Raw genomic sequence first — 55133 nt, 5'->3', positions numbered from 1 at the left:
GTTGCCGATGATCACGCTCGGATGCGGCGAGGCGTTCGAGCGCGTCCCGTCCGGCCAGATGATGGCATCGCCCGAAAGCACCCCGCGCCGCCCGTCGTCGCAACTCACGTCGACGCCCTGCCGGGTGCAGACCTGCGCGGCGGCCGACGCGGCAAAGGCGGAGCCAAGGGCCGAAATCAGGCCCAGCGCGACGATGGTCTTTTGGATGGTCATGGCGTCCCCGGTCGTGTTTGGCGGTCTTGAGTGAATCGTCGCGCCAAACCCGCTTCCGGTTCAGCCTTTGAGCGGTTCCGAAGCGCCAGCTGGCGCCAGATATTGTCTTTCAAATACAATATCTTACGGAAAATTCACCCGATTTCCCCGCGATCTCTTGCAAAATCATCGGCTCCCCTTCAAGAGAGGGCGCTCCGGAGAGATGGCCGAGTGGCTTAAGGCGCACGCTTGGAAAGCGTGTGTGCGGGAAACCGTACCGTGGGTTCGAATCCCACTCTCTCCGCCAGCTCCTATCGAAATGTAAGGTAGATCTCTGTTTTCGACGGTCGCCCCCCCGGATTGCTTCTGGGCGCGACAGGGGTTGGAAAGCGAGATCCTTTCTGAATTCGGTCGAGAGCCGAGCTTAACTGCGCTTGCCTCTGTTTCTGCAGCCTTCACACCCGTGCGCTGTCGTTACCGGTGGCGCCTGCTCCGACGGCGCCCGGCGCGGTGCCGAAACGCCGGCGGAAGCCGCGCGCAAAATGCGTGTAGTCGCGAAAGCCGCAGGCGTAGGCAATATCGCTGAGAGGCTGACCTGTCTTCATCAACGCGCGTCGTTCGATCAGACGCGCCGCATGATCCAGACGGGCCGAACATATGTGGTGACCGCATGTCGACCCACGGGCCGTGAACAGCTTCTGCAAATAGCGCAGTGAAATTCCCGCCTCGGCAGCCACCTCCCGCGGAGAGATGTCCGGATCGGCAAAGCGGTCCTTTATGATGCCGCAGACGCGCATGAACAGCTTGTCGTTGTGACGCGAGCCAAGCGGGGCGGGAGGTGCAAACAGTGCGCCGAGGAGATCGTAGACCACCAGATGCATAAATTGATCAGTCGACGCGAACGCCGGTTCTGCATCGCTGATCGGGTCAAGAGCGAGTTGACAGAGCAGACGTGACGCTTGCGCCTGCCGAGGACCGCACACGCCACCCTGCGGTTCGAAGCCGAGATGCGACGCCAGCTTCTGGCGCGGCACTTGCACACCAAGCCATTGCGCGCTGTCTTCGGCCCGCGAGATGAATGTCACGGGTTTTGTGGAATCGAGCAGGATGACATCGCCAGCAGTGATATTTACGACTCGGTCGTTGTGAATGATGATCGATTCGCCGGTATCCTGAACTGTGACGAAATAGTACTCCATGTTATCACGGCGAATGTCCTGTTCCGTCCGCTCAAGGCGGGTAGCGCTGCAGGTGAGATCCACTGCAGCGAATCCGAAGACGCGCCGCGTGCGCACCTTGCTGGCGAAGATGTTGGTTTCGCGAGCAGGAGTAAACCATCCCCAATCCTCGCGCATTGCAGATCGGAAACCGTCATAGTCCAATTCTGGAGCGCTGAGAAAATCGTCGTTCGGGCGCATCATCACCTCCACGGGTCTTGGTAAAACGAGTCTTGGCAAGCCTAATCGCACGGTTTGTAATGGCCTGCGCCGGAAACCACGGGCAGACGTCGATCAAGCTAGCGTGGCCCGGGACGAGTCCCACTCAACTCTGCGTCACGCCAAATCACGCCCCCGAGATCGTGTCAGCATCGCCGCGAGGCGCGCCAGGCGGTGCGCGCCAGTACGGACGATTGGGCGCGATCGTCTCACGACACCTGAGGTCCAGCCGCCTAGATTCCGATCCTGGTAGTCACGCTTTGACGAGAATCGGAGGCAACAATGATTGCAGAAGTTCAGAATACAATGACGCTAACGGGAAACCGGGCTCTTGTGACCGAGCAGGCAACGCAAAACGAGTCCGATCCTGCCTTGGGAGTTGGGCGGCTTGGAATTCCGGTTCCGCTTCATTGTTTGCCCGTGACGGATGCCACCGTTCTTGAGTTGTACGAATATGTTTTCGCGCCTTGGGTGAAAATGCTCGGCCTTCGTGAGTTCAAGGTCTGCCCGGGCATCGTGTCCGCGATGCTTCCACAAAATGATGCGCTCAAATTGTCAAGCTGTGCGGTGTGTGGCCAGGCAATTATGGCGGCCATTGACTCGGTTGCATCACTGTCCGCGGGCACGACGGGGCGCATCACTAAAGGCACCGTGTATCAGCACACTCACTTCCTGCGTCCAGCCGTCAACGATGACTATCATGTACGAGCGGAAGCATTGCGCTTTGGCAAAGCGTCGGCCTTCACGGAAACCCGCGTTTCGTTTGCGTCTACGGGAACGTTGGTTGCACACGCCAGCCTGGAATTCGCCTTCTGACTCGCATCCAAGGCTTCATCACCCCAACCCGCCGCTCCTGACGTCTGTTGAAGCTCGTTCTCGGACATCCCGGTCGCGGTACTCCGCCAGTTCCTGACCAGCCATACCGGCTGATCATCTCGCATTGACCCGCAACCCTCACCACCGGAGGCAAACCATGACCAGGACTATTCTCATCACCGGCACATCGAGCGGCTTCGGCCGCGAAACCGCGGAAAGGCTGGCGCGCGACGGCTATCGCGTGTTCGCCGCGATGCGCGACATCGCCAGCCGCAATCGCAGGCACGCCGACGCGCTACGAAGCCAGAAAATAGGCGTCGTGGAACTCGACGTTACCGATGACGGCTCGGTCGATCGCGCCATTGCTTCTATCCTCGCCGAGGCCGGCAAGATCAACGTGCTGGTCAACAACGCCGGCATTGCGTCGGTCGGCGTGACCGAAGCCTTCACGGCGGATCAGGCGAAGGCGATCTTCGACACCAACGTCATCGGGCTCCTCCGCGTTACACGGGCAGTGCTGCCTTCGATGCGTCGGGAGCGCGACGGCCTCATTATCAACATGGGCTCGGTCCTCGGCCGCGTGACGTTCCCCTTCGTCGGCATCTACGGCGCGAGCAAGATGGCGATCGAAGCTTTGACCGACAGCATTCGGCTGGAGGTCTCCCAACTCGGCGTAGACGTGGTGGAAGTTCAACCTGGCGCTTACCCGACAAGCCTGTACTCGAGCATCCAGAGGCCTGCCGACGGCGACATCACGAAGTCCTACGGCGAGGTCGGCCAGATTCCCGACGCCATCTACAAGACCTTCACGTCAATGCTGCAGGGAAAGAACGCTCCGAAGCCTCACGACATTGCCGAGGCCGTCGCCAAGCTCGTCGGCCAGGCGAAGGGCAGTCGCGCCGCTCGGACGGTGGTGGGCACGTCGTTCGGTGCTGACAAGATCAATGCCGACATCGCGCCCGTCCAGAAGGCCGTCGTCGACGGTCTGGGCCTCGGGCATCTCGAAGAACTCGCGTGATGGAGCGTTCCGGGTCGGCGCCTGCCGTCGGCCCGTCCTCACGCGGCAGCATGCTGGCGGGCGCGCCCTGCCAGGAGCTTGACAAGGAGAACTCAAATGCCTCTGTGGCATATTTACTGCCCGGAAAATGCGTACTCAGCCGAGGACAAGCGCGCGCTTGCGACGCGTATCACGGACCTCTACGCGGATGTCGGCCTGCCCCGGTTCTATGCAAGCATTGTCTTTCACGAACTGCCAAAGAACTCGTTCTTTGTCGGCGGAAAGGCAACGAACGATTTTGTCAGGATTTGGATTGATCAGATTGCTCGCGCAACTGCTCCCGAGCGGCGAGCGGGGTGGCTGGAGCGCGTCAACACTACGCTCAATCCCTTCGCACGCGAGCGGGGTTATCGCTGGGAGGTCCACATTGACGAAACGCCAATCGATTTCTGGACCATCCAAGGAATGAAGCCGCCTGACCCCGATTCTGAGGCTGAAAAGCACTGGGTCAAAGAGGACCGCCCGTCAGCATATAGCTGAGTGTGGGCGCAGCCTTCAGCGAGCCGATCGCAGCAATGGGTATCAATCCGCCAAGCTTCGGCGGCGCGAACGCCTAAATGCCGAAAGGCGCGGGCGGACGTAATACGCCCGGCCGGCTCGTCGCAGTGTTCTTCAGCCTCGACGTTTTACAGGTTTTATGTCGCAACCCAAAGGAGATCGCTATGTCGATCCGTAGCATGTTTGTAGCCGCAGCATTCGCCTTGGCCTCTCTGGAGGCCGCCCACGCCGATGGCCTGCGTCCGATTGATGGTATGAGCATCGACCTCGGCGAAGTGTCCGGTGTCGCCTACTACACCGTCGGGCGCGACGGATTCCATGTTGTCACGACCCTCGCACAAGGCATGGCGGGAACGCCGATCCGTATTGTGTCTGTTCTTGCACCGGGTCAGCGTGTGGCGTTCTCAACACCGTACCAGGCAGATGCGCTCGAAATCAGCCGGAACGGCGACAGCGTGCTCGTCCGCAAGGTGAAGTCGGTCTCGAACTAAATTTCGAGCGAATTGGCGCCTTCTCAGGATGATTCCAATGCGGAAAGGGGACGGGCGAACGCAATGCCGCCCGGCCGGCCCGCCGCAGTGCTCTTCAGCCTCGACGCCTTACAGGTTTTGCGTCGCAATCCAAAGGAGATCGCTATGTCGACAATCGGACGAGACGATCATATGAAGATTCTCGTCGTTTCGACCCCCATGACCGGCCATCTCAATCCGCTGCTTGCGATCGGCCACGTCTTGATCGCGGAGGGCCACGAACTTGCCTTTTTGACCGGGAGCCCCCTGCGTAGCCGTGTCGCGCGGTTCAAAGCAAATTTCTGTCCGCTCCCCAAAGAGGCGGATATTAATGCAAACGAAATTGTCATGTCCGACGAAGTAAAGGCCGCGCCACTCGGGCCACAATGGCGGCGCTTAGTAATCGAACGCCTCTTCGTCGATCCCATTCCCGGTCAGTACAGCGGCATGCACAAGGTCCTGCGGGAATTCCCCGCCGACGTCATCATCGGCGACGACATGTTTTTTGGCGTCCTGCCGATGCTGCTCGGACCGCGCTCGAAACGCCCGCCCATCGTTCTTTGCGGCACATCCATCTTGCACTGGCAACGCGACGACAAAGCGCCAGTTTTTGCGGGTCTGCCGCCCGCAGCCACCCGAGCGCAACTCGACGAATATGCCGCCTTCGCACGAGAACAGGACAAGATCGTCGACGGGCCTCTCAGCCTTTGCGTCAATCGGTACCTGAGGGAGCTGGGCGTTGGACCGGTGACCAAGCCTCTCTTTGAATCCGTCGTAGAGCTTGCAGATGCCTATATGCAGCTGACGGTGCCGCGTTTTGAGTTTCCACGCGATATCCCTTCCTCGGTGACTTTTGTTGGCACCCCTCCGATTATACCCAACCAGGTCCCGCTTCCGTCGTGGGCGCACGAACTGGACGGCTCGCGCAAGGTTGTGCTGGTGACGCAGGGTACGTTGGCAAACCACGATTTCGACCTGTTGATCGCGCCGGCGCTCGCGGGACTCGCGAACGAACCTGACTTGCTTGTGGTCGTCACAGCAGGCGGTCGCGCGGTCGGCGACATTCCCGGCCCAATTCCCGGCAATGCGCGTCTCTCCAGCTATCTGCCGTTCGAGTGGCTTCTACCCAAGGTCGACGTGCTCGTCACCAACGGTGGATATGGGAGTGTCAACCAGGCGATGAGCTTTGGAATTCCGCTTGTGACCGCAGGGTTGACGGAAGACAAGGCGGACGTGAACGCGCGTGTGGCATGGTCCGGGGTCGGAATCAATCTTGCGACCAACAATCCGACACCGCAAGCGTTGCGCGAGGCCGTGCGGAGCGTGCTCGACAAGCCGGACTATCGTTCGGGTGCCTCAGCTATGGCCGACGAGTTCAAGACGATCGACACTCGCTCCGAAATCCTGCGGATCATCAACCAAGTCGCGCAAGGGTCGAATGAGATAAGCGACCCGGGCGGCACCACGGTCGCTAAGCAAGGTCGACGTGCCGCCGCCAATCGGTGACTTGCTTCCGCTCCCGGGAAGGATGGAAGGTTGATTCTTCCGTCCTTCGTCTGGGAGGCGATCGATATCTCCGCGGACACCCGCCGCATCTGACGACGCGCGGGATCAGCAACGTATCGGATATTCAACCCATGCGTATTCAACCCGCATCGTTTGCCTTCACGCTGTTGCTGGGCCTTCTTGCCTCAGTTCCGTATTCGGGCATTGACATGAGCTTACCGGCACTGGCGGCCACTGGCGCCGCTCTCGGCGCGCCGCCCGCGGATGTCGGCTTTACGATGAGTGTTTTCATGCTCAGTCTGGCGACGGCGCCGCTTGTTTATGGGCCGGTATCCGATCGGTACGGTCGCAGGCCCGTCGTGGTATTCGGCGTCACGCTCTTTGTCGTCGGCAGTCTCGCTTGCGCGCTCGCCCAATCATTACCGGTGCTGCTGGTGTGCCGCTTCGGCCAAGGCTGCGGCGCGGCCAGCACAACGTTGACGTTTGCAATCATCCGCGACCTGTTCGAGGGGGATAATGCGCGTGCGAAGATGGCCAACGTTGTCATTGCCATAAATGTAGTCACATTGATCGCGCCGACCGCTGGCGCGGCTCTACTGGCGCTGGGCAGCTGGCGCCTGATTTACACGATTCAGTTCGTAATGGGTCTGGTTTTGTTGATCGCATTGGTCACCGGCTTTGCCGAAAGTGCAAAGATCGATCAGACCAATCGCCTTGCACCATCAATCATTGGCCGCAGCTATCTTCAAGTCCTGAGGCATCCGATCTCGTTCGCATACATTCTGGTCGGTGCAGCCGCCGGCGGGACCGTTATGGCTTATGTCACCGGGTCCTCCCTGTTCTTCATCAACAGCATGGGGCTACGGCCTAATCAGTATGGCCTGATTTTCAGTGCGTGCTCCGGATCGGTCATGGCCGGGGCTTTCTTCGATCGCCGGCTCGTCGCTTGGAACGTCTCACCAGCTTATGTGCTGATGAGGGGTTTGACAGTCTCGGCGGTGGCTTCAGGGCTATTGCTTGCCACGACACTGGTCGGCTGGGTACCGCTACTCCTTGTTGTTTCACTTCTGGTCGCTGTTGGTCTTGCCTTCGGATTGACCATACCGAACGCCATCCGCGCGACGATGCATCCGTTGCCGCAGATCGCCGGCGCGGTAGGCGCTGTGTCCGGAAGCATTCAGATGATGGCAGGCGCCGTCTCAAGCGGGCTCGTTGCGTGTCTTTACGACGGACGATCAGCGCTATCGATGGCCGCGGTCATGACGCCGTGTTCGCTTCTGGCGCTGGCCTCTTATCTGCTGATTGCCCGTCCCGCCGAGCGTCGCGTTTTCGCAAGTTAGCGTCATGCCCGCGCTGGATGGCCTCGATCACCTTCGGCGACGATGACTGCCATGCGCGGAGGCTTCGCTCGTTCCAAGCCGATCGGAACTAAACCCTAGCGAAAGGACGAGATCCATGAGTAACGACGAGACTGCGGTGCCAACGGGAATTTCCCTGACCCACTTGGATCCCGTCTTTCGGGAGCGGCCAGACGAATATCTCGATATGCTGAGGTCGCGCGAGCCGGTGCACCAGGACCGGATGTTCGATCGGGTGGTGCTGACCCGTGCGGTCGATGTCGATGCCGTCATGAATAATCGCGAACTGGCCTCCGATCCACGGAAATCCCGCCCGGGTTCGTTCTCTCGGGTGCAACTGAAGGTGGATGAGACATTTCAGCCGCTCATACTGCATATGGATGACCCGGACCATAAGCGCCTGCGCTCCCTGGTCGTCAAGGCGTTCAACCAGGTCGCGGTCGATGCGATGCGCCCGCGTATCACTGAGGTCGCATGCGGCTTGCTGGACGACATCGACGATCCATCCTGCTTCGATATTATGGAGGCTTATGCCCGACCGTTGCCGACGATCGCCATCGCGCTGATGTTGGGCGTCGATACCGCCCGCTGCGACGACTTCAAGCAGTGGTCTGACGGCAAACTACAGATGTTCAACCCGCAACGCACGCCGGAGCAGGAGGCCATCCTGGCATCCTGCAATGCTGCTCTCACCAGCTACTTCGCTGAGGTAATCCAAAAGCGTCGTAAGGAACGACGGGCCGATCTGATAAGCAGCCTGATCGACGCCGAAGAGGACGGCGAGCAGCTCGACGAAGCGGAGATCACAAACGTTTGCCATAGTTTGCTCTTTGCGGGCAACGTGACGACGACTGATCTTATCGGTAACGCCGTACTAGCCCTGCTACAGCATCCCGGTGAACTCAGCAAACTGCTCGCTAATCCGAGCCTGGTTCGTAGCGCCGTCGAGGAAGTGTTGCGCTATGACGCGCCAGTCGTGCAAGGCACTCGGATCGCAACCGAAGCGATGCAGATCGACGGGTGCCCGGTCGCGGCGGGGCAGACGATCAATGCCGTGCTCTACGCGGCGAACCACGACTCAGAGGCGCATCCCGACCCAAAGCGGTTTGACATCGAACGGCCGGATAAGCGTCACATCTCATTTGGCGGCGGCGCCCATTTCTGTCTTGGCGCGCCATTGGCCCGGGCCGAGGCACAGATCGCTCTTTCGGTGCTTTTCGAGCGGTTCCCGAAGCTCCGCCTGAGTGCCGAGCACCCCTTGGAGCGCCGGACGATGCTCAACTTCAATGGATTAGAGGCGCTTTGGGTGCGCGCGGACTAGCACTGCGTTCCAGTCACCATGAGCCTTTGTCCCCCACGGCCGACCTGATGGCGCTTGCAAGCCCCATCAGCAGTGCGGACCGTCGCATTTCACCGAACATGCTCACACCCGATCTATTTGAACTAGGAATAGCCGACCATGAAAGAAACTATTCTGCGCTCCGGCATCGACCGTCGCACCCTGCTCACGACGTTGGCGCTGCTTCCAGCCCTATCCGCGCCGCCCTTATCCGTCTCCGCGTTGGCCCAGACCGCTTCGAGCGGCCCATTGCCATCGTGGAATAACGGATCCGCCAAACAAGCGATCCTCGACTTCGTCCGAGACACGACAGACCGGGCAAGTCCGAAGTTCGTGCCTCCCGAGGAACGCATTGCCACTTTTGATCAGGATGGCACGCTTTGGGTGGAGCAGCCGATTTATAGCCAAATGGTGTATTGCCTCGACCGGGTCCCGGTGTTGGTCGCGCAAGAGCCGGCGCTAAAGGACGTTGAGCCATTCAAGACGGTGCTCTCGGGAAACCGGGAAGCGATAGCTGGGCTTTCGATGCGAGACCTCGAAAAGATCGTCCTTGCCACGCTCGCCGGCATAACAACTGACGAGTTCGAGGCCGAAGGAAAGAAATGGCTTTCCTCCGCGAAGGACCCACGCTGGAAGCGGCCCTATACCGAACTCGTCTACCAACCGATGCTGGAGGTGATGACCTACCTGCGGGCGAATGGCTTTAAGACCTACATTGTCACAGGCTTCGGTCAGGATTTTGTGCGTCTGTATTCACAGCAGGTCTACGGCATCCCGCCGGAGCAGGTGGTCGGGTCGGCGCTTGCCGTCAAATATGATTATGACAAGGACGGCAAGCCGGTCCTCATTAGTGAACCCAGGCTCATGCTGTATGACAGCGCTGCCGGGAAACCGGAGGGCATTCACTTGATGATTGGTCGGCGTCCGAACGCTTCATTTGGCAACTCGACTGGAGACCAGCAGATGCTGGAATATACGGGTGCCGGGGAGGGTGCGCGACTATCGATGCTTGTACTGCACGACGATGGAATACGTGAGTACGCTTATGGTCCGGCGCAGGGGCTGCCCTATACCAAGATCGGTTCCTTCACCCCCGCGCTCTACGCTGAGGCCAGGAAGAAAAACTGGACCATCATCAGCATGAAGAACGACTGGAAGAATATCTTCTCGTTCCAATAGCTGATGACCGAGTTGGCGGCGCGACGTGGCAGCGAGCGGTGCGTGCCAGTACCGGTGAAAGGGCGCCGGCGGCTCACGACATCCAGCTTCCAGAGTCTTAGCTTCATTCACAGCATCGAATCTAAATCGTGTTTGGAAGACAAATGCCCCTGTCAGTCATATGGCTCGTCACGTCCTTTGCGATCAGGCTGCTAGTCGTTCACTTCAAGCTCGCCATCCTTCTCAGGTCTCGCGCGAAGGCGCGTGTTCGGGGACCGGGCACCCAACGGCGAGAGGGCGGGCGAGTCGTCCTGGCTGATGAAGACCTCTCGCCAAATGGATACCAGTGCGGACCATCTCCTGCCCGCACGAACAGTCGCTTGCGGCTGAAGTGAAAGCGTTGAAACCGAGGGAACATTCGCCATGCTTGGCTTAATGATGCAAACTCCGTTGCTCCTGTCGTCCATTCTCATGCACGCGGCGCGCTCCTTTCCCGATGTCGAGATCGTCTCCCGAACTCCCGACAAGCCCGATCACATCACGAGCTACAGCGGCCTTCTCGAGCGCAGTTCTCGGCTCGCAAATGCATTGGACTCGATCGGCATTAAGCCAGGCGATCGCGTGGCGACCTTAGCCTGGAATAGCTATCGGCATCTGGAGCTATACTTCGGCATTTCCGGAATGGGAGCCGTTTGCCACACGATCAATCCAAGGCTGTTCGTGGACCAGATCATATACATCATCAACCACGCCGAAGATGCGATTGTATTCTTCGATCTGGCTTTTATCGATCTCGTACACTCTTTAATGCCGCAATGTCCGACTGTTGAAGCGTGGATATATCTGGGCGAGGCTGGCGACGCAAAGATCGTGGGAGCCAAAGGCTTCCCATCCTATGAAGGATTTCTCTCCGGGTGCTCGGAAGCCTATGCATGGCCGGAGTTCGACGAGAACACGGCATGCGGACTGTGCTACACGTCGGGAACGACAGGAAACCCAAAGGGTGTGCTGTATAGCCATCGCAGCGCCGTGCTGCATTCCTGCGCCGCAGCGCTCCCAGACGCTTGTCGCATTTCTCTGGATGACACGGTCGCGCTTGTCTCGCCGATGTTCCACGCAATGTCTTGGGGAATGCCGTATTGTGCAACGGCGACGGGTTCGAAGCTGGTGATGGCCGGACAAAACGTCGACGGTGAGAGCCTGCACAGGTTGTTCGAGGACCATGGGGTGACTTTCGCCGGCGGCGTGCCGACGGTCTGGCTGGGCTATGTTCGATACCTGCAAAGCGCCGGCGTGAAGCCGACGACGCTCAATCGTGCGCTGATCGGTGGCACGGCATGTCCGGCCTCCCTGATGGAAACGCTGCAGGACGAATACGGAGTAGAAGTTCTGCATGGCTGGGGCATGACGGAAACCAGCCCGCTCGCGACGATCTCGAAGCCACTGCGCAAGCACATGACCTCGTCGAGAGCTGAACGGCGGTCTCGCCAGGTCAAACAAGGACGTGCGCTTTTCGGGGTCGAGATCGGCATTCGCGATGGCAACAACAGAAAACTCCCCCACGATGGCAAGGCAGTTGGCGACCTCGTGGTTCGGGGGCCCTGGATTGCCCGCGCGTATTACAAGATGCCGGAAAGCGAGCGTGCCGATGGCTGGTTTTTCACGGGTGATGTCGTCACGATCGACAGCGACGGTTATATGCAGGTTACGGATCGCTCGAAGGACGTCATCAAGTCCGGAGGCGAATGGATATCGTCAATCGAACTCGAAAACCTGGCGATGGCCCACCCCGAAATCGTCGAAGCGGCGGTGATTGGTATTGCGCATCCAAAATGGGACGAACGCCCGCTCGTGCTTGCGGTCCGGCGCCAGGGGTCGAGGCTCGAGGCGCAAGATCTCCTGGCCTTTTACGAGGGCAAGATCGCGAAGTGGTGGATGCCGGACGATGTTCTGTTCGTCGACGAGCTTCCGCACGGGGCGACCGGAAAAGTCCTGAAGACCAAATTGCGAGAGCTTTACGGAAACCGCGATTCCGCCGCGATCAGCCAGACGGGCGACCCGCCCGCTGCCGAAGCCAACGGAGGTTCCTATGTCAGTCCGCAGCTCGTTTCTCGCAGCCGCCGTCACCTTCGCCTCACTCGGAGCCGCACACGCTAACGGCCTGCAGCCGATCGAGGGCCTGAGCATCAATCTCGGCGATGTATCCGGCGTCGCCTACTACACGGTCGAGCCCGATGGATTCCGCGTCGTCACGACTCTTGCACAGGGTGAAGCGGGAACGCCGATCCGCTTTGTGACAGTACTGGCGCCCGGTCAGCGCGTCGTTGTCTCAACGCCATACCAGGCCCCCGCGCTCGAAGTCAGCCGAAAGGGCGATGAACTGCTCGTCCGCAGGGCGAGCACGTTCTCCAATTGACTGTCAATTGGCACGCAAGCGCCGACGTGAAGAAGCCAAAGATGTCCACGATTCATCTCCACCAGCCGTTTGGGCGGCGCAGGCAGGATCGGCTTTCAAGTCGGGATCAAGCCCGATCCCCGATAGCTTTCGATCAGCGCATCGAACAATTTCAGGTCGGCGCGGCTCCGCGCCATCAGCTGCGCGCCGGCAACGGCCGCGTAGATCGCGCGCGCTTTTGCTTCACGCTTGCTGGCGGGAATTGAAGCCGCAGCGAGCATCCTGGTCAGCCATGCCACGTTGACATCGGCGAAAGCCTGCACCTCGGTTTTGACGGCGTCCGGCAGATCATCATATTCGGCTGCCATGAAGCTACAGAGGCACATGCGATTGTCCTGCTCGAGCGATCGACGAAAAAGTCCCGGATAGGCGCGGAGCGCCTTTCTTGGATCTCCGTTCGCTTTTGAAAGAGCTTCGAGGTTCGCCGCCGTATCCTCCCAGTAGCGTCTCGCCACCGCCGCACCCAGCTCGGCCTTGCCGGGGAAGTGATGATAGATGCTCGCAGCCTTGATGCCGACTTCAGCCCCGATGTCGCGGAAGTTCAACCCGCCATAGCCGTGGGCCTGCGCTGTCCTGCGCGCCGCGGCCAGGATTGCTTCCCTCGCATTTTCGCTCATCGTGATCACCTCAACGTGTCCCTACCAAATGGCAGGTAGGGATTGAAGTCCGTAAATGCGAGGGACATGTCCAGCCTACCAAATGACAGGTAGGATCGATATGACTGATGACATCGTTAGAATGGACGCCACCCGCATCTCCCAGCTCATTGCCCAACGGGAGCTTTCGCCCGTCGAGGTCATGCGGGCGCATCTCGACCGCATCGCGGCGGTCAATCCCAGGCTGAACGCGATCGTGACGCTGGCCGACGGCGCGATCGAAGGCGCCAGGACGGCCGAAGCGGCGGTGATGTCGGGCGCCCAGCTCGGCCCTCTCCATGGCGTTCCGTTCACGGTCAAGGACGGAATCGACACGGCGGGTGTGCTGACACAGCGCGGTTCGCCGATTTTCAGGGGGCGCGTGCCTGATACTGATGCCACCGTCGTGGCCAGGCTGAAGGCCGCCGGCGCCATTCTCATCGCAAAGACGAACCCGCCCGAATTTTCCTATTCGATCGAAACCGACAATCTCCTGACGGGCCAAACCAACAACCCTTGGAACCTCGACTACACGCCGGGCGGATCGAGCGGCGGTGAATCCGCTGCCATCGCGGCGGGCATGTCGCCACTCGGTGTGGGCAGCGATCTCTCGATCTCTTTGCGCGGCCCGGCAGCGCATACCGGTGTCGTCGGATTCAAGGCCACTCACGGTCGAATGCCGATGACAGGCCACTGGCCCCGGGTGCCACGTCGCTTCTGGCATATCGGTCCGATGGCACGTTCGGTTCGCGATGTGGCGCTCGCTTATTCCTTGATGGCAGGACCCGACGGCGCCGACGGCTTCTCGGTCAGCTCGCCCAGCCTCGATACAGGGCTAGGTACGAAATCGACCCGTGAGCTTCGCGTGGGCTGGATGGCCTCTCCGGGCTTCTTCGGACCCATCGATCCGGAAGTGGTCGCGACCGTGAAGGCAGCGGCACATGCGCTGCGCATTGCCGGCTACCACGTCGAACAGGTCCGGTTGCCGGTGGTGGAGCAGACCGATGCCAACAGCGTCCTCTGGCAGCTCCAGCAGATGGAATCCCGGCGCGAGTTCGAGAAGGTCACCGCCGGCCATGAGGCCGAGATCTTCAGGCACGCCAAACTGGTCCTTGATGCACCCGATACGCCGATCGCCGATTTCGTCGCCGCCGAGCAGGCCATAGAGCGCCTTCGCGACAGCTTCGCCGACTACTTCCAGCGGTACGATGTGCTGCTATGTCCGGTGACCCCGTTCCCGGCGACCAAACACGGTCTCAAGGACATCGTGGTCGATGGCGTGACGGTTTCACCCTTCCACGTGATGAGCGCGACATCACCGCTCAGCCTGACGGGAATGCCCGCGCTATCAATGCGGTTTGGAACGAGCCACGATGGCCTTCCGATCGGCGTACAACTCGTCTCCTCCTGGCTGGCGGAATCGACGGTGCTCAAGGTTGCCTCGCTCCTCGAGGAGGTGAGCCCCGTTCGCGACCTTCATCCGACTATCTGACGATGAAAGGGCGGGATTCATCCCGCCCTCTCCCCTGAGAGCATCCACCATGAACGATGAGCCGACGATATCGCGGCTTGCTCAATCAACCGACGGTCACGTTCAATTGCGTCGCAAGTCCTGGTGCGCTCCGGTCATTGTTGCCGTCCATAGGTTCGCTATCGGTTGCCGCTCCCTTCCCTCATGAAGTTCCCGCGCGCGCCGGACCATCACCGGAAGCAGGACGTCATGAAGGCACACAGCAGCGCTCTCGAAGAGGCCGAGAAGGATGATCAGAATGAACATTCAAGTCTCGCTCACACCGACGCGCAGCCGATCGACCTGAATTCCCTGCAGACATTCGTCGCTGTCGTGCGCGCCGGCGGATTTGCGGCGGCAGCCCGCGAAACCAACACGCCGAGGTCGTCCGTCAGCTTGCGCATCCGCAGCCTGGAGGCGGCGCTCGATGCGCGGCTCTTCAAGAGGTCCACGCGCGCTTTTGCCCTCACGGCCGCAGGACGAGAACTCTACCAGCGTTCGGCTGGCGCGCTTGCCCTGCTTGTCAACGCGCTCCGGGGGGTAAGCGGTGCTGACGACCCATATGCCGGCGAAATCCGCATCACGCTGCCGGCCGACTTTCCGGTCAGGATCGTGGCAGCCGCGATCGGGGATTTCAGAAACGAACACCCCAATGTGCGCTTTGAGGTGTCGCTCACGAACGACGTGCTCGATCTCATCTCCCAGGATATTGATATTGCGCTCCGCATCGGAGCGGCCAATCCTCAGGAAGCCCTGATCAAGGGCACAATCGACATGAAGTTTGGTCTTTATGCGAGCGCAGACTATGTGAGCAGTCACGGGATCCCCGTCGATATTCGCGACGCGTCGACCTTGATCGGGCCATCGAGGCGTGAATTGCTGCGCCTTCTATCCCGCTCCTTGCCGGGCGGGGCGACGTGGCCCGCCTTTCATGTCGCGGTCGACTCCTTCGCTCTTGCTCGTGAACTTGTGCTGAATCACCAGGGGATTGGTCTGCTTCCGGAAGCCCTCTGCAGAGTGGAATACGCATCGGGGCTCGTCGTGCCGATTTTGCCAGAGCAGTTCTCCGGGACAATCCGCCTGCATCTCACATATCCGTCGCGGGCCGATCTAAGCGCCAAGGTCGCGGATTTTAGCCGTGTGTTCGAGCGACACCTTGCAGCTGCGGGGCAGTGATTTCCGTTGTTGTCGTTGTTCATGCCGACAGTTTGAGGTGGACCGCTCGGGCAGCAGAACTGGTCTTCGGGGAAACTCCGATGCCAATTGGCCAGAACTACAGCCGCTGTGGCTTGCGGAAGGGGACTAATCCGCAGCCCTCCCGCATGCAATCTATCGAGCTCCGAAGTCAATGGAGCCTTGGCCAATGCAGAGCGTCATCACGACGAAGTTCGAAACGACCGAATTTGCCGGTCTCACGACGAAAATTATCAATCCGCAGGAAAGCCCGTTCACGGTGCTGGACATGACCATCAAGCCGGGCTTCGGCGCACCCGCCCACATCTCCGAGGAGGAGGACAAGCTGTTTGTCCTCCTGGAGGGCCAGGTGAAATACTTCGTGGGAGACCAGACCGAGGTCGCTGGACCCGGTTCGCGGATTCTCGTGCCGAGAGGAGTTGTTCACGGCTTCACCAATGAGGGGCCGGCCGACGCGAGACACATCCTCGTCTCCACGCCGCGTCGTCACGAGGAATTCTTCCGCGATCTGCACAGGATCCCCGAGCCGCGCGAGCAGCACATGGACATGCTGCCGACGATCGCAGCGCGCAACGGCCAACGGATAGTTGGTCCGCTCCCATGACACGATGGGCAGCACCGAACGCGCCTATCGCCGCGTCCCTAGGCCACCCTCCACCTCCCGTCCCCCGCGCGCTTCAGCGCGGGGTCGCTCACCCGCACATGCTCGGCGAGAAAATCAATGAACGCGCGCACGCGCGCGGGCAGGGGCGCGGTGTGGCCGACATAGACGGCGTGGATGTCTTCGCGGTCGCCGGGATTGTAGCTTTGCAGCACCGGAACGAGACGGCCCGATTCGATGTCGGGGCCGATGTGGAAAAGGGCGAGGCGGGCGAGGCCGACGCCTCCGAGGGCGAGGCGGCGGGCGATTTCGCCGTCGCTGGCGCGGGCGGCCGGTGGCGGCATGGCTTCCTCGGTGTGGTCGCCGCGCCGGAATGGCCAGCCGCCGCGGATGCGCGGAAAGGTCCAGCCGATGCCGCGGTGCTCGGTGAGATCTGCCGGCGTCTTCGGCGTGCCGAAGCGCGCCAGATAGTTTGGGGTGCCGACGACGACCATGCGGCTGGTGCCGAGCTTTCGCGCGACCAGGCGTGAAGCTTTCAGCGGCCCGACGCGGATGGCAATATCGGCCCGTTCCTGCATCAGGTCGATCAGCGTGTCGGTCAGCACGAGGTCGAGTGTGATCTCGGGATGCCGTTCCAGGAAGCGGGGAATCAGCGGTAGGACGTGCAGCATGCCGAAAGGGATGTTGCAGTTGACCGTGAGGTGGCCGCGCGGCGCCGCGCCTGAAGCCGCCTCGCGCTCAGCTTCCTCCATCTCTCCGAGGATGCGCACGGTGCGCTGGTAGAAGGCCTGGCCCTCCTCCGTCAGCGTCAGCTTGCGCGTGGTGCGGTTGATCAGCCGCGAGCCGAGGCGCGTCTCCAGCCGCGAGATCAGCTTGCTGACGCCCGACGGCGTCAGGCGCAGGTTTCGCGCGGCCTGGGTGAATCCGCCGAGTTCGACGACGCGGACGAAAACCTCCATCTCGGCGGAGCGGTTGGTGTCGAAACGGGCCATGTTGAATTCACGTCACAAATGATTGGATTGCGGACATCCTAATGGTTTTGCTGCGCTGCGGCTATCTGCGTGGCTCGTCCCTCGCATTGGAGCCACGCATGCCTCCCGCCGTCCTCGCCCTCACCGCCGGTGCCTTCGGCATCGGCACCACCGAGTTCATCATCATGGGCCTGTTGCTCCAGGTCGCCGCCGACATGCACGTCTCCGTGCCGGTCGCGGGGCTGCTGATCTCCGGCTATGCGCTCGGCGTCTTCGTCGGCGCGCCTGTCCTGACGCTGGCGACGCGGCGGATGCCGCGGAAAACCGTTCTTCTCGCCCTGATGGCGATCTTCACGCTCGGCAATGCCGCTTGCGCGCTGGCGCCGAACTACGAATGGCTGATGGCGGCGCGGGTGCTGACCTCGCTCGCCCACGGCACCTTCTTCGGCGTCGGGTCGGTCGTTGCGACCAGCCTCGTCGCGGAGGACAAGCGCGCGTCGGCGATTGCGACCATGTTCATCGGCCTGACGGTCGCGACGCTCCTGGGCGTGCCCTTCGGCGCCTGGTTCGGCCTGATGCTCGGCTGGCGCGCGGCATTCTGGGCGGTGACGGTGATCGGCGTGATCGCCTTCGCAGTGGTGGCCACATTCGTGCCCGGCGATGTCGGCAATGGCGACAAGCCGATCTCGCTCTCCGAGGAGGTCGCGGTGCTCGGCCGTCCGCAGGTGCTGCTCGGCCTTGCCATGACCGTGTTCGGCTTTGCCGGCCTGTTCGTCGTCTTTACCTATATCCAGCCGATCCTGACGCGCTTCACCGGTTTTTCGGAAGCCGCGGTGTCGCCGATCCTGCTGGTGTTCGGTACAGGTCTCGCAATCGGCAACGTCGCCGGCGGCAAGCTCGCCGATCGCGGCCTCGCGCGTGCCCTGATCGGCACGCTCGCTGCGCTCGCCATCGTGCTGCTTGGCCTTGCCGCCGTGCTGTCGGTCAAGATCGCAGCCATTGCGCTGATCCTGCTGCTCGGCATTGCGGCCTTTGCGACCGTCGCGCCGCTCCAGCTTCGCGTGCTGGAGGCGGCGGGGCCAAGCGGCCGCACGCTCGCCTCCAGCCTCAACATCGCCGCCTTCAATCTCGGCAACGCGCTCGGCGCCTGGGCAGGCGGCGTCACCATCGACCGCGGGCTCAGTCTCTCCGCGCTGCCGCTGGTCGCGGCCGGCATCACGGCTGTCGGTCTCGTGCTCGCGCTATGGAGCCTTCAGCTTGATCGAACGCAGTCCGCAGTCGCGGCGTGCCCGGCGGAATAGGAGAATGATCATGGAATATCGCAATCTCGGTGCCTCCGGCCTCAGGGTACCCGTCCTCAGCTTCGGCACCGGCACGTTTGGCGGCCAAGGCCCGCTATTCTCGGCCTGGGGCCGCAGCGGCGCCGACGAAGCGCGCAGGCTGGTCGATATCTGCCTCGAGGCCGGCGTCAACCTGTTCGACAGCGCCGATGTCTATTCGAACGGCGCATCCGAGGAAATCCTCGGCGCCGCGATCAGGGGACGCCGCGACAAGGTGCTGATCTCCACCAAGATGAGCCTGCCGATGGGCGATGGTCCGCTCGATGCCGGCTCTTCGCGATATCGTCTGGTCGCCTCGGTCGAAGCAGCGCTGCGGCGGCTCGGCACCGATTACCTCGATCTGCTCCAGCTCCATGCCTTCGATGCGTTCACGCCGATCGAGGAGGTGCTGTCCACGCTCGATACGCTCGTACGCGCCGGCAAGCTCCGCTATGTCGGTGTCTCCAATTTCGCCGGCTGGCAGCTGATGAAGTCGCTCTCCATCGCTGACCGGCACGGCTGGCCGCGCCATGTCGCACATCAGGTCTATTACTCGCTGCTCGGCCGCGACTACGAATGGGAGCTGATGCCGCTCGCACGCGACCAGGGCGTCGGCGCGCTGGTCTGGAGCCCGCTCGGCTGGGGCCGGCTCACCGGCAAGATCCGGCGCGGAAAGCCGCTCCCTGCGAGCAGCCGTCTGCACGCCACTGCGCAGTTCGGCCCGCCCGTGGATGATGAGCGTCTCTATGCCATCGTCGACGTGCTTGAGACGATCGCCGCGGAGACCGGCCGCACCGTGCCGCAAATCGCTATCGCCTGGCTGCTGTCGCGTCCGACCGTATCCTCGGTGATCATCGGCGCCCGCGACGAAGCGCAGTTGCGCGACAATCTCGGCGCGGTTGGCTGGTCGCTCAGCGCTGCGCAGATCGCGCGTCTCGACGAGGTCAGCGCCGTGATGCCGCCTTATCCCTACTACCCCTATCGCATCCAGGAAGGCTTTGCGCGCCTTAACCCACCGCTGGTGTGACGGAGAACTAGTAAAAGGCCGCGATCGCGGTCGCGATTCCCGCTGGAAGATTCGGCTCGTTCTTCAGCGTGTCCAGAAACGCGGGATCGCCTGATACCGTGAGGCCATCCAGCTTGATCGGGTGCAGCGGCTCGGCCGCTGCCGCGACCGCCGCCAAATCCGGACCGGTCCTGACGCCGTTATATTCCAGCCGCGGGCGGAGCTGGACGTTGTTGCCGAACTGCTCGTCGAGCGCGAGACGCCATCCGGTGCGTGACACCGCTCCGCGGGCGATCGCATCACTCATGGCGAGGCTGTGCGGTTGCAAGGTGCCGAGATTGCCGAGCGCGGCACGGAGGCGGCTCGTCGCCTCCGCCAGCGTGATCCTCTCGATCCCGGGATCCTGGTCGGGCGAGGTGAAGTCGATCACTCGCGCGCTGCTGCCGATCTTGAGCGCCTCGCCGATTCCGCCTGCCTTTTGCATGACCGTCTTCGTCCCATAACGGGCTCGTCCGCCGATGGTGACCAGGACGATGTCCTGCTCGCGCGATTTGATCAGATGAGCGTAGGGATCGCCGGTGACTCCCTTCACGACCAGAAGGTCGGCGAACTTGCCATTGGCAATCGTTCCCAGCTTCGTATCCCACTTGAGGATCGCGGCCGGATTGCGCGTCGCCATCGAGACGATGTCGTAGTCGCTGAAGCCGAGATTGAAATGCGCGGACACGACCTTGGCCGCCTTCAGCTCGCCGAGCAGGTTCTTGCTGCCGGACGGCGACCAGTCAGAACCGAGCGCAATGGTGAGGCCGGCCGTGCGCGCAGCAACGACATTGGTCGTCTTTCCGTAGAGCAGGAGATTGCTCAGGGGCGACCAGACGACCTTGGCATGGTTTTCGGCCATCGTTCCGAAGTCGGTCGCATCGAGTGCCGTGCAATGAATGCCGGCGAGTGACGGCTCGATCGCCCAATCTCCCTCGGAATTGCGCAAGGCGAGGAAGTGGCTATGCGCCTTGGTGTCGATGCCTTCGCTGAGATGCAGCAGGAAGCACGATGACGATTTCAACTCGTTGTCGAACTTCGCCCAATCCTCGGCATCGATGTCGGGAATCTTCGAGTGTGCCCGCGGCAGATCGGGCGGGCTGCCGATCTCGGCGGCGCGCAACGCGCCCTTGTAATATTTGTGGATCGTGCCGCTCCAGTTCGACAGCGTGATCCCCTGGCTCGTCGTGGTCCCTGCGACCATGCACTTGGCTTCGACATAGCGGACCAGGGCCGGCAGCAGCGAGCCGTCGTCGGCGAGCGCGATCGCGCTCATGGGGCCGGTGACCGACGTCTTGTACGATTTGGCATTCTGCCATTGGTCGCGATTGCCGTAGGGCTGCGGCACGCGCCAGAGCGGCAGGATGTTGTAGCTCAGGTGATTATGCAGCTCGATCAGGCCAGGATAGATGGTGCCGCCGGTCGCCACTGCAACGACGGCCTCGAAGCCTGCCGGGGCCGGCTGTCCCTTGGGTACGATCGCCGCGATGCGATTGTCCTCGATGAAGATCGTCCCGCTCTTGATGACGTCGCCCTCGGTGGTCATCGTCACGATCCGCCCGCTCAGGGCCCATCGTTTCGGGTTGGCAGCCGGGCTCATGGGATCACTCCGTCGGGGATGGTGATCGTGATCGTGCGCCGCTTGGTGGCCGCGTCGGCGCCCTGGCGCACGGCCCATGGCGTGTCTCCGCGCATCCAGGCCGGCAGTCCGGCGGGAAGATCCTTTGCGATGATGTCGAAGAGCTCGGTCGGCTTGAAGGCGTCGCCGTACGGCACGAGCGTCGTCGGCACGTCGGGATGCTGGAGCCCAGGCGCGAGAGCCGCGAGCGCGGCATTCCACTTGGTCAGCATGATCTTCGTGTTCGCGGCCCGCGTCGCGTTATCGTGGGCCGAGCTTTCCGGCCAGGTCGGGTGCGTGATATGCTGATAGGCGAGGGTCTTGTAGGCCTCGCCGTCGGGCGTCTTGAGCCAAGACTTCCACGCCTCGTCGGCGAGGCCGCCGAGTGAGACAACGGCTTCGATATTGCCCGGCGCAAGGACGGCCTTGAACCATTTGTTGCGATACTCGACGATGCCCGGCTCGTTCTTGTGCTTGTTGCCGCCGCTCTGCCCGTAGACGCTGTACAGGAAGGTGTTCACCATCACGTAGCTCCGCGTGATGCCGAGCTTGGCGAGAAAGCCCTGAGTGCGGCGCCCCGCGGTGCCGACCAGAATTCTGCGCACGATCGTCTCGTGCTGGGCGGGATCCTGACCGACGACGAGCACACGCGCCGATCCGTCGAGCCGGCCGCGGTGAAAGATCGGCCCCCATTCAATCCGGAAATCGTCGGGATCGTAGGTTTCAGCGCCCGGATAGTCGGCGCACAGATCGCGGAAGGGTTGCTGGTCGTATCCGCTGTCGAATTCCACGAGCATGGCAAATGCTCCGATGCGTCGCTGTCAGAATAGCTACGTCAAAAACCTAATCGCCATGGCACAATCTTGATGACACAATCTTGGCGGTGGTTTGTTCCACTATTCAACCAGTATATGGGTCAGGACAGCGGGGCCAAAGGTTCATGCGCGTCACTCGCGCCGGCCCGTGGCAGAGCGTCGCGGCGACGCGCCATGCAGAAACGCGCCTGTACACGCTCGCGTGATCTCCATAACCTCCGCCGCGCAATTTTTTGGAGATGCGGCGTGGCGAAGAAGACGGCGACGAAGAAGAAAAGTGTTGCAAGGAAAGTAACGAAGACCTCGGTCAAGGCGAGCACCGCCCGCAAGGTGGCCGTTGCGAAGGCGGCCAAGAAGACGGTCAAGAAGCCGGCACCGCGTAAGGCGGCCACGGCACGCCGTCCGAAAGGTCCGGTCTGGCAATGGTCGGCGGTCGATACCGCAGCCACGATCCGCAACGGCGCAATCTCCGCGGTCGAGACCGTCGAAGCGCATCTCGAACGGATGCGCGCCGTCAATCCGCGGCTGAACGCGGTTGTCGTCGATCTCAGCGAGGAAGCACTGAAGGCTGCGCATGCGGCCGACAAGCAGCGCGCCAGGGGCGGCGCGCTCGGCCTGCTGCACGGCGTGCCCATCACCATCAAGGAGAATGTCGACTACGAAGGCCGGCCGAATTTCAACGGCGTGCCCGCCAACAAGGATTTTGTCGCGCCGTCGGACTCGCCCGTGGTGCGCAATCTCAAGAAAGCCGGCGCGATCGTCATCGGCCTCACCAACACGCCGGAATTCTCCTTCCGCGGCTTCACCGACAATCCGCTGCACGGGCTGACGCTGAACCCCTGGGACCCGAACATCACCTGCGGCGGTTCTTCGGGGGGCGCCGGCTCGGCGGTTGCGGCCGGCATCGGCACCATCGCCCATGGCAACGACATCGGCGGCTCGCTGCGCTGGCCGGCGCATTGCAACGGCGTTGCCACCATCAAGCCGACGCAGGGCCGGATCCCTGCCTTCAACGGAAGCGCAACGGCGGAGCGGCCGATGCTGGCGCATCTGATGTCGGCGCAGGGTCCGCTCGCCCGTCACGTCGGCGACGTCCGCCTCGCGCTCGATGTGATGAGCCAGCGCGATCCGCGCGATCCCTGGTGGGTGCCGGCGCCGCTGGCCGGGCCGAAGCCGAAGGGACCGATCAAGGTCGCACTGGCCAGGATCCCGGAGGATATGGACGTCGATCCGTCCGTCCGCGCGGCGCTGCGGCAGGCCGCCGATCACCTGGAGCGTTCCGGCTATCGCGTGACCGAGGTCGATGTCCCCGACATCGACGGCGTCTGGCAGACCTGGTGCGACATCATCACCAACGAGACCGTGGTGATGCAGGAGGCCGGCATGCTCAAGGTGACGTCCGAGGACTTCCACAAGGCCTGGGGCGGCATGAAGACCAAGGCCAATGTGCTCGATCTCAAGGCCTGGATGCAGGCGACGGCCGCACGCAACGGTCATATCCGCGCCTGGCAATTATTCTTCGAGGAGTATCCGGTCGTGCTGGCGCCGACCACGGTGAAACCGACGCCGGGACCGCGCGACGACACCGTCAGCGCCGATCGCGTGAAGGAAATTTTCTGGGGCGAGATCCGCTTCATCTCCGCCATCAACGTGCTGGGCCTGCCCGGCGCGGTGGTGCCGGTGGCCCTGCATGACGGCAAGCCGATCGGCGTGCAGCTGATCGCCGGCCGCTATCGCGAGGACCTCGCGCTCGATGCGGCGGCCGCGATCGAGAAGCGCGGCGGAGTGCTCGCTCACCGGCTCTGGGAGACGATGGAATAAGGTGAAAATCCCACCCTCTCCCACGACGAGGGGAGAGGGTGGTATAGGCGGCCTTCGGCCGCCGTCCTTGGAACGCCGATGCTTTGCATCGGCTATGGCGCAGCGGCGAGGCTAATGCGTACGAATTCATTAATCCAATTCGATTCAAGTTTTAGCCAATTCACCAACAATCGTTAGGGTTACTTCCTCGATCTCTAGGCGAATTATTGTCCGCTTTACCACCCGCCTCTAACAGAGGAACGGCGGACAACGCACATGCCTCATACAGGCCAATAAGTGCGGCCCGCTCCACGCGGAGGTGGCACGATGCGCAACGAGACGATCGCTATTCACGCCGGCTACGAGCCCGAAGCCACCACGCACGCGGTTGCGGTGCCGATCTACCAGACCGCGGCCTATGCCTTCGACAGCGCCGATCACGGCGCCGCGCTCTTCAATCTCGAGGCTGAGGGTTTTCGCTACAGCCGCATCGCCAATCCGACCAGCGCGGTGCTGGAGAAGCGTATCGCGCAGCTCGAAGGCGGCGTCGGCGCGCTCGCGGTTGCGACCGGCCAGGCTGCGCTGCATTTCGCCTTCGTCAACGTCGCCGATCACGGCGGCAACATCGTTTCCGTGCCGCAGCTCTACGGCACCACGCACACGCTGCTCTCGCACATCCTGCCGCGGCAGGGCATCACCGGCCGTTTCGCCGAGAGCGACAAGCCGGATGCGATCGCAAAACTGATCGACGAGAACACACGCGCCGTGTTCGCCGAGACCATCGGCAATCCCGCCGGCAATGTCTGCGACATCGAGGCTCTCGCCAAGATCGCGCATGCGCACGGCGTGCCGCTGATCGTGGACAACACGGTTGCGACCCCGATCCTGCTCAAGCCGTTCGATTACGGCGCCGACATCGCCGTGCATTCGCTGACCAAGTTTCTGGGCGGCCACGGCACCACGCTGGGCGGGGCCATCGTCGATTCCGGAAACTTCCCCTGGGCCAAGCACGCCGACCGCTTCCCCGGCTACAACAAGCCTGACGCCTCCTATCACGGCCTCGTCTATGCCGAGCGCTTCGGCAAGACCGCCTATATCGAGCGCGCGCGGAGTATCTATCAGCGCACCATGGGCTCGGTGCTGTCGCCGTTCAACGCCTTCCTGCTGCTCCAGGGCATCGAGACCGTCGCGCTGCGCATGGAGCGCCATGTCGAGAACGCGCGCAAGGTCGCCGAATTCCTGCGCAAGGACTCGCGCGTTGCCTGGGTCAACTACACCGGCTTCCCGGACAGCCCCTATTACTCGCTCGTTCAGAAATACCTCGACGGTAATGCTTCCTCGCTGTTCACCTTCGGCATCAAGGGTGGCATGGAGGCCGGCAAGACCTTCTACGATGCGCTGAAGCTGATCACGCGCCTGGTCAATATCGGCGATGCCAAGTCGCTGGCGTGCCATCCGGCCTCGACCACGCACCGGCAGATGTCGGCGGAGCAGCAGCGCGTCGCCGGCGTGCTGCCGGAGACGATCCGCCTATCGATCGGCATCGAGCATTCCGCAGATATCATCGAGGACATCGACCAGGCGCTCGAGAAGGCCTGCCCATCGGCCCGCCTCCAGGCTGCGGAGTAGGCGACGGCGCCGATGACGATCTTGATCGACAGGGATCAAGGTATATCGAGCCCGGCGCTGGTGCCGGCCGAGGGCGATCTCGCGCGCGACCACGGTTTCGCCGATCTCACGATCGGTCTGATCAACAACATGCCGGATCCGGCGCTGAAGGCGACCGAGCGGCAGTTCATGCGGCTGCTCCAGGCGGCTGCAGGTCCGCGCCGCATCCGTTTCCATTGTTTCTCGCTGCCCTCGGTGAAGCGGTCACCCGAGGCGAAGTGGCATGTCGAAAGCGAATATTCGGAACTCAGCGAGCTCAGGCACCACAAGTTCGACGGGCTGATCGTAACCGGCGCTGAGCCGGTCGCGCCCGAGCTCGACCAGGAGCCGTATTGGCGCGACCTCACCGAGCTGATCGACTGGGCCAAGGTCAACACGCGCTCGACGATCTGGTCGTGCCTCGCCGCGCATGCGGCGGTGCTGCATCTCGACAGCATCGCGCGGCGGCGGCTCCCGGCCAAATGTCACGGCATTTTCGACTGCGAAGCTGCGATGAACGATGCGCTGACGCGCGCTGCGCCTGCGCCCCTCAAGGTCTCGCATTCGCGCCTGAACGAGATCACCGAGAGCGACCTCACGCAGGCCGGCTATCAGGTGCTGACGCGCTCGACAAAGGCCGGCGTCGATATCTTCGTCAGGCAATATGCCAGCCGCTTCGTATTCTTCCAGGGCCACCCGGAATACGATGCGCTCTCGCTTCAGCGCGAATATCTGCGCGACATCGGCCGCTATCTCGCGCGCGAGCGCGAGGCTTATCCGCACCTGCCCGTGAGCTATTTTGACGCAGCGACCGAAGGGAAGCTCGCCCGCTTCGAGAAGAAGGCGGCCCACCAGCGCCACCCGGCGCTCACCAATGAACTGCCTGCGCTGAATCTGCGCGCCGATATCGCCGCCGGCAGCGCCGCGGCGGCGCTTTTCCGCAACTGGCTGCAATATCTCGGTGCGGAAGCCGATATTTCGGTCCTGGCACGCTAGACGAAGGGCGTTGGTTCCGCATTAGGATTACCCGGGCGTTAGGCTTGCCTCTACCAGCGCACGAATGTTTCAGTAGAGAAATAGGGAACCGCAGGAAACGCAGTCGTGTGGTCGGCACTCCAGGGACGCGTGAGCAATCGGCTGGCCCGGCATTTCCGTGCCGCGCCGCACCGGCTGCCTGCGCATGCGCCGATGGTGAGCTTCACGTTTGACGACGCGCCCGATAGCGCCGCAGGCGAGGGCGCCGCGCTTCTGGAGACGCATGGCGGCCGCGGCACCTATTACCTCGCCGGCAGCCTGATCGATCGTCCGTCGGATCACTGGCACGGTCTGTCGAATGCCGCGATCGTACGGCTTCACCGGGCCGGTCACGAGATCGCCTGCCATACCTTTTCGCACCAGAGCTCGGCCGATCTCGACGAGGCCGCCATGGCGCGCGAGATCGAGCGTAACCGCAGCCATTTCCACGCCATCGATTCCTCGATCGTGCTGGAGAACTTCGCCTATCCCTATGGAATCGCCTCGATCTGGCGCAAGCCGCAGCTTGCCAAGGCTTTTCGCTCGGCGCGCGGCATCCTTCCCGGCGTCAATCGCGACGTCATCGACCTCCAGTTCCTACGCGCCTCGCCTCTGGTCGATCGCGAGATCGATATTGCGGGCGTCGATCGCTATTTCGACGAGGCGGTGGCGAGCGGCGGATGGCTGATCTTCTACGGCCACGACGTCGCCGACGCGCCAAGCCCCTACGGCTGCACGCCGCACCTGATGCGCCATGCGCTGGAGGCGGCCGGGAAGCGCGACATGCCGATCGTGACGGTGGCGGAAGCGCTGCGACGAATCGGGGCGTAGCTTTCTTCTTCCTTCTCCCCTTGCGGGAGAAGGTGGCATAGGCGGCCTTCGGCCGCCGTTCCTAGGAACGCCGAAGCAAAGCTTCGGCTATGGCGCCGGATGAGGGGTATGTCTCCACAGAGCAAGCTTTACCGAATCCGTGGAGAGATACCCCTCACCCGTCTCGCCGCTACGCGGCGATCCACCCTCTCCCGCAAGGGGAGAGGGGAAGAGTCCTGCCTGCCATCCAAACAGTCTTGCCATGCCCGCGCGGTCATGCGACTGGCCTTGTGACGAATCCTACGGCCTTGCACCGACGCACCCATGTCCGCACCTTCCACCGCCCCGCTGCCTGCGCCGGCCAACGGCCGCGACGCGCTGTCGGTGCTGCATTCGGTGTTCGGCCTGCCGGAGTTCCGTGGTGCACAGGGCGAGATCATCCGGCACGTCACGGATGGCGGCAATTGCCTGGTCCTGATGCCGACCGGCGGCGGCAAGTCGCTGTGCTATCAATTGCCGTCACTGCTGCGCGAAGGTTGCGGTATCGTGGTGTCGCCGCTGATCGCGCTGATGCGCGACCAGGTTGCCGGCCTGCTCGAGGCCGGGGTCAACGCCGCCGCGCTGAACTCGTCGTTGACGCTGCAGGAAGCTTCTGACATCGAGCGCCGCCTGATCGCGGGCGATCTCGACCTGCTCTATGTCGCGCCGGAACGCCTGGTGACGCCGCGCTGCCTGTCGCTGCTGGCGCAGGCGAAGGTCGCGCTGTTCGCGATCGACGAGGCGCATTGCGTCTCGCAATGGGGCCATGACTTCCGCCCCGAATATGTCGGCCTCTCCATCATCGCCGAACGTTTTCCGAACGTTCCGCGCATCGCGCTGACCGCGACCGCCGACGAGCTGACCCGCAAGGAGATCGTCGAGCGCCTCCGGCTCGCCGACAGCCCGCAATTCGTCTCCAGCTTCGACCGCCCGAATATCCGCTACGAGATCGTCGACAAGCGCAACGCAGTGTCGCAGCTGAAAGAATTCATCCGGGAGCGGCATGCCGGCGACGCCGGCGTGGTCTATTGCTTGTCGCGCAATCGCGTCGAGGAGGTTGCCGCCGCGCTCGACGACGCCGGCATTGCGGCGCTGCCTTATCACGCCGGGCTCGACAGCAGCATACGCTCGCGCAACCAGGACCGGTTCCTCAACGAGGACGGCATCGTCATCGTCGCGACCATCGCCTTCGGCATGGGCATCGACAAGCCCGACGTCCGCTTCGTCGCCCATCTCGATCTGCCCAAGAGCATCGAGGCCTATTATCAGGAGACGGGGCGCGCCGGCCGCGACGGCAAGCCGTCGGCGGCCTGGATGGCCTATGGTCTCTCCGACATCGTGCAGCAGCGCCGCATGATCGACGAGTCCAGTGGTTCTGACGATTTCAAGCGGGTGTCGATCGGCAAGCTCGACGCACTGGTCGGCCTCGCCGAGACCGCGCAGTGCCGGCGCAAGCGGTTGCTCGGCTATTTCGGCGAGGCCGTGGACGGCGAGACCTGCGGTAATTGCGACAACTGCCTGACGCCACCGAAGATGCGCGACGGCAAGGTGCTGGCGCAGAAGCTGCTGTCCTGCGCCTATCGCACCGGGCAGCGTTTCGGTGCGATGCAGCTGATCGACGTCCTGATTGGCCGCCTCACCGAAAAGGTGACGCAGTTCGGCCACGACAAATTGTCCGTGTTCGGCATCGGGCGCGAGCTGAACGAGAAGCAGTGGCGCACGGTGCTGCGGCAGCTGGTGGCGATGGGGCATTTGTACAGCGACAGCGAGGCGTTCGGCGCGCTGAAGCTGACGGAGAGCGCGCGCGGCGTGCTACGTGGCGAGACCGAGGTGTGGCTGCGCGAGGAGGCGCCGGGTACGCGCGTTCGCGCGAGCCGGACGAAATCCCGCCGTGGCGACCTCGCGCCTTCGGCCAACGCGCCGCAGGGCGATGTCGATCCCGAATTGCGTGCGCGGCTGAGGTCCTGGCGTTCGGACATCGCGCGCGAACGCGGCGTGCCGGCCTATGTCGTGCTGCACGATGCGACCATCGACGGCATCGTCCGGGCGTCGCCGACGACGCTCGACGAGCTCCGCAACGTGCCCGGCATCGGCGACAAGAAGCTCGAGCATTACGGCGACGAGCTGCTCCAGATCGTCAAGACGCGGTAGGTCATCCTGACCCGTAGCCCGGATGGAGCGAAGCGCAATCCGGGGAAGTCTTTCCGTATTGTACAAGTCCCGGATTACGCTTCGCTCCATCCGGGCTACAGACCTCAGCCGTTCCGGAATGCGTAACCGTAGCCGTTGAGCGCCGGCGCGCCGCCGAGATGGGCGTAGAGAATCTTTGCGCCCTTTTCGAAATGGCCCTTCTGGGTCAGGTCGATCAGGCCTTGCATCGATTTGCCCTCATAGACAGGGTCGGTGATCATCGCCTCTAACCGTGCCGTGAGGCGGATCGCTTCCTTGGTCTCTTCCGACGGCACGCCATAGGCGGGATAGGCGTAGTCCTCGATCAGCACGACGTCGTCTTCGACGATATCCTTGCCGAGCTCAACGAGCTTGGCGGTGTTCCGCGCGATCGAGAGCACCTGCGCCTTCGTTTGCGCCGGCGTGAACGAGGCGTCGATGCCGATCACCTTTCGCGCGCGGCCGTCGGCGGCGAAGCCGACCAGCATGCCGGCATGGGTGGAGCCGGTGACGGTGCAGACCACGATGTAGTCGAACTTGAAGCCGAGCTCGGCTTCCTGCTTGCGCACTTCCTCGGCGAAGCCGACATAGCCGAGCCCGCCGAATTTGTGCACGGATGCGCCGGCGGGAATCGCATAGGGCTTGCCGCCCGCCGCCTTCACCTCCTCGATCGCCTGCTCCCAGCTCTTGCGGATGCCGATGTCGAAGCCGTCGTCGACCAGACGCACGTCGGCGCCCATGATGCGCGACAGCATGATGTTGCCGACGCGGTCATAGACGGCGTCCTCGTGCGGGACCCAGGCTTCCTGCACCAGGCGGCACTTCATGCCGATCTTGGCGGCGACCGCTGCGATCATGCGGGTGTGGTTGGACTGCACGCCACCGATCGAGACCAGCGTGTCGGCGTTCGAGGCGATCGCGTCGGGGATGATGTATTCGAGCTTGCGCAGCTTGTTGCCGCCATAGGCGAGCCCGGAATTGCAGTCCTCGCGCTTGGCATAGATCTCGACATTGCCGCCGAGATGCTTCGACAGCCGCTCCAGCTTCTCGATGGGCGTCGGGCCGAAGGTCAGCGGATAGCGCGTGAATTTGTCCAGCATCATTGGGTCATCCCGATTGGCGTTGAATTGGCTCAAGCGCCTAGCACTGCAGTGGACAAATGTGCTTTCAAATATTGCGCAGTAACTGTCGTAAAGCTTGCAGTATAGCGTCCAATAGATCTACTTTCTTCCGAACTAGAGCCAAATATCGAAAGCTTCTTCCATGGCTGCCCGACTCGACCGCACTGACCTCAAGATGTTGAGATTGCTGCAAAATAACGGCCGGCTGAGTAACGCCGAGCTGGCCGAAACCGTCGCCATCAGCCCCGCCACCTGCCATCGCCGCACCCAGCGCCTGTTCGAAGACGGCTTCATCGCCGCGGTCCGCGCCATGGTCGCGCCGAAGAAGGTGGCGAAGGGCACGCTGGTGATGGTCGGCGTCGTGCTCGACCGCTCGACCCCGGAGAGTTTTGCCACCTTCGAGCAGGCGATCACCCGGCTGAAATGCGTGCTCGACTGCCATCTCGTCGCCGGCGACTTCGACTATTTCCTCAAGATCCGCGTCGGCGACATGGAGGATTTCAACCGCATTCATGGCGAGCAGCTGATCGCGCTGCCCGGCGTGCGCCAGACCCGCACCTTCTTCGTGATGAAGGAGGTCGTCGACAACGCGCCGCTGGAGTTTTGAGCCATAGCGTTTTCCAGCGAAGTGGAAACCGGTTCGCGTCATAAAACGCGTCAAAACAAAATCCAGTGCACTTGATGCGCGATCCGCATCATGGGAGATTCAGGCGATGCAGACATTCCCCTTCCGCCATCTCAATCCGGCCGGGCCGGCCTATCGGCGCGGTTGGGTGGACGAGGCCGTCGCCGCGATCGAGGCCGACCAGTGCCGCACGGCCGACACGCATCTGATCCGGCTGATCGTGCCGGCGCTATCAGGCATCGACATCTATCTCAAGGATGAGTCCACGCATCCGACCGGCAGCCTGAAGCACCGCCTTGCGCGCTCGCTGTTCCTCTACGCGCTCTGCAACGGCCACATCCGCGAAGGCACGCCTGTGGTCGAGGCCTCGTCGGGATCGACGGCGGTGTCGGAAGCCTATTTCGCGCAGATGATCGGCGTGCCCTTCTACGCCGTGATGCCGCGCACGACCTCGGCGGAGAAGATCGCCGCGATCGAGCATTATGGCGGCAACTGCCACCTGATCGACGACGGCCGCGCGCTCTACGCGGAAGCCGCCGCGCTCGCTACCCGGCTGAACGGCCACTACATGGACCAGTTCACCTTCGCCGAGCGCGCCACCGACTGGCGTGGCAACAACAACATCGCCGAATCCATCTTCACGCAATTGGCGGGCGAGCCGCGTCCGATTCCCGACTGGATCGTCATGGGTGCGGGCACCGGCGGCACCTCGGCCACCATCGGACGCTACTTGCGCTATCGCCAGTATCCGACACGGCTGTGCGTCGCCGATGTCGAGCATTCCGCCTTCTTCGACTGTTTCCGCACGCAGGACCGTTCCCATGTTTGCGAACGTCCATCGCTGATCGAGGGCGTCGGCCGGCCGCGCTGCGAACCCTCCTTCGTCCCCGGCGTGGTCGACCGCATGATGAAGATCCCGGATGCGGCAACGATCGCGGCGATGAACGTGCTGTCGCGCCGTCTGCGCCGCGCGGTCGGAGGCTCCACCGGCACCAACTTCCTGGCACTGTGCCGCCTCGCCTCGGAGATGCGACAGGCGAACGTATCAGGGTCGCTGGTGACGCTGATCTGCGATTCCGGCGAGCGCTACCGGCAGACCTATTACGAGCCCGAATGGCTGAAGGGGCGCGGCCTCGATCCTGCGCCGTTCGAGGCGGCCCTGTCGTCGTTCCTCACGACGGGCGAGCCACTGACGCTCGATGTCGACGACGTCGCAAATCCGCAGATCGTACCAAGCCCCGAGGCATCCTAGCCGACGTTTCCCTGCCACTTCCAAAATGGCACGACCGTCACGGCAACTTCACTTGCCTTGCACGCACACGCGGGTGAGCTTCGCCTCTTCTCAACGAGGAGATCCCCGCCGTGCGCCTTCCCATTCTCGATCCGAAAGATCTGACCGACGAACAGAAGCCCCTCTATGACGACATGCGAGCCGGCATCAAGGACCACTTCAAGGGCTTCGTGAACATGCGCAACGACGGCGCGCTGCTGGGGCCGTGGAATCCCTGGATCCGCGAGCCGCGTTTCGGCAAGCCGGTGTGGGAGCTGGTCAAGGCAATCGCATCGAACCCGCTGCTGCCGGCCCCGGTGCGCGAGGTCGCGATCCTCGTCACCGGCTCGCATTTCCGCTCCGGCTACGAGCTCTATGCTCATGTGCTCGTTGCCGAGCAGCGCGGCCTCTCCGACGAGAAGCTCGCGACCATCGTCGCGGGGCAGCGGCCGGTCGATCTCACCAAGCAGGAAGCCGTCGCCTACGACGTGGCGTCCGCATTGGTCAGCGGCGGCGTGCTGCCGGAATTGACCTGGCGCGCCGCGGTGAAGGAGTTCGGCGAGCACGGCGCGGCCGAGCTGTCCTATCTCGTCGGCGTCTACTGCATGGTCTCGGTCACGCTCAACACGTTTGACGTGCCGGTGCCAGAGTAGACGCTGCTTCGACGATCACTCCGCCGCCTTGCTTACAGGCGGCGGGGGCGCCCAGGCGATGCAGCGATTGCGGCCTTCGGCCTTGGCCCTGGTAGAGCGCATGATCGGCCGCGCCCATCGGCGCGTCGATGCCGGACATGCTGACGGTGGCTGCCGCCATGCCGATGCTCATGGTGAGGCCGAACTGAACCTTGTCGGCAAAGACCTGCGCGCTCATCACGCGCTTGCGGACGCCGCCGGCAAACCGCTCGGCAGCGTCGTGCCTCTGCGTACCGCCAGCGCTTCGAATGCGGCCGACAATGATGTGTTGCCGAAGCCGAGCCCGAGCGTGACGGCGGGGATCGTCGCATAGATCGTACGAAGATCGAGGTAGATGTTGGGGACATCGGGCTTTGCCGGCGCGTCGTCCTCATCGTCGGCAGCGAAGGCAGTGCCTGCCGAGATCGTCAGACAAAGCAGTCCCATCGCGACAGCGCGCGAAGCCTGGCGATGCGATGGGTTGTGATGGGACACGTGACAATCCGACGCGTGGCGATTTGATGACGGAACCGTTGTTGGATGGAACGTGATCGCTCGGGTGGTCAATCGGTATCCGTAAGCGATGGACGGCACGGATGTGCGCGGCTACCCTGCCGTGATCGCACTGACACACGCGCCGGCCGGAGTGCGGGCCGGACATTGGAAGGACACAGCCATGAACACGTCACGCCGCATCCTGCTCACTGGTCTGGCGGGCCTCGCTGTCGCTCCGACCGCGGCGGCGGCTAGCGTACCGTCGGCCGAGCCTGGCGACGTGACGGTCGCCGAAGAGCGATTCGCGCGCACGATTGCCGCCGCCCATGCCCCTGACGTCAGCTGCGCACGGCAGGCCGAGCGCTATGCGGATGCGCATTGGCTGGAATATGTCGTGGCGGCGCGGGCCGTGCTCGGCGCGCGCGCGTGATGCTTTCTTCCCTTCTCCCCTTGCGGGAGAAGGTGGCGCGAAGCGCCGCTACGCGGCGATCCACCCTCTCCCACAGGGGGAGAGGGTAAGAAAGCGCCTCATTTCTCCACCGCCCGCCGAACCTGTTCGCCGATCTGCGACAGCACGAGCTGCGCCTGCGGCAGGATCGCGCCCATGGCGTGGAAATTGTGGACCATGCCGTCATGGCAGACATGCTCGACCGCGACACCCGCGGCGAGCAGCTTGCGCGCATAGGCATTGCCCTCGTCGCGCATCGGATCGAATTCGGCGGTGTGGATGATCGCGGTCGGCAGGCCTGCAAGCCGCGTCGCGCGCAAGGGCGAGATGCGGGGGTTGGCGGTGTCGATGCCATCAGGCAGGTAATCAGCGAGATCGGCTTCGATGGTGGCGCGATCGATCAGATGGCCTTCGGCGAATGCCTCGCGTGAAGGCGAGGTCTCCTCGAAATCCAGCACCGGGCAGATCAGGCATTGCGCGACGATCGAGAGGCCGGCGGTCTGCATCGCTTCCTGGCACACGATCGCCGCGAGCGTGGCGCCGGCGGAATCGCCGCCGACCACCAGACGTTCGGCGTCGATGCCCAGCGACGGGGCTTGCCGCGCGACCCACTCCGTGGCCGCGATCGCATCAATGACGGCAGCAGGAAATTTGTACTCAGGCGCGAGCCGGTAATCGACCGAGACGAGGCGACAGCCGGTTACATGCGCCAGCGCCGCCGCGATGCGGTCATGCGTCGCAATGCTGCCGGCCACGAGCCCGCCGCCATGAAAGAACACGAAGCCCGGCGCGTGGTCGCCGGCTGATGCGGGCGAATAAAGGCGATAGGGCAGCTCTCCGCCGGGACTCGGAAACGTGCCGTCGGCGGTGGTCACATCCGGCGCATCAGTGCGTGCAAACTGCATCAGCTTGGCCAGCGACTGCCGCCGTGCCTCGACGCTCGGCCGGCTCCGCCCCTGCGGGGCGGCCGCAGCCATCATGGTCAACAAACGCCTTGCAAGCGGATCGAGCGGCATGGATCCTTCTCCCTCGTCGGAGAGGGTAACGCACCATATCCCAGCAGGGAATCATTTAGACATTGGGACAATAGTGCCCGGGTATGTCCAAGGGAGGCCGGTCATGGCCGAGATCAAGAAACCGATTGAATATTCGCCGAGCTGGACCTTCTTCGAGGGCAAATGGCACGACGGTAACGTGCCGATCATGGGCCCGCGCACGCATGCGGCCTGGCTCGGCTCGGTCGTGTTCGACGGTGCGCGCGCGTTCGAGGGCGTCGCGCCCGACCTCGACCGTCACGTCGCCCGCGCCAACCAATCCGCGATCAATTTTGGCCTGAAGCCGGTGGTCGACACCGGCACCTGGCTTTCGCTCGCACACGAAGGCATCGCGCGCTTCGCCGCGAAGGCCGAGCTGTACGTCCGCCCGATGTACTGGGCGCAGAACGGTTCGGGCGGCGGCGTGCTGTTCGACCCCGAGACGACCAATTGGTGCCTGTGCATCTACGAGGCGCCGATGCCGAAACCGGTCGGCAACGCCATCACGCTGTCGCCGTTCCGCAGGCCCACCGCCGAATGCGCGCCGGTCGAGGCGAAGGCCGCCTGTCTCTATCCGAACAATTCGCGCGCGCTCGCGGAAGCCGCCGGGCGCGGCTTCCAGAACGCGCTGATGCTCGACATGCTCGGTAATGTCGCGGAGTTCGGCAACTCCAACGTGTTCATGGCCAAGGACGGCGTGGTCTACACGCCGGTCCCGAACGGCACGTTCCTGAACGGCATCACGCGCCAGCGCGTCATCAGCCTGCTGCGCGGCGAGGGCGTTACCGTGGTCGAGAAGACGCTGCGCTATGCCGACTTCCTCGCTGCCGACGAGATTTTCTCGACCGGCAATTTCGCCAAGGTAGCCCCCGTCATCCGCATCGACGATCGCGAGCTGAAGCCGGGCCCGCTCTACACCAAAGCGCGCAAGCTCTATTGGGACTTTGCGCATGCGGTGAAGCTGGCGGCGTAGGGCGCCGCACTTTCCTTCGTCCTAGCCGCGTCGCTTAAACCGGCTGAACTGAAACGCCTGGGTCGACTTCCACGGCGTGTGATGCGTCTCGCTCCGGGTCTCGATCAGCTCGAACTCCGGCCCAAGCTCCGCAGCAAGGCTCGCGCTATCGTGCCGCTGCACCGGAAGGCCGCTGCATTTCTCCGGGCCATCAAGCGCAAATGTCGCGATGATGGCGTGGCCGTCGGGCGTAATCGCCGACCGCAGGCGCTCGACGTAAGCGGCCCTGTCGCGCGGATCGGTCAGGAAGTGGAATGCCGCGCGATCGTGCCAGAGGTTGTAGCTGCGCCCCGGCCGCCATGTCGTGGCGTCGGCAACGATCCAGTCGACTGCTGAAGCGGCGCGGCCGATTCGTTTCTTCGCCGCTTCAAGCGCGTTGGCGGAGAGATCCAGCACGGCGAGGTCGCGGTATCCGTCCCGCAGGAGAGCGTCCACCAGCCGCGAAGCACCGCCGCCGATGTCGATGATGGCGGCGCCATGGTCAGGACAGGCCGAGCGGATCATCTCGAGCGAGATCGCCGGGCTGTCCTGAAACCAGCTCACCTCGGCCTCGCCCTTGGTGGCGTAGACGTTGTCCCAGTGGGTGCTGCGGTCGGACATGGCGGCTCCGGCCTGGCCGGGACGACAGCGCGCAAGTCGCGCTGCTATGAACCGGCGGCCCGCGCGCCCGCCGCAGGTGGACGCGCCGGCGCGAACGAAATCCCTACTCGTCCTTCTTCGACATCCGCTCGAGGCGTTCCTGCATGTCCTTCATCTGCTGACGCAGGTCGTCGATGTTGCTGCTGTCCGTCGGCGCCGCAGCGCTTGCGTCGGCCTCCGGTTCGGGGCTGGTCGCCGGACGGCCCGCGTTGGGGGCAAACGGCTTGAACATCGAGAAGGTCTGCTGGAACAGCTCCATGTTGCGGCGGACCTGTTCTTCCAACGGAGCAAAAGGAGTGCCGGAGAGCGAGTTGGCGATCTGCTTGCGGAACTTCTCCTGCTCCTGGGTCAGCGTCGCGATCGACTGCTCCAGATATTTCGGCACCACCATCTGCATGCTGTCGCCGTAGAAGCGGATGAGCTGGCGCAGGAAGGTGGTCGGCAGCAGGTTCTGGCCGGCCTTGTTCTCCTGCTCGAAGATGATCTGGGCGAGCACGGAGCGGGTGATGTCGTCGCCGGTCTTGGCGTCGTAGACCAGGAAATCCTCTCCGTCCTTGACCATGGCGGCGAGGTCTTCGAGCGTCACGTAGGTGCTCGTTCCGGTGTTATAGAGCCGGCGGTTCGCGTATTTCTTGATGGTGGTGGGTTGGTCTGATTTCGCCATGGGCTCTCACTTGCAAGCGCGGAGAACGGGAACCCGGCGGATAATGCCGCAGGGCGGGAAGAGTACGCAACGCAACAAAATAAGCATTTTCAAAGGGGTCACGCTACCGTTTTGTGCGCCACGGTTAATCGGGCAGCAAAAACGTGCTTGCGAAAGCGCCAAGAACGCTATTTTGAATGCGTTGCGGCATGAATTCGGTCGCCGGCCGATTGACATGCCTCAACGACGTTAACAGGATGCCATTCGAGACTGGCGAGCCGTTTCCCCAGCCCCGCCTGCCCCCTTTCAACACCAGGAGATGCCCATGTCAGACGATGTCGTCATCGTCAGCGCCGCCCGCACCCCGGTCGGAAGCTTCAACGGAGCGTTCGCGACCCTTCCCGCCCATGACCTCGGCGCCATCGCTATCAAGGCCGCGCTGGAGCGTGGTGGCATCGAGCCTGGCCGGGTCTCCGAAGTCATCATGGGTCAGATCCTGACCGCGGCTCAGGGTCAGAACCCGGCCCGCCAGGCCTCGATTGCCGCCGGCATTCCGGTGGAGAGCCCGGCCTGGGGCGTCAACCAGCTTTGCGGCTCGGGCCTGCGCACCGTCGCGTTGGGCTACCAGGCGCTGCTCAACGGCGATTCCGAGATCGTGGTCGCCGGCGGCCAGGAATCCATGAGCATGGCTCCGCACGCCCAGTATCTGCGCGGCGGCGTCAAGATGGGCCCGGTCGAGTTCGTCGACACCATGATCAAGGACGGCCTGTGGGATGCCTTCAACGGCTATCACATGGGGAATACGGCCGAGAACGTCGCGCGCCAGTGGCAGATTACCCGAGCCCAGCAGGACGAGTTCGCGGTCCACTCGCAGCAGAAGGCCGAGGCGGCGCAGAAGGCCGGCAAGTTCAACGACGAGATCGTTCCCGTCACCATCAAGACCCGCAAGGGCGACATCGTCGTCAGCGCCGACGAATATCCGCGTCATGGTGCAACGCTCGACGGGATGGCGAAGCTCAAGCCCGCCTTCGAGAAGGAAGGCACGGTCACCGCGGGTTCGGCCTCCGGCATCAACGACGGCGCCGCTGCCGTTGTGCTGATGACGGCAAAGCAGGCCGCCAAGGAAGGCAAGAAGCCGATCGCGCGCATCGTGTCCTGGGCGCAGGCCGGCGTCGATCCGAAGATCATGGGCTCGGGCCCGATCCCGGCCTCGCGCGCCGCGCTGAAGAAGGCCGGCTGGAGCGTCGGCGATCTCGACCTGATCGAGGCCAACGAGGCCTTCGCGGCGCAGGCCTGCGCCGTCAACAAGGATCTCGGCTGGGATACCTCGAAGGTCAACGTCAACGGCGGTGCGATCGCGATCGGCCATCCGGTCGGTGCTTCCGGCGCACGCGTGCTGGTGACGCTGCTGCACGAAATGCAGAAGCGCGATTCGAAGAAGGGCCTCGCCACGCTGTGCATCGGCGGCGGCATGGGTATCGCGATGTGCCTGGCGCGCGACTGAAGCTGACATCTAACTTACGTGTCACTTGCGCGTGCGCTGCACACATAGATGAGTGCATCGCACGCGACTAAAAAGGCGGCGGTTGCAAATCAAATATTCTTCGCAACAGCGCCAGCCTCGACTAAATACAAACGCCCGGCTCGATGCCGGGCGTTTTGTTCTTGATGTCCGTCAAACCAACCGCATAATCCGCATCTAAAACGATCACTCAGAAACGTCCGCAGAGTCCAAGGGAAGGAATACGATATGGCACGTGTTGCACTGGTGACGGGTGGTACGCGGGGCATCGGAGCTGCGATCAGCAAGGCGCTGAAGGCGGCCGGCTACAAGGTCGCGGCAAGCTATGCCGGCAACGATGTGGCGGCGGAGAAGTTCAAGGCTGAGACCGGCATCGCCGTCTACAAATGGGACGTCAGCAATTTCGATGCTTGCGCCGAAGGCGTGAAGAAGGTCGAGGCCGAGCTCGGCCCCGTCGACGTGCTCGTCAACAATGCCGGCATCACCCGGGACACCGCCTTCCACAAGATGACGCTCGAGCAGTGGAACGCCGTGATCAACACCAATCTCGGCTCGCTGTTCAACATGACGCGCCAGGTCATCGAGGGCATGCGCGCGCGCAAGTTCGGCCGCGTCATCTCGATCTCGTCGATCAACGGCCAGAAGGGGCAATTCGGCCAGGTCAACTATTCCGCAGCAAAGGCCGGCGACATCGGCTTCACCAAGGCGCTCGCGATCGAGAACGCCAAGGGCGGCATCACCGTCAACGCGATCGCACCGGGCTACATCAACACCGAGATGGTGCAGGCGGTGCCGAAGGACGTGCTGGAAAAGAACGTGATCCCGCAGATCCCGGTCAACCGTCTCGGCGAACCCGAGGAGATCGCGCGCGCCGTGGTGTTCCTCGCCGCCGATGAGGCCGGCTTCATCACCGGCTCGACGCTGACCATCAATGGCGGCCAGTATCACGCCTGATAGGGCGTCAAGCCTGTAGATTCAGGCGCGACAAGGCGATAGTGAAGACGAAATGCCCGGCCTCGTGCCGGGCATCATCGTCCTCAGGGCCTTTCGATTGATGACCCCGCGCACAGCCACACTGATCGGATTGACCGCGATCCTGATGTGGTCGCTGCTTTCCGTGATGACGGTGGCGACCGGAAAGATTCCGGCGTTCCAGCTCGCCGCCATGACGTTCGCGATCGGCGGTCTCGTCGGCCTCCTCACCTGGGTCGGCCGCGGCGATGCGGCGAGGAGCTTGCGTCAGCCGCTGGTCGTATGGGTCGTCGGCGTCGGTGGCCTGTTCGGCTATCACGCACTGTATTTCCTGGCGCTGCGCTTTGCGCCGCCGGCCGAAGCCGGCCTTTTGAATTACATGTGGCCGCTCCTGATCGTGCTGTTCTCGTCGTTCCTGCCGGGCGAGCGGCTTGCGGTGCATCACATCATTGGTGCCGTGCTCGGCCTCGTCGGCACCGTGCTGCTGTTCGCCGGGAGCACCTCCGGCTTCGCGCCGGGCCAGCTGCCGGGATTGATCGCGGCGTTCATCGCGGCGTTCGTCTGGGCGGCCTATTCGGTGTTGTCGCGGCGATTGAAGGCGGTGCCGACCGATGCGGTCGCGGGCTTCTGCCTTGCCACCGCCGCGCTTGCCGCGCTGATGCATGGTCTGCTTGAAACCACGGTGTGGCCGGAGACGACGCTGCAATGGCTCTCCGTGGCCGCTCTCGGCATCGGCCCCGTCGGCGCCGCGTTCTACGCCTGGGACATCGGTATGAAGCGCGGCGACATCCGCGTGCTCGGCGCCGCATCCTATGCGACGCCGCTGCTCTCGACCGGATTCCTCATCGCCGCCGGTTTTGCAAAAGCCAGCGCGAACATCGCCATCGCCGCGATCCTGATCGCCGGCGGCGGCCTGATCGCGGCGAAGGATATGGTGCTGCGGAAGCGGTGACAGTTGTTGTCGGGCTCGCTGCCATGCGGCGCCAGGGAATGACAGTGCGCCTTACGGCTCCCAGTCCTTCGGCGCGAGCTCGAATTTTGCGAACTCGAATGCGGGCGCCACGGTGCAACCGACCAGCGTCCACTCTCCCATGCTCTCCGCCGTCTGCCAGGCATTCGCCGGCACGATTCCCTGCGGCCGTTCGCCGCTCACAAGGTCCGTGCCGAGCCGCACCTCGTGTTGCGAGCAGCCTTCATGCGCGATGCGCAGCGTCAGCGGGCTGCCGGCGTAGTAGTGCCAGGTCTCCACGGCGTCGATGCGATGCCAATGCGAGCGTTCGCCGCGCGCGAGCAGGAAATAAATGAGGGTCGAGCGCGACCGGCCGTTAGGGTCCGTGGTCTGGTCGCGAAACGTCTCGCGGTAGTGGCCGCCTTCGGGATGCGGGCGGAGTTCGAGGCGTGCGATGATCTCGGCTGCGGTCGGCATCGATCCCCGTCAGGATTTCTTCTTCAGGATTTGTTCTTGCGCTCGCGCAGTTCGCCAAACACCGCGGCAGCGTCCGCGCCCTTCATGTGTAGCCTGGTTGCGACCGATGGTTCATCAGCACGCAGGAACACGTTTGCTCGCTTCTCGTCACCAAGCAGTGATGGAATGGTTGGCCTATTCTCGGCCCGCAGCTTCGCCACTTCCGCCGCGCGTGCCTGGAGCGCCACATTGTCGGGGTCGATGGTGAGCGCGAACTTGACGTTGGACGCGGTGTATTCGTGCCCGCAATAGAGCTTGAAGTCGTCAGGCAGCGCCCGCAGCTTCAGAAGCGAGTCCCACATCATCGGGTAGTCGCCTTCGAACACGCGGCCGCAGCCGATCGAGAACAACGTGTCGGCCGCGAACAGCGTCTTCTCGTTGTCGAACACGTAGGAGATGTGGTCGAGCGTGTGGCCGGGCGTCTCCAGTACGCGCCCCAGCAAGCTGCCGACCTTGACGATGTCGGCATTGGCGACGCGCAGGTCGACGTTGGCGATCTCAGTCGTCTTGTCATGCGGCGCGACGACGCGGCAATTGTATTTCTGCTTGAGTTCGGCGACCCCGCCGACATGATCGCCATGATGATGGGTGATCAGGATGTCGGTGAGCTGCCAGCCCTCGCGCTCAAGCGCCTTCAGGATGGGGCCGGCCTCCGGCGCGTCGATCGACGCCGTCGCCTTGGTTTCCACATCGTGGATCAGATAACCGAAATTGTCGTTTAAACAGGTGAAAGTACGAATTTCGGCGGCCATGTCATCTCCATCGCGCTCAGCCCCGCAGACAAATATGGCGTTAACGTTGCGCAGGCAATGCAATATTCCGGGCGCGGGAGCCGCCTCGTGCATGTTACATTGCCGTCATGACCATTGATGTCGTCGACCTCCGCGAGTTCTACTCCCGTCGCCTCGGGATTGTGGCGCGGCAAATGATCAATCGCGGCATCAGGGAGCGCTGGCCGACCGCCGCGGGCCAGCGTGTGCTCGGCTTCGGCTATCCCACCCCCTATCTCGGCCTGTTCCGCGAGGACGCGGAGCGCTGCATCGCCTTCATGCCGTCGGCGCAGGGCGTCTTGAAATGGCCGACGGGCCGGCCGGCGCTGGCCTCGCTGGTCGATGAATTCTCGCTGCCGCTTCCTGACGCCGCGGTCGACCGGATCCTACTGATTCACGCGCTGGAGATGTCGGACGACCCGGCTGCGCTCTTGCGCGAGGTGTGGCGGGTGCTGTCGCCCTCCGGCCGCGTGATCGCGGTGATCCCGAACCGGCGCGGGGTCTGGACCCGCACCGACAGCACGCCGTTCGGTCACGGCCGGCCCTATTCGCGCTCGCAGATCACCGACCTGTTGCGCCAGACCTGGTTCACGCCGACCGCCTGGGGCGAGGCGTTGTTCATGCCGCCCTATGCCGGCGGCTGGGTGCTGAAATCGGCGCAGGTGTGGGAGCGTGCGGGCGCGGCGCTGTCGTTGCCCTTTGCCGGCGTGCACATTGTCGAGGCGACCAAGCAGGTCTATCGCGCGATCCCCGCCAAGCGCGAGCGCGCGCGGCTGATTCCCTCGTTGAAGCCGGTGCTGGTGCCGTCCTCGACGGTGACGCGCACTTGAAAACAAATCGTCCCGGCGCGAGGCCGGGACGATTGCAGATCAGAATATCGGAAGAAGCTTACTCGCCGGAGGCGACTTCGTCGCTGGAGCCGGCCGGAGCCGCCTCGCGCTCGGGGCGCGGGCCATGCGGCCGGCGGCGCCGCCGCGGAAAGCGTTCGCCGCCACCGCCGCCTTCCAGGCCACCCTGACCGCCATTCGCGGCACTATTCACTTGCGGCTGTGCGCCGGTGATGAAGGAGGGCAGGCGATCGACGCTGCCGGTGTCGGCAACGACGGGCTGCGGCTGGTTCAGCGGCAGCGGCTGCGGCTGATATTGCGGCTGCGCACGATGGTCGCGTTCGCGATGTTCGCGGGGCTGCTGGTTGTCGCGCTGATAGGGCTGCTGGCCGTCACGCGGCTGATGATCACGCTGGTGATCGCGCTGGCCGTCGCGGTCGCGCATGAAGGGCTGTTGCTGCTGCGGCGGCTGCGGGACGAAGCCCGGCTCCTGGCCGAAATTCGAGAAATTCTCGCCGTCGTCCTCGCTGTCGTCGCCGCTGTTGCTGACGGGCTCGTCGCCGCGCGGCTGCTGGTTCTGGCGGAACTGTTCCTGGGCTGCCGCGATCAGGCGGAAATAATGCTCGGCGTGCTGGTAGTAGTTCTCGGCGGCGACCGGGTCGCCGGAAGAGCGCGCATCGCGCGCGAGCTGAAGATATTTTTCGGCGATGTGCGAAGCCGTGCCGCGGATCTTGATGTCGGGTCCGTTCGATTCGTAAACCCGGGTCATCGGGTTCTGGCCGCGCCGGTTGTTGTTGTTGTTATTATTATTGTTATTGCGGTTGCGCATCCGCTGCTTGTTCTGACCGTTTCTCATGTCCTGCCTTTAATTCCAGCCCTAAAGGTTGCACGCATTACTGATTGCTCGGAGTGACCTGATGACAGCGGTTCACATCTCTCATGCGCACCGCGCGCAAGAGCGGCTTGAACCCTGCCGATGTCCGTCGACCGTCGCGTTCAACAAAGACGCGTTCCCCACCCGCCAGCATCCATTGCCAGCGAACCCATTCATATCGCCTGCCGAAACAAGCCCAGCTTTGTTGCGTAAGTCTTCAAGCGCAATATCAGGCTTTCGTTCACTTTGCGGTCGGAGAGCAGCGCAGCTCCAATGGCCATCGCGCTCAACAGGACCTGCGGCTTGGAACCTTTAAATCAGTAAAGCTCTCGCCCGAGAGCCCGGCTTTTGCCCGTAGGTCTACGGGGCCGGCACCGATGTGTTGACCGGAACGTAGTCGTTCCCAAGGGATATTCCAAGAGGTTTTTTGCAACCCAATCCGGCTTTTATGGGGGCATTTTTCGGGCCGAAACCGCCCGCGGGATGCCCGCCAAATCGGCCTTGGGCGGCCTGTCCACAGACAACGCGGCAGCCGTCATCAAGGTTTCAATATCGCGGGCCTGCCCTTGCCCCGCCTCGACGATCAACGCCCCGCCGGGGGCGAGCCGCTCGGCCGCCTGCGGGATCAGGGCGCGGTAGGCGTCATAGCCGTCATTGCCGCCGTCGAGCGCCAGATGCGGATCGTGCTCGCGCACGTCGAGGCTCAGTTTCGGAATTTCCCCTGAGGGAATATAGGGCGGATTCGACACGATGAGATCGAACGGGCCGCGCAGCGCCGCCGCATAGGAGCAAGCGACGAAGCCGGAACGGCCGGCGAGGCCCAGTGCTGCGGCATTGCTCCGCGCAGTGGCGAGCGCGGAGAGGCTGAGATCGGTTCCGACACCGAAGGCATCGGGAATTTCGTGCAGCAGCGCGAGCAGGATCGCGCCGGATCCGGTGCCGATATCCGCGATTCGCGGGCGCGGCCCCGATATCGTGGCCTCCCGAAAGATCTCCAGTGCCAGTTCGACGACGGTCTCGGTGTCCGGCCGCGGTACCAGCGTCGCTTCGGACAGTTGGAACGGCAGGCCCCAGAATTCGCGCGCGCCGAGAATGCGGGCGACCGGCTCATGCGCGAGCCGGCGCTGCGCATAGGCTTCGAGCCGCGCGGCCTCTTCGGGCGTGAGCTGGCGCGCCGCCTGCGTGACGATGCCGGTCAAATCAAGCCTCAGCGCGGCTCCGACGAGCAGGCGCGCGTCGAGGCCGGGCTCTTCGATGCCGGCCGATTGCAGCCGCGCCGCAAGCGCGCGCCGCGCACTCTCGATGCTGTGTCCGGAATCGAAACCTGTCGCCAATGGAGCCATCCTGCCTGGTGTCGTGGATAGATCGGCGGCATTGCTTGCGTCAACGGAAAGGAGCGCGTCTGATCGCACCTCGCAGCGAGCGAGGGGTTCATGACGGCTTACGACGATCAGAACGTCTTCGCAAAGATCCTGCGCGGCGAGATTCCCTGCTTCGAGGTTTTCAGGGACGACCGCAGCCTCGCCTTCCTCGACATCATGCCGCGCTCGCCCGGACATACGCTGGTCATTCCCCGGGCGCCGGCGCGCGGCATCCTCGACATCGCGGATGACGATCTCGCCGCGGTCGCCCGAACCGGCAAGCGCATCGCGATTGCGGCGATGAAGGCGTTCGACGCCGAGGGTATCATCCTGCAGCAGTTCAGCGAACCGGCGAGCGGGCAGGTGATCTTCCACCTGCACATGCACGTCATGCCGGTCAGGGCCGGAATCGAGCTGCTGCCGGCGCAGACGCGCAAGGAAGACATGGCCGTGCTCGCCGATCACGCCAAGCGGATGATTGCGGCGCTTGGCAGTTGATCGAGATAGCGCTGCAGCAAGACCGTAGGACGGGTAGAGCTGTTGCGAAACCCATCATCGAGACAAACTCGAAATCGACTGGCGCAGCTTCGCTCCACCGAAACTGCGAGCCAGCGATCTTTCATCGAACCTTCATCAGTTCCTGTTCAGCGGGCGGGGTCGAAGGGGAGAGCCAATCGGACATTCGAGCGCGGCGCGATCCCAGCGTCCGACATCAGCTGCTGCCTGATAGGTGGTTTGCAGAAACGCCATGAGCGTGGCCTCTGGCTCGCTGGATTTTCGCACAAGGTCGTAGGGCAGGAGATATTCGCCGAGCTTCCGATCGAAGTATGCGCCCGCCGGCATGACCTGTCCGTCAGCAAAGCCATTCGGGGTGGGGTAGGCATAGGAGTAGAAAGCCGCAAAGTCTGTGCCACCTCCGCCCGGCCAAAAGCCGGCGGACGAGACCTCATCGCTATAGGCCTCGCGTGTCACGACGTCCGGCAAACCCGGGACGCCACCCGGGTGAAGCGGAGCGGAACGCCCAGAGAAGCGCGTCACCGCGAGATCGAAGCTGCCCCAGAAGAGATGGACCGGACTGACCTTCCCGGTGAACCCCGTCCGAAACCGATAAAACACTCCGTTGATCGCGACGAGGGCGCGGAAGAACCGCGTCACGGCGTCTGCGTCATAGGGCCTGATCTGGCGGTCCTCCGTGAACGGGATCGGATCTGGAACCTCACTGGGCCGACCATCAAATTCTGGTGTTCCGCCGAGATGTCCTACCAAATCACAGAACCGGGCGTGAAATTCGGCGACGGACATTCGCCCGAGCGGCATTTCCGCTCTGCACCCATCGGCTGCTTCTCCGATCAGGACGTGACGGGAGAGATCGAAGACGATCTCGATACCTGATGCGTCTGGAATCAGCGAAGTCGTGAGCCCGCGTGCATTCACGTAGAAGGTCGCGTGCCAGGAATGGTTGACCCATGGCGTTCTCGCGAGCCGATACTTGCCGACAATCTGGCAGTACAGATGAAGCGCGGAACAGGTTTCGCGCCATGCCTCGAAGGGAATCTCCGGCCAGATCGCGCTCATAGCGTCTCCTCCCTCAGGTTTGGTTCGGCTTGGCAAGACCTCACCTCGGCTAAAGGCGACCCTGTGTCCGCTTTGGGCCCAAGGCGACATTCCGGGGGCGAGGCCGCATGCTGCCCCCTCGAAAGCAGATATCCCGGAGTTTAGGAGGACTCGACCTAGACGCCAAGGTATCGCTGCAGCAGCTCCGGCTGGGCCTTTAGCTCCTGCGCCGGTCCCTCGTGCACGATGTGGCCGTTGTTGATGATGTAGATCCGTGTCGCCAGCGCCAGCGTCGCTGCCAGATTCTGCTCGACCAGCACGATGGTCTGGCCGGCGGCCGCGAGCTCGCGGCAGGCCTTGACGAGATCGTGGACGATGACGGGCGCGAGCCCCTCGAATGGCTCGTCCAGCAGCACGATCTTGGGATCGCGCACCAGCGCCCGGGCGATCGCGAGCATCTGCTGTTCGCCGCCGGAGAGCTCGGTGCCGCGGTTGTTGCGCCGCTCCTTCAGCCGCGGAAACATCTCGTAGATGCGCTCGAGCGGCCAGCGCTTCGGTGCGGTGATCCCGGCGAGAACGATGTTCTCCTCCACCGACAAGCTGCCGAAGATCCGGCGCTCCTCGTGCACGAGCTGCATGCCTGCCTGCGCGATCCTGTGGCTCTTGCGTCCAGCGATATCGATGCCGTCGAACTTCACGCTGCCGCTGCGGGGCGTCACGACGCCCATCAGGCTCTTGAGCGTCGTGCTCTTGCCGGCGCCGTTCCGCCCGAGCAGCGCCACCACCTCGTGCCGCTCGACGCGCATGGCGACGTCGAACAGGATGTGGGAGTCCCCGTAATAGCTGTTCAGGCCGTTGACCTCGATCAGGCTCATGCGGCGATCTCTCCGTGAACGCCGCCGAGATAGGCTTCCTGCACTGCGGCGTTGGTTCTGATTTCCTCCGGTGTGCCGTCCAGCAGCACCTTGCCCTCCTGGAGCACCGTCACGCGCTCGACCAGCTCGAACAGCGAGTCCATGTCGTGGTCGATGATGATCATGGTGCGGCCGCGCGCGATCGATTTGAGCAGCTTGACGGTCTCGACCCGCTCGCGCGGGCTCATGCCCGCGAGCGGCTCGTCGAGCAGCAGCAGGCGCGGCGAGGTGGCGAGTGCAAGCCCGATCTCCAGCCGGCGCTTCTCGCCATAGGCGAGCTCGGATACCGGCGTATCGGCGCGGCGGGTCAAATTGACCAGGGCAAGCGTGTGCGCCACCTGCTCCGTCAGGCCCTTCACGCCCGAGAGCTTGCGGAACAGGTCGAGCCGGAATTTTCCGCGCAGCTCGGCGAGTGCGGCGATCGTCAGGTTCTGCCGCACCGTGAGGCCCGTGAAGAGCTGGTTGATCTGGTAGCTCTTGGTAAGCCCGAGCTGGCAAACCTCGGTAACCTTCAATCCCGTGATGTCGCGGCCCTCGAACACGATCCGGCCGGAGGTCGGCGCGATCTCGCAGGTCAGCATCTTGAAGAAGGTCGATTTGCCGGCGCCGTTGGGGCCGATGATGCCGCGCAGCTCGCCCTGATTGACGCTGAAATCGATGTCGCTGTTGGCGACGAGACCGCCATAGCGCTTGGTCAGGCCGGTGGCTTTCAGGATCGGCCCGGAATAGGCGGGATGCGCGACCTCCCTGGCCTGCATCGGCGCAGGAGGAGCTTGCTGCGGCGTCTCGATCTCGGCCTCCTCCTCCGTCTCCGCAGCCTTCCGCGCTCGCTTGCCAGACACGAGGCCGTAGAGATCGACGAGGCCGCCCACAATGCCGCCGCGCAGGAAGCAGACCAGCACCACGAACACGACGCCCAGCACGAGCTTCCAGGCCGCTCCGAGACCCAGCGCGGACTGGAGGAAATCCTGAAGGAAGAGCCAAACTGTTGCGCCGACCAGCGGTCCGAACAGCGTGCCGCGGCCGCCAATGGCAGTCTGCATCACGAGCTGACCCGAGGTGTCGAAGGTGAAGGCGTCGGGCGGCATGAAGGCCTGCAATACGCCGAGCAGGCCGCCGGCGAAGCCCGCATAGGCCGCCGCGATCACGAACGCGGTCAGCTTGTAGCCGTGGATGTTGTGGCCGACGGCGGTGGCGCGCAGCGGATTGTCGCGGATCGCGCTCAGAATCGCGCCGACAGGCGAGCGGACGATCCTGAGCGCGATGATGACGCCGATGAAGTAGCACAGCGCGATGAACTGATAGAGCGACCAGCCATTGGTGAAGTGGATGGTTGTGAAACCGAGATTGAAGCTCGGTGTCGGCACGCCTGGCAGGCCGTTCTCGCCGCCGGTGAAATCCGAGAGCGGATTGAACTCGACGAAGAAAAACACCTCCGCGATCGCCACCGTGATCATGGCGAAATAGATGCCGGTGCGGCGCAGCGCGATCAGGCCGATCAGATAGCCGGTCGCCGCAGCTGCGATCATGCCGATGATCAGCGCGCCCAGCACGTTGCCGAAGCCCGCGCGGGTCAGGAGGTAGGCCGCGACAAAGCCGCCGGTGCCGTAGAAGGCGGACTGGCCGAATGACAGCAGGCCGGTGAAGCCGAACAGGATGTCGAAGCCGAGACCGAACAGGCCCCAGACCAGGATCCGGTTCACGGTGTTCGGGGCGAAGCCGAGATGAGGCAGCACGAACGGGGCTGCGATCAAACCGATCGCGGTCAGGGTCTCGATCAGGAACGGGCGTTGCTTGAGCATCAGGAAATCGCTTACTCGCGGCCCTGGACGCCGAGCAGGCCATGCGGTCGCACCACGAGCACGAGCGTCATCGCCGCAAACAGCATCACATAGGCGTAGCCGGGGTTGAACATGGAGGTGACGCTGATGATCTCGCCGGCGATCAGGCCGCCGAGGATCGCGCCCGGGAACGAGCCGACGCCGCCGATCACCACCACCACGAAGGTCTGGACCAGGATGTCGTCGCCGATGCCCGGTGTCAGCGACACCACCGGCGCGTTGACGATGCCGGCAAATCCGGCGGCCATTGCGCCGATGCCGAATACGACCATGAAGACGCGGTAGACGTTGATGCCGAGCGAATCGACCATCACCGAATCCTCGATCCCGGCGCGCACGATCATGCCGAGCCGGGTCCGGTAGAGGACGATGAACAGTGCGCCGAGGGCGACCGCGACGATGCCGACGACGGCGAGGCGGTAGGTCGGATAGAACATGAAGCCGAGATTGGTGATGCCCTGGAACAGCGCCGGCGGCGGCACCAGCTGCGACTGGCTCGAGAAGATCAGGCGCACGAGCTCGACGAAACAGATGCCTAGCCCGAAGGTCACCAGCAGCTGATCCTCGTGCGGGCGATGATAGAAATGGCGGATGATGACGCGTTCCATCGCGACGCCGAGCAGCATCACGAACAGCGAGCCCGCGATGACGGCGATGATGAAGGACTCCGTGTACTGGTAGGCGACGAAGCCGGCATAGCCGCCGATCATGAACATCGCGCCATGCGCGAGGTTGAGCACGCCGAGCGTGCCGTAGATGATGGTCAGGCCGGAGCTGATCAGCGCGAGCAGGGCGCCGAGCGCGAGCCCGTTGAAGAGCTGAGAAACGAGGTTGGGCCAACTGATCATGCGACAATCGCCGTTGTGACGCGCGATAGTGCGCGTCAGAAAAAGGTGACGCCGCAGGACCAGAGTGAGCCCGCGGCGTCACAGGGGTTAGCGCGGGCTCAGCTGTAATCGCCGGGATGGCAGCCGAACGCGTCCGGCTTCTGCATCAGGCCTTCACCTGGGACGATCTCGACGACGTCGTACCAGTCTTCCTTGTTCTTCATGTCCTTCTGCTGCTTGCCCTTCACGATGATCACCGGGCGGACGCATTGGTGATCCTCGGGGCGGTAATGTACGTCGCCGACCAGGGAGGGGATCGTCTCGCCCTTCTCATAGGCCTTGATCACGTCGGGCGGATTGAAGCTGCCGGCCTGCTCGCACATGTGGGCCCAGTGCGCGAAGCTGACATAGGCGTTCTCGGCGCCCCATTCGGGCTTGTAGCCGTACTTCTTCTCGAAGGCCTCGTTGAACATCTTGGCGAGCGGGAACTTGTCCTCAATCGTCCACCAATAGTCGGTGGCGGCGTAGACGCCCTGCATCAGGCCGCCGGTCTCGCGCGCGATGAAGGGCACCTGGTAGGGAACGACCAGCTTCATCTTGTCGAGCACGCCGAACTGCTTGGCCTGCTGGGTCGACAGTACCGCGTCGTGGCCCCAGTTGACGTTGATGAGCACGTCGGCGCCGGAATTCGCGACGTTCAGCAGATATGAGGAGTAGTCGGGCGCGCCGAGCGGTGCGACCTGGTTGGTCACCGTCGTCCAGCCCGCGGTCGCGAGGAAGTCCTGCATCGACTTGGTGACGGTGTGGCCGTAGGTGTAATCAGGCGTCAGGTAGGCGGCCGTCTTGTTCTTGCCGAACTCTCTCACCATCACCGGGCCGATCGCCGCGGCGGCGGTCTGGCCGAAGAAGTTCTGGCGGAAGCCGTAGCGAACGCAGTCCTTGCCGGTGGTGTCGTTCGAGCCGGAAATGCCGCACACGAACAGCACGTGTTCGCGCTGCGCGAGCTTGTTGAGCGCGACCGCGACGGCGCTTGACGTGCCGCCGGTGATCATGATCGCTTTGTTCTCGCTGATGAAGCGCTGCTGCGCCTGCACCGCCTCGTTCGGTTTGGCCGCGGAATCCGCGACGCCGAACCTCAGCTCCTTGCCGAGCACGCCCTTGCTGGTCTTCGGCGAGATCTTCTTGATCAGGTCATGGCCGCTGTTGATGTGCTCGATCGCGAGCTGGTAGCCCTTGAGCTCGTCCTCGCCCTGCACGGAGTAGGTGCCGGTGCGCGGGACCGAGATTCCGATGAAGGCGGTGGAACTCGAAACGCCGGCGGGATACGAGCCGATCGCCGGCTTGTCCTCGGCAAAGGCCGGCATCGCGGGCAGCATCGAGCCGCCGATGAGCCCGGCGGTGGTCTGGAGCAGGCCACGGCGCGAGAGGCGGCGGCGGATGAGATCGTCAGTCATGGTCGTTTCCTCCGAACATCGTTCTTGTTTGCAGGCGCAAGCACGACCTGTCCGGCCAGCCGACCTCGCTGGCCTGCTGCGCCGGGCACGTCACATCCGCTTGTAGCTCTTGGCCCTAAGCATTGCTTGTGAAGCCCTTCTGTCAATTTCGTCTTTGGTCGAACGACGAAAATTATCACGTGAAAACATATCGGATCACGATATATATTAGTCTTTGTGAGTACGAGGCTGGCGGGTTCGGCGAGAGAAATGGCGCGGCAGACGATAGTGGCGGGTGCCCGGAAGCGACGATCCTGGCCGCAGGAGGCGGAGCGGCCGGAGGCCGCGTGGCCCGCGGGGGAGGGCAGCGACCAGCGCGCGGCGCCGCAGTCGGGCGATGCCTCCCGCGTGTCCGAGCCGCGCAGCCGGTCAGCCGGCCGGCGCGGACCCGTCGTCGGCTCCGTCCAGGCCAAGGTCCAGGCCAAGCGCGCGCCCGGCCCGATGCAGAAGCTGAGCGTGCGCGCGCAGAATGTTCTGAAGGAGCTTGCGGTGGAGCTCACCGGCGAATAGCCGCCGAAGGGGAATTGGTTGCCGTCGCGCGAGCTGCTACTCGCGCTGACGGCCGAGTGCCTTGCGACCGCGCGCAACTGCGGACCTCACACGATGCGGGAGATCGTGGATTGGGCGCAGGGCTGCGGCGTGACCATCAAGCCGGTGATCCCGCCCGGCGGCTCGCTGTCGCAGATGTGGGCGGAGTCGATTGCCAATGCGTCGGCAGGCAGCCTGACCAGCGCCGAGATCGCCAGCGCGCTCCAGCGCTCGATCAGGCGGAAGAGCGTTCGCATCCCGATCGCGTTTCAGGTCATCCTGGTGAAGATCCTGCTCTCCAGTTTCGAATAGGCCCCGATATTTGTGCATCCGCGGCGCCGCTCGGTTGGTTCCGCCGGTCCTTCCTTGCTAGTCTCGGCAGCGACCGCCCGCTTCATCGGCGGGCTCGACGTCGCAGGCAGGAATGACTCAATCGAAGCGGAAGACGACGCGCCCCGCGTCCGCGGCGCCCTCAAAGGGCGGCGCGATGCGCGAGGCCGACTATGCGGCGCTTGCACAGTTCCGCTATCAGCTTCGGACCTTCCTGGCATTCAGCGAAGCCGCGGCCCAGAGCGCCGGGTTGACGCCGCAGCAGCATCAGGCGCTGCTGGCGATCAAGGGGCTGGCCACCCCCGACGGCGCAAGCGTCGGCGACATCGCGCGCTTCCTCCTGATCCGGCACCATACCGCGGTAGAGCTGGTGGATCGCATGGCGAAGCTGAAGCTGATCGGACGGGAAGCCGATCCGCAGGACGCAAGACGCGTCCTGGTCAGGCTGACGGCCAAGGGCGAGCAGAAGCTGCGATCGCTCTCGCGCATTCACCTGGACGAGCTGGGTGCCGCCGCGCCCGCCCTGGCCAGGATACTGCGATCGTTCCGGGCCAAAGCGCGCTGAGGCGCGGTTCAGGCGGCTGCGCCTTGCGCGGCGAGCTGTGCGGCCTGATGCTCGGTGGTCAGCGCGTCGGTCAATTCGCCGAGCGCTTCGCCGGCGATCACCTGCGGCAGCTTGTAGAGCGTCAGGTTGATGCGATGATCGGTGACGCGTCCCTGCGGGAAATTATAGGTGCGGATGCGCTCGCTGCGGTCGCCGGAGCCGACCTTCTCCTTGCGCTCGGCCGAGCGGGCGGCATCAACGCGCTGGCGCTCGGCATCGTAGATGCGCGAGCGCAGGATGTTCATGGCGGAGGCGCGGTTCTTGTGCTGCGAGCGGCTGTCCTGCATCATCACCACGATACCGGTCGGGATGTGCGTGATGCGGATCGCCGATTCGGTCTTGTTGACGTGCTGGCCGCCGGCGCCTTGTGCACGCATGGTCTCGATGCGCAGATCGTCGTTCTTGATATCGACGTCGACCTCCTCGACCTCCGGCAGCACGGCGACCGTCGCCGCGGAGGTGTGGATGCGTCCCTGCGTCTCGGTGTCGGGCACGCGCTGCACCCGATGCACGCCGGATTCGAATTTCAGTTTCGAGAACGCGCCGCGGCCCTGGACCTCCGCGATGATTTCCTTGTAGCCGCCGACCGTGCCTTCGCTGGCCGAGATCACCTCAACCTTCCAGCCCTGCAAGCTGGCGAAGCGCTCGTACATCCGGAACAGATCGCCGGCGAACAGCGAGGCCTCGTCGCCGCCGGTGCCGGCGCGGATTTCCAGCACCACGTTGCGGTCGTCCATGGCGTCCTTGGGCAGCAGCGCGACGCGAATCTTCTGGACCAGCTCTTCGATTTTAGGCGCCAGCTCGTCGCGCTCGGCTTCCGCCATGCCGCGCATCTCGGCATCCGTCGCTGGATCGGCGATCAGCGCCTCGGTGTCGGCGAGCTCCTTCACGGCGGAGCGATAAGCCTTCACCGCCTCGATCAGCGGGGTGAGCTCGGCGAGCTCGCGGGTGATCTGCACGTAGCGTTCGGAGGCGAGCTGGCCGAGCGATTCGGCCTCGAGCGAGGCGTGATGCGCGAGCAGGACGTCCAGTTTGGCTTCGGGGAGTGACGACATCGGTTCGGTCTCAAAGGGCGGAAAAAGGCGAGGCGGCGGGAAGGGGGCGACAGGCCCGCTACAACGCCAGGCCCTCGGCCTCGGCAAATTCCGTCAGCTTCTGCCGGATCGAGACGCTGCCGGAGGGCGCGTCCAGCAACGGGCCGAGCATCGCTTCGGCCTTCTTGGCATCGAGGTCGATCACCATCGCCTTGACCGGGCCGAGCGCGGTCGCCGAGAGCGACAGCGAACGATAGCCCATCGCGATCAGCGCCAGCGCGCCGATCGGCTTGGAGGCCATCTCGCCGCACAGCGATAACGACTTCTTCGCATCGTTCGACTTCCGCGCGATCTCGCGCAGCACGCGCAGGATCGGCGCCGACATGGTGTCGAAGCGCTCGGAGACCTTGGCATTGCCGCGGTCGACCGCGAACAGGAACTGGAACAGATCGTTGGAGCCGACCGAGATGAAGTCGACCTTCTTCAAGAGCTCGTCGAGCTGATAGAGCAGCGCCGGCACCTCGACCATGGTGCCGATGTCGATGCGCTCCGGCAGCGTGTGGCCGTGCTGGCGCAGGTAGGTCAGCTCGCGCTCGACCAGCGCTTTCGCCGAGTCGAACTCCGCGACCTCCGAGATCATCGGGAACATGATGCGCAGCGCGCGGCCGCCGCCGGCGCGCAGCAGCGCGCGGATCTGGCCGCGCAGCAGGCCGGGGCGATCGAGGCCAAGCCGGATCGCGCGCCACCC

The 55133-nt window shown here is 63.5% G+C and carries 56 protein-coding genes and 1 tRNA gene (2 of these 57 cut by a window edge); 34 read left to right on the top strand and 23 right to left on the bottom strand.

What is annotated here, in order from left to right:
- Positions 1-213, bottom strand: the 5' portion of a protein-coding gene (locus ABIB99_RS35995) for a hypothetical protein (protein WP_063980509.1). It extends 129 nt beyond the left edge of the window; the window shows 213 of its 342 coding nt (coding positions 1-213); its start codon is at positions 211-213; its stop codon lies beyond the left edge, outside the window.
- A gap of 196 nt (positions 214-409) precedes the next feature.
- Between ABIB99_RS35995 and ABIB99_RS35990 the strand changes: the two genes are divergently transcribed.
- Positions 410-499 (top strand) — tRNA-Ser (locus tag ABIB99_RS35990).
- 148 nt (positions 500-647) lie between these two features.
- Here the strand turns inward: ABIB99_RS35990 and ABIB99_RS35985 are convergent.
- The gene (locus ABIB99_RS35985; RefSeq protein WP_187387879.1) at positions 648-1610 is read right to left on the bottom strand and encodes a helix-turn-helix domain-containing protein; all 963 of its coding nucleotides are present in this window, start codon (positions 1608-1610) and stop codon (positions 648-650) included.
- A 300-nt stretch (positions 1611-1910) separates the two neighbouring features.
- Between ABIB99_RS35985 and ABIB99_RS35980 the strand changes: the two genes are divergently transcribed.
- The 10 genes from ABIB99_RS35980 (at position 1911) to ABIB99_RS35935 (ending at position 12285) form a co-directional block, all read left to right on the top strand.
- A complete protein-coding gene (locus ABIB99_RS35980) occupies positions 1911-2444 on the top strand; it encodes a PaaI family thioesterase (protein WP_187387880.1) in 534 nt (177 codons plus the stop codon).
- 157 nt (positions 2445-2601) lie between these two features.
- Positions 2602-3462, top strand: a complete 861-nt coding sequence (locus ABIB99_RS35975) for an SDR family oxidoreductase (RefSeq protein WP_063980533.1) — start codon at positions 2602-2604, stop codon at positions 3460-3462.
- Positions 3463-3558: 96 nt separating this feature from the next.
- The gene (locus ABIB99_RS35970; protein WP_354180261.1) at positions 3559-3981 is read left to right on the top strand and encodes a tautomerase family protein; all 423 of its coding nucleotides are present in this window, start codon (positions 3559-3561) and stop codon (positions 3979-3981) included.
- Positions 3982-4058: 77 nt separating this feature from the next.
- The gene (locus tag ABIB99_RS35965; RefSeq protein ID WP_231143783.1) at positions 4059-4490 is read left to right on the top strand and encodes a hypothetical protein; all 432 of its coding nucleotides are present in this window, start codon (positions 4059-4061) and stop codon (positions 4488-4490) included.
- Positions 4491-4661: 171 nt separating this feature from the next.
- Positions 4662-6014: a glycosyltransferase gene (locus ABIB99_RS35960; protein ID WP_354180258.1), complete on the top strand. Its 1353-nt coding sequence runs from the start codon at positions 4662-4664 to the stop codon at positions 6012-6014.
- A 131-nt stretch (positions 6015-6145) separates the two neighbouring features.
- A complete protein-coding gene (locus ABIB99_RS35955; protein ID WP_354113757.1) occupies positions 6146-7354 on the top strand; it encodes a multidrug effflux MFS transporter in 1209 nt (402 codons plus the stop codon).
- 115 nt (positions 7355-7469) lie between these two features.
- Positions 7470-8693, top strand: coding sequence for a cytochrome P450 (locus tag ABIB99_RS35950; RefSeq protein ID WP_283017951.1), 1224 nt, complete (start codon positions 7470-7472; stop codon positions 8691-8693).
- 138 nt (positions 8694-8831) lie between these two features.
- Positions 8832-9890 (top strand): HAD family hydrolase, encoded by a 1059-nt coding sequence (locus ABIB99_RS35945; RefSeq protein WP_063980537.1) that lies wholly within the window; start codon positions 8832-8834, stop codon positions 9888-9890.
- Positions 9891-10292: 402 nt separating this feature from the next.
- Positions 10293-12026 carry a long-chain-fatty-acid--CoA ligase gene (locus ABIB99_RS35940; protein ID WP_354180255.1) on the top strand — a complete coding sequence of 578 codons (1734 nt, stop codon included), beginning with the start codon at positions 10293-10295 and terminating at the stop codon, positions 12024-12026.
- Complete coding sequence (locus ABIB99_RS35935) at positions 11959-12285, top strand: hypothetical protein (protein ID WP_354180253.1); 327 nt, start codon at positions 11959-11961, stop codon at positions 12283-12285. Before ABIB99_RS35940 ends, ABIB99_RS35935 begins: the two co-directional genes overlap by 68 nt.
- 95 nt (positions 12286-12380) lie before the next feature.
- On the opposite strand, the gene ABIB99_RS35930 is transcribed toward ABIB99_RS35935, so the two are convergent.
- Positions 12381-12941 carry a TetR/AcrR family transcriptional regulator gene (locus ABIB99_RS35930; protein WP_354180251.1) on the bottom strand — a complete coding sequence of 187 codons (561 nt, stop codon included), beginning with the start codon at positions 12939-12941 and terminating at the stop codon, positions 12381-12383.
- Between the two features lie 100 nt (positions 12942-13041).
- Between ABIB99_RS35930 and ABIB99_RS35925 the strand changes: the two genes are divergently transcribed.
- The 3 genes from ABIB99_RS35925 to ABIB99_RS35915 all read left to right on the top strand — a co-directional run bounded on the left by ABIB99_RS35925 (position 13042) and on the right by ABIB99_RS35915 (position 16267).
- Positions 13042-14451, top strand: coding sequence for an amidase (locus tag ABIB99_RS35925; RefSeq protein WP_354180249.1), 1410 nt, complete (start codon positions 13042-13044; stop codon positions 14449-14451).
- A 228-nt stretch (positions 14452-14679) separates the two neighbouring features.
- A complete protein-coding gene (locus tag ABIB99_RS35920; RefSeq protein ID WP_354180247.1) occupies positions 14680-15645 on the top strand; it encodes a LysR family transcriptional regulator in 966 nt (321 codons plus the stop codon).
- 187 nt (positions 15646-15832) lie between these two features.
- On the top strand, positions 15833-16267 hold the full coding sequence (locus ABIB99_RS35915) for a cupin domain-containing protein (RefSeq protein ID WP_354180245.1): 435 nt from the start codon (positions 15833-15835) through the stop codon (positions 16265-16267).
- A 38-nt stretch (positions 16268-16305) separates the two neighbouring features.
- Here the strand turns inward: ABIB99_RS35915 and ABIB99_RS35910 are convergent, their stop codons facing one another.
- Positions 16306-17256, bottom strand: a complete 951-nt coding sequence (locus ABIB99_RS35910; RefSeq protein WP_354180243.1) for a LysR family transcriptional regulator — start codon at positions 17254-17256, stop codon at positions 16306-16308.
- A gap of 98 nt (positions 17257-17354) precedes the next feature.
- Between ABIB99_RS35910 and ABIB99_RS35905 the strand changes: the two genes are divergently transcribed.
- A complete protein-coding gene (locus ABIB99_RS35905; protein WP_063986014.1) occupies positions 17355-18536 on the top strand; it encodes an MFS transporter in 1182 nt (393 codons plus the stop codon).
- A 10-nt stretch (positions 18537-18546) separates the two neighbouring features.
- Entirely contained in the window at positions 18547-19581 is a 1035-nt protein-coding gene (locus ABIB99_RS35900) for an aldo/keto reductase (protein WP_354180241.1), read from the top strand.
- A 7-nt stretch (positions 19582-19588) separates the two neighbouring features.
- Here ABIB99_RS35900 and ABIB99_RS35895 read toward each other — a convergent pair whose 3' ends face one another.
- Both ABIB99_RS35895 and ABIB99_RS35890 read right to left on the bottom strand, forming a co-directional pair.
- On the bottom strand, positions 19589-21199 hold the full coding sequence (locus ABIB99_RS35895) for an amidohydrolase family protein (protein WP_063980545.1): 1611 nt from the start codon (positions 21197-21199) through the stop codon (positions 19589-19591).
- Complete coding sequence (locus ABIB99_RS35890) at positions 21196-22014, bottom strand: uracil-DNA glycosylase family protein (RefSeq protein ID WP_063980546.1); 819 nt, start codon at positions 22012-22014, stop codon at positions 21196-21198. The genes ABIB99_RS35895 and ABIB99_RS35890 overlap by 4 nt, the downstream gene beginning before the upstream one ends.
- Before the next feature lie 264 nt (positions 22015-22278).
- Here ABIB99_RS35890 and ABIB99_RS35885 point away from each other — a divergent pair, with 264 nt between their 5' ends.
- The 5 genes from ABIB99_RS35885 (at position 22279) to recQ (ending at position 29493) form a co-directional block, all read left to right on the top strand.
- On the top strand, positions 22279-23853 hold the full coding sequence (locus ABIB99_RS35885) for an amidase family protein (protein ID WP_354180238.1): 1575 nt from the start codon (positions 22279-22281) through the stop codon (positions 23851-23853).
- A gap of 306 nt (positions 23854-24159) precedes the next feature.
- A complete protein-coding gene (locus ABIB99_RS35880; protein WP_354180236.1) occupies positions 24160-25461 on the top strand; it encodes an O-acetylhomoserine aminocarboxypropyltransferase/cysteine synthase family protein in 1302 nt (433 codons plus the stop codon).
- Positions 25462-25473: 12 nt separating this feature from the next.
- A complete protein-coding gene (gene metA, locus ABIB99_RS35875; protein WP_354180234.1) occupies positions 25474-26475 on the top strand; it encodes a homoserine O-succinyltransferase MetA in 1002 nt (333 codons plus the stop codon).
- 105 nt (positions 26476-26580) lie between these two features.
- Positions 26581-27324, top strand: coding sequence for a polysaccharide deacetylase family protein (locus ABIB99_RS35870; protein WP_354180232.1), 744 nt, complete (start codon positions 26581-26583; stop codon positions 27322-27324).
- A 303-nt stretch (positions 27325-27627) separates the two neighbouring features.
- Positions 27628-29493: a DNA helicase RecQ gene (gene recQ, locus ABIB99_RS35865; protein ID WP_354180230.1), complete on the top strand. Its 1866-nt coding sequence runs from the start codon at positions 27628-27630 to the stop codon at positions 29491-29493.
- A 104-nt stretch (positions 29494-29597) separates the two neighbouring features.
- Here recQ and ABIB99_RS35860 read toward each other — a convergent pair whose 3' ends face one another.
- Complete coding sequence (locus tag ABIB99_RS35860) at positions 29598-30611, bottom strand: 1-aminocyclopropane-1-carboxylate deaminase (RefSeq protein WP_354180336.1); 1014 nt, start codon at positions 30609-30611, stop codon at positions 29598-29600.
- Positions 30612-30774: 163 nt separating this feature from the next.
- Here ABIB99_RS35860 and ABIB99_RS35855 point away from each other — a divergent pair, with 163 nt between their 5' ends.
- From ABIB99_RS35855 to ABIB99_RS35845, 3 genes are all read left to right on the top strand, one after another.
- The gene (locus ABIB99_RS35855) at positions 30775-31239 is read left to right on the top strand and encodes an Lrp/AsnC family transcriptional regulator (protein ID WP_038943290.1); all 465 of its coding nucleotides are present in this window, start codon (positions 30775-30777) and stop codon (positions 31237-31239) included.
- Between the two features lie 106 nt (positions 31240-31345).
- The gene (locus ABIB99_RS35850) at positions 31346-32509 is read left to right on the top strand and encodes a PLP-dependent cysteine synthase family protein (RefSeq protein ID WP_354180228.1); all 1164 of its coding nucleotides are present in this window, start codon (positions 31346-31348) and stop codon (positions 32507-32509) included.
- A gap of 110 nt (positions 32510-32619) precedes the next feature.
- Positions 32620-33180 (top strand): carboxymuconolactone decarboxylase family protein, encoded by a 561-nt coding sequence (locus ABIB99_RS35845; protein ID WP_354180226.1) that lies wholly within the window; start codon positions 32620-32622, stop codon positions 33178-33180.
- On the opposite strand, the gene ABIB99_RS35840 is transcribed toward ABIB99_RS35845, so the two are convergent.
- Positions 33149-33397 carry a nucleotidyl cyclase domain-containing protein gene (locus tag ABIB99_RS35840; protein ID WP_354180224.1) on the bottom strand — a complete coding sequence of 83 codons (249 nt, stop codon included), beginning with the start codon at positions 33395-33397 and terminating at the stop codon, positions 33149-33151. The two genes, ABIB99_RS35845 and ABIB99_RS35840, sit on opposite strands and share 32 nt — an antisense overlap.
- On the bottom strand, positions 33397-33693 hold the full coding sequence (locus ABIB99_RS35835; protein WP_247314694.1) for a hypothetical protein: 297 nt from the start codon (positions 33691-33693) through the stop codon (positions 33397-33399). The genes ABIB99_RS35840 and ABIB99_RS35835 overlap by 1 nt, the downstream gene beginning before the upstream one ends.
- Before the next feature lie 181 nt (positions 33694-33874).
- Between ABIB99_RS35835 and ABIB99_RS35830 the strand changes: the two genes are divergently transcribed.
- Positions 33875-34123 (top strand): hypothetical protein, encoded by a 249-nt coding sequence (locus ABIB99_RS35830; RefSeq protein ID WP_063986016.1) that lies wholly within the window; start codon positions 33875-33877, stop codon positions 34121-34123.
- Positions 34124-34221: 98 nt separating this feature from the next.
- On the opposite strand, the gene ABIB99_RS35825 is transcribed toward ABIB99_RS35830, so the two are convergent.
- Positions 34222-35157, bottom strand: coding sequence for an alpha/beta hydrolase (locus ABIB99_RS35825; RefSeq protein ID WP_354180219.1), 936 nt, complete (start codon positions 35155-35157; stop codon positions 34222-34224).
- 103 nt (positions 35158-35260) lie between these two features.
- Between ABIB99_RS35825 and ABIB99_RS35820 the strand changes: the two genes are divergently transcribed.
- Positions 35261-36148 carry a branched-chain amino acid aminotransferase gene (locus ABIB99_RS35820; protein ID WP_354180217.1) on the top strand — a complete coding sequence of 296 codons (888 nt, stop codon included), beginning with the start codon at positions 35261-35263 and terminating at the stop codon, positions 36146-36148.
- Between the two features lie 21 nt (positions 36149-36169).
- On the opposite strand, the gene ABIB99_RS35815 is transcribed toward ABIB99_RS35820, so the two are convergent.
- Together ABIB99_RS35815 and phaR are read right to left on the bottom strand one after the other, a co-directional pair.
- Positions 36170-36787, bottom strand: coding sequence for a class I SAM-dependent methyltransferase (locus ABIB99_RS35815; RefSeq protein ID WP_354180215.1), 618 nt, complete (start codon positions 36785-36787; stop codon positions 36170-36172).
- Positions 36788-36890: 103 nt separating this feature from the next.
- Positions 36891-37490: a polyhydroxyalkanoate synthesis repressor PhaR gene (phaR, locus tag ABIB99_RS35810; protein WP_063980558.1), complete on the bottom strand. Its 600-nt coding sequence runs from the start codon at positions 37488-37490 to the stop codon at positions 36891-36893.
- A 304-nt stretch (positions 37491-37794) separates the two neighbouring features.
- Between phaR and ABIB99_RS35805 the strand changes: the two genes are divergently transcribed.
- The 3 genes from ABIB99_RS35805 (at position 37795) to yddG (ending at position 40915) form a co-directional block, all read left to right on the top strand.
- Entirely contained in the window at positions 37795-38973 is a 1179-nt protein-coding gene (locus ABIB99_RS35805) for an acetyl-CoA C-acetyltransferase (protein ID WP_063986017.1), read from the top strand.
- A gap of 246 nt (positions 38974-39219) precedes the next feature.
- The gene (gene phbB / locus ABIB99_RS35800; RefSeq protein WP_085403614.1) at positions 39220-39945 is read left to right on the top strand and encodes an acetoacetyl-CoA reductase; all 726 of its coding nucleotides are present in this window, start codon (positions 39220-39222) and stop codon (positions 39943-39945) included.
- A gap of 100 nt (positions 39946-40045) precedes the next feature.
- Positions 40046-40915: an aromatic amino acid exporter YddG gene (gene yddG, locus ABIB99_RS35795; RefSeq protein ID WP_063986018.1), complete on the top strand. Its 870-nt coding sequence runs from the start codon at positions 40046-40048 to the stop codon at positions 40913-40915.
- A 51-nt stretch (positions 40916-40966) separates the two neighbouring features.
- Here yddG and ABIB99_RS35790 read toward each other — a convergent pair whose 3' ends face one another.
- The gene (locus ABIB99_RS35790; RefSeq protein WP_063980559.1) at positions 40967-41389 is read right to left on the bottom strand and encodes a cupin domain-containing protein; all 423 of its coding nucleotides are present in this window, start codon (positions 41387-41389) and stop codon (positions 40967-40969) included.
- Positions 41390-41412: 23 nt separating this feature from the next.
- Positions 41413-42180, bottom strand: a complete 768-nt coding sequence (gloB, locus tag ABIB99_RS35785; RefSeq protein ID WP_063980560.1) for a hydroxyacylglutathione hydrolase — start codon at positions 42178-42180, stop codon at positions 41413-41415.
- 107 nt (positions 42181-42287) lie between these two features.
- On the opposite strand from gloB, the gene ABIB99_RS35780 reads away from it, so the two are divergent.
- Positions 42288-43028: a class I SAM-dependent methyltransferase gene (locus ABIB99_RS35780; RefSeq protein WP_354180211.1), complete on the top strand. Its 741-nt coding sequence runs from the start codon at positions 42288-42290 to the stop codon at positions 43026-43028.
- A gap of 58 nt (positions 43029-43086) precedes the next feature.
- Here the strand turns inward: ABIB99_RS35780 and ABIB99_RS35775 are convergent, their stop codons facing one another.
- A complete protein-coding gene (locus ABIB99_RS35775; protein WP_071908504.1) occupies positions 43087-43881 on the bottom strand; it encodes a DUF4167 domain-containing protein in 795 nt (264 codons plus the stop codon).
- Positions 43882-44345: 464 nt separating this feature from the next.
- Positions 44346-45242, bottom strand: coding sequence for a peptide chain release factor N(5)-glutamine methyltransferase (gene prmC / locus ABIB99_RS35770; protein WP_354180208.1), 897 nt, complete (start codon positions 45240-45242; stop codon positions 44346-44348).
- A gap of 90 nt (positions 45243-45332) precedes the next feature.
- On the opposite strand from prmC, the gene ABIB99_RS35765 reads away from it, so the two are divergent.
- The gene (locus tag ABIB99_RS35765) at positions 45333-45758 is read left to right on the top strand and encodes an HIT family protein (protein ID WP_354180206.1); all 426 of its coding nucleotides are present in this window, start codon (positions 45333-45335) and stop codon (positions 45756-45758) included.
- A 135-nt stretch (positions 45759-45893) separates the two neighbouring features.
- Here the strand turns inward: ABIB99_RS35765 and ABIB99_RS35760 are convergent, their stop codons facing one another.
- The 5 genes from ABIB99_RS35760 to ABIB99_RS35740 all read right to left on the bottom strand — a co-directional run bounded on the left by ABIB99_RS35760 (position 45894) and on the right by ABIB99_RS35740 (position 51850).
- Positions 45894-46835: a DUF5996 family protein gene (locus ABIB99_RS35760; protein WP_071908501.1), complete on the bottom strand. Its 942-nt coding sequence runs from the start codon at positions 46833-46835 to the stop codon at positions 45894-45896.
- A 155-nt stretch (positions 46836-46990) separates the two neighbouring features.
- Positions 46991-47689, bottom strand: a complete 699-nt coding sequence (locus tag ABIB99_RS35755; RefSeq protein WP_028149500.1) for an ABC transporter ATP-binding protein — start codon at positions 47687-47689, stop codon at positions 46991-46993.
- Entirely contained in the window at positions 47686-49530 is a 1845-nt protein-coding gene (locus ABIB99_RS35750) for a branched-chain amino acid ABC transporter ATP-binding protein/permease (protein WP_354180203.1), read from the bottom strand. The genes ABIB99_RS35755 and ABIB99_RS35750 overlap by 4 nt, the downstream gene beginning before the upstream one ends.
- Before the next feature lie 11 nt (positions 49531-49541).
- Positions 49542-50417, bottom strand: coding sequence for a branched-chain amino acid ABC transporter permease (locus ABIB99_RS35745; RefSeq protein ID WP_014490434.1), 876 nt, complete (start codon positions 50415-50417; stop codon positions 49542-49544).
- A gap of 98 nt (positions 50418-50515) precedes the next feature.
- On the bottom strand, positions 50516-51850 hold the full coding sequence (locus ABIB99_RS35740) for a substrate-binding protein (RefSeq protein ID WP_354180201.1): 1335 nt from the start codon (positions 51848-51850) through the stop codon (positions 50516-50518).
- A gap of 216 nt (positions 51851-52066) precedes the next feature.
- On the opposite strand from ABIB99_RS35740, the gene ABIB99_RS35735 reads away from it, so the two are divergent.
- From ABIB99_RS35735 to ABIB99_RS35725, 3 genes are all read left to right on the top strand, one after another.
- Positions 52067-52399 carry a hypothetical protein gene (locus tag ABIB99_RS35735; RefSeq protein ID WP_354180199.1) on the top strand — a complete coding sequence of 111 codons (333 nt, stop codon included), beginning with the start codon at positions 52067-52069 and terminating at the stop codon, positions 52397-52399.
- Between the two features lie 18 nt (positions 52400-52417).
- On the top strand, positions 52418-52729 hold the full coding sequence (locus ABIB99_RS35730; RefSeq protein ID WP_354180197.1) for a hypothetical protein: 312 nt from the start codon (positions 52418-52420) through the stop codon (positions 52727-52729).
- Between the two features lie 112 nt (positions 52730-52841).
- Positions 52842-53312, top strand: coding sequence for a MarR family winged helix-turn-helix transcriptional regulator (locus ABIB99_RS35725; protein ID WP_166060487.1), 471 nt, complete (start codon positions 52842-52844; stop codon positions 53310-53312).
- A gap of 8 nt (positions 53313-53320) precedes the next feature.
- Here ABIB99_RS35725 and prfA read toward each other — a convergent pair whose 3' ends face one another.
- Together prfA and ptsP are read right to left on the bottom strand one after the other, a co-directional pair.
- Positions 53321-54406, bottom strand: coding sequence for a peptide chain release factor 1 (prfA, locus tag ABIB99_RS35720; protein ID WP_354180194.1), 1086 nt, complete (start codon positions 54404-54406; stop codon positions 53321-53323).
- Between the two features lie 58 nt (positions 54407-54464).
- Positions 54465-55133, bottom strand: the 3' end of a protein-coding gene (gene ptsP / locus ABIB99_RS35715; RefSeq protein WP_063980570.1) for a phosphoenolpyruvate--protein phosphotransferase. It continues 1599 nt past the right edge of the window; only the last 669 of its 2268 coding nucleotides appear in the window; its start codon lies off the right edge, out of view; the stop codon is at positions 54465-54467.

Source organism: Bradyrhizobium sp. LA6.1 (assembly GCF_040547805.1).
Taxonomy (GTDB): domain Bacteria; phylum Pseudomonadota; class Alphaproteobacteria; order Rhizobiales; family Xanthobacteraceae; genus Bradyrhizobium; species Bradyrhizobium barranii.
Note: the sequence above shows the minus strand (reverse complement) of the source record. Positions and strands in the feature narration are given on the sequence as shown.

Excerpts from the sequence above, each read along its gene's own strand:
- ABIB99_RS35740 (WP_354180201.1), bottom strand. The coding sequence starts at position 51,850 with ATGACTGACGATCTCATCCGCCGCCGCCTCTCGCGCCGTGGCCTGCTC.
- ABIB99_RS35745 (WP_014490434.1), bottom strand. The coding sequence starts at position 50,417 with ATGATCAGTTGGCCCAACCTCGTTTCTCAGCTCTTCAACGGGCTCGCG.
- ABIB99_RS35985 (WP_187387879.1), bottom strand. The coding sequence starts at position 1,610 with ATGCGCCCGAACGACGATTTTCTCAGCGCTCCAGAATTGGACTATGAC.
- ABIB99_RS35755 (WP_028149500.1), bottom strand. The coding sequence starts at position 47,689 with ATGAGCCTGATCGAGGTCAACGGCCTGAACAGCTATTACGGGGACTCC.
- ABIB99_RS35920 (WP_354180247.1), top strand. The coding sequence starts at position 14,680 with ATGAAGGCACACAGCAGCGCTCTCGAAGAGGCCGAGAAGGATGATCAG.
- ABIB99_RS35780 (WP_354180211.1), top strand. The coding sequence starts at position 42,288 with ATGACCATTGATGTCGTCGACCTCCGCGAGTTCTACTCCCGTCGCCTC.
- ABIB99_RS35940 (WP_354180255.1), top strand. The coding sequence starts at position 10,293 with ATGCTTGGCTTAATGATGCAAACTCCGTTGCTCCTGTCGTCCATTCTC.
- ABIB99_RS35850 (WP_354180228.1), top strand. The coding sequence starts at position 31,346 with ATGCAGACATTCCCCTTCCGCCATCTCAATCCGGCCGGGCCGGCCTAT.
- ABIB99_RS35820 (WP_354180217.1), top strand. The coding sequence starts at position 35,261 with ATGGCCGAGATCAAGAAACCGATTGAATATTCGCCGAGCTGGACCTTC.
- ABIB99_RS35805 (WP_063986017.1), top strand. The coding sequence starts at position 37,795 with ATGTCAGACGATGTCGTCATCGTCAGCGCCGCCCGCACCCCGGTCGGA.
- ABIB99_RS35790 (WP_063980559.1), bottom strand. The coding sequence starts at position 41,389 with ATGCCGACCGCAGCCGAGATCATCGCACGCCTCGAACTCCGCCCGCAT.
- ABIB99_RS35935 (WP_354180253.1), top strand. The coding sequence starts at position 11,959 with ATGTCAGTCCGCAGCTCGTTTCTCGCAGCCGCCGTCACCTTCGCCTCA.
- metA (WP_354180234.1), top strand. The coding sequence starts at position 25,474 with ATGACGATCTTGATCGACAGGGATCAAGGTATATCGAGCCCGGCGCTG.
- ABIB99_RS35965 (WP_231143783.1), top strand. The coding sequence starts at position 4,059 with ATGCCGAAAGGCGCGGGCGGACGTAATACGCCCGGCCGGCTCGTCGCA.
- ABIB99_RS35725 (WP_166060487.1), top strand. The coding sequence starts at position 52,842 with ATGACTCAATCGAAGCGGAAGACGACGCGCCCCGCGTCCGCGGCGCCC.
- ABIB99_RS35900 (WP_354180241.1), top strand. The coding sequence starts at position 18,547 with ATGGAATATCGCAATCTCGGTGCCTCCGGCCTCAGGGTACCCGTCCTC.
- ABIB99_RS35930 (WP_354180251.1), bottom strand. The coding sequence starts at position 12,941 with ATGAGCGAAAATGCGAGGGAAGCAATCCTGGCCGCGGCGCGCAGGACA.
- ABIB99_RS35840 (WP_354180224.1), bottom strand. The coding sequence starts at position 33,397 with ATGAGCGCGCAGGTCTTTGCCGACAAGGTTCAGTTCGGCCTCACCATG.
- ABIB99_RS35890 (WP_063980546.1), bottom strand. The coding sequence starts at position 22,014 with ATGCTCGTGGAATTCGACAGCGGATACGACCAGCAACCCTTCCGCGAT.
- prfA (WP_354180194.1), bottom strand. The coding sequence starts at position 54,406 with ATGTCGTCACTCCCCGAAGCCAAACTGGACGTCCTGCTCGCGCATCAC.
- ABIB99_RS35760 (WP_071908501.1), bottom strand. The coding sequence starts at position 46,835 with ATGAGCGCGATCTGGCCGGAGATTCCCTTCGAGGCATGGCGCGAAACC.
- ABIB99_RS35970 (WP_354180261.1), top strand. The coding sequence starts at position 3,559 with ATGCCTCTGTGGCATATTTACTGCCCGGAAAATGCGTACTCAGCCGAG.
- ABIB99_RS35815 (WP_354180215.1), bottom strand. The coding sequence starts at position 36,787 with ATGTCCGACCGCAGCACCCACTGGGACAACGTCTACGCCACCAAGGGC.
- ABIB99_RS35925 (WP_354180249.1), top strand. The coding sequence starts at position 13,042 with ATGACTGATGACATCGTTAGAATGGACGCCACCCGCATCTCCCAGCTC.
- ABIB99_RS35915 (WP_354180245.1), top strand. The coding sequence starts at position 15,833 with ATGCAGAGCGTCATCACGACGAAGTTCGAAACGACCGAATTTGCCGGT.
- ABIB99_RS35825 (WP_354180219.1), bottom strand. The coding sequence starts at position 35,157 with ATGCCGCTCGATCCGCTTGCAAGGCGTTTGTTGACCATGATGGCTGCG.
- ABIB99_RS35860 (WP_354180336.1), bottom strand. The coding sequence starts at position 30,611 with ATGCTGGACAAATTCACGCGCTATCCGCTGACCTTCGGCCCGACGCCC.
- ABIB99_RS35765 (WP_354180206.1), top strand. The coding sequence starts at position 45,333 with ATGACGGCTTACGACGATCAGAACGTCTTCGCAAAGATCCTGCGCGGC.
- ABIB99_RS35830 (WP_063986016.1), top strand. The coding sequence starts at position 33,875 with ATGAACACGTCACGCCGCATCCTGCTCACTGGTCTGGCGGGCCTCGCT.
- ABIB99_RS35960 (WP_354180258.1), top strand. The coding sequence starts at position 4,662 with ATGAAGATTCTCGTCGTTTCGACCCCCATGACCGGCCATCTCAATCCG.
- ABIB99_RS35950 (WP_283017951.1), top strand. The coding sequence starts at position 7,470 with ATGAGTAACGACGAGACTGCGGTGCCAACGGGAATTTCCCTGACCCAC.
- phbB (WP_085403614.1), top strand. The coding sequence starts at position 39,220 with ATGGCACGTGTTGCACTGGTGACGGGTGGTACGCGGGGCATCGGAGCT.
- phaR (WP_063980558.1), bottom strand. The coding sequence starts at position 37,490 with ATGGCGAAATCAGACCAACCCACCACCATCAAGAAATACGCGAACCGC.
- ABIB99_RS35750 (WP_354180203.1), bottom strand. The coding sequence starts at position 49,530 with ATGCTCAAGCAACGCCCGTTCCTGATCGAGACCCTGACCGCGATCGGT.
- ABIB99_RS35880 (WP_354180236.1), top strand. The coding sequence starts at position 24,160 with ATGCGCAACGAGACGATCGCTATTCACGCCGGCTACGAGCCCGAAGCC.
- ABIB99_RS35955 (WP_354113757.1), top strand. The coding sequence starts at position 6,146 with ATGCGTATTCAACCCGCATCGTTTGCCTTCACGCTGTTGCTGGGCCTT.
- ABIB99_RS35975 (WP_063980533.1), top strand. The coding sequence starts at position 2,602 with ATGACCAGGACTATTCTCATCACCGGCACATCGAGCGGCTTCGGCCGC.
- ABIB99_RS35910 (WP_354180243.1), bottom strand. The coding sequence starts at position 17,256 with ATGGCCCGTTTCGACACCAACCGCTCCGCCGAGATGGAGGTTTTCGTC.
- yddG (WP_063986018.1), top strand. The coding sequence starts at position 40,046 with ATGACCCCGCGCACAGCCACACTGATCGGATTGACCGCGATCCTGATG.
- ABIB99_RS35895 (WP_063980545.1), bottom strand. The coding sequence starts at position 21,199 with ATGAGCCCGGCTGCCAACCCGAAACGATGGGCCCTGAGCGGGCGGATC.
- ABIB99_RS35855 (WP_038943290.1), top strand. The coding sequence starts at position 30,775 with ATGGCTGCCCGACTCGACCGCACTGACCTCAAGATGTTGAGATTGCTG.
- ABIB99_RS35980 (WP_187387880.1), top strand. The coding sequence starts at position 1,911 with ATGATTGCAGAAGTTCAGAATACAATGACGCTAACGGGAAACCGGGCT.
- gloB (WP_063980560.1), bottom strand. The coding sequence starts at position 42,180 with ATGGCCGCCGAAATTCGTACTTTCACCTGTTTAAACGACAATTTCGGT.
- recQ (WP_354180230.1), top strand. The coding sequence starts at position 27,628 with ATGTCCGCACCTTCCACCGCCCCGCTGCCTGCGCCGGCCAACGGCCGC.
- prmC (WP_354180208.1), bottom strand. The coding sequence starts at position 45,242 with ATGGCTCCATTGGCGACAGGTTTCGATTCCGGACACAGCATCGAGAGT.
- ABIB99_RS35905 (WP_063986014.1), top strand. The coding sequence starts at position 17,355 with ATGCCTCCCGCCGTCCTCGCCCTCACCGCCGGTGCCTTCGGCATCGGC.
- ABIB99_RS35775 (WP_071908504.1), bottom strand. The coding sequence starts at position 43,881 with ATGAGAAACGGTCAGAACAAGCAGCGGATGCGCAACCGCAATAACAAT.
- ABIB99_RS35945 (WP_063980537.1), top strand. The coding sequence starts at position 8,832 with ATGAAAGAAACTATTCTGCGCTCCGGCATCGACCGTCGCACCCTGCTC.